The 57,671-nt window shown below is 39.2% G+C and carries 47 protein-coding genes and 3 pseudogenes (1 of these 50 cut by a window edge); 46 read left to right on the forward strand and 4 right to left on the reverse strand.

Annotation, left to right across the window (positions count from 1 at the left end; translation table 11 throughout):
• Positions 1-426: 426 nt before the first annotated feature.
• The 24 genes and pseudogenes from OTG27_RS06625 to OTG27_RS06735 all read left to right on the forward strand — a co-directional run bounded on the left by OTG27_RS06625 (position 427) and on the right by OTG27_RS06735 (position 30,962).
• Positions 427-1,248: an FAD synthetase family protein gene (locus OTG27_RS06625; protein ID WP_268936557.1), complete on the forward strand. Its 822-nt coding sequence runs from the start codon at positions 427-429 to the stop codon at positions 1,246-1,248.
• Complete coding sequence (locus OTG27_RS06630; RefSeq protein WP_268936670.1) at positions 1,248-1,709, forward strand: flavin reductase family protein; 462 nt, start codon at positions 1,248-1,250, stop codon at positions 1,707-1,709. The genes OTG27_RS06625 and OTG27_RS06630 overlap by 1 nt, the downstream gene beginning before the upstream one ends.
• A 91-nt stretch (positions 1,710-1,800) precedes the next feature.
• Entirely contained in the window at positions 1,801-2,574 is a 774-nt protein-coding gene (locus OTG27_RS06635; protein ID WP_268936559.1) for an IclR family transcriptional regulator, read from the forward strand.
• A gap of 358 nt (positions 2,575-2,932) precedes the next feature.
• Complete coding sequence (locus OTG27_RS06640) at positions 2,933-4,246, forward strand: MFS transporter (protein ID WP_268936560.1); 1,314 nt, start codon at positions 2,933-2,935, stop codon at positions 4,244-4,246.
• A 267-nt stretch (positions 4,247-4,513) separates the two neighbouring features.
• Entirely contained in the window at positions 4,514-5,797 is a 1,284-nt protein-coding gene (locus OTG27_RS06645) for an MFS transporter (protein WP_268936561.1), read from the forward strand.
• Positions 5,798-5,897: 100 nt separating this feature from the next.
• Positions 5,898-7,628, forward strand: a complete 1,731-nt coding sequence (locus OTG27_RS06650; protein WP_268936562.1) for an amidohydrolase — start codon at positions 5,898-5,900, stop codon at positions 7,626-7,628.
• Positions 7,629-7,703: 75 nt separating this feature from the next.
• Positions 7,704-7,850, forward strand: a pseudogene (locus OTG27_RS26650) (FIMAH domain-containing protein); the annotation flags it as partial.
• Between the two features lie 473 nt (positions 7,851-8,323).
• Positions 8,324-9,679: an APC family permease gene (locus tag OTG27_RS06655; RefSeq protein ID WP_268936563.1), complete on the forward strand. Its 1,356-nt coding sequence runs from the start codon at positions 8,324-8,326 to the stop codon at positions 9,677-9,679.
• A gap of 27 nt (positions 9,680-9,706) precedes the next feature.
• Positions 9,707-11,332, forward strand: a complete 1,626-nt coding sequence (locus OTG27_RS06660; RefSeq protein ID WP_268936564.1) for an amidohydrolase — start codon at positions 9,707-9,709, stop codon at positions 11,330-11,332.
• Between the two features lie 33 nt (positions 11,333-11,365).
• Positions 11,366-12,265, forward strand: coding sequence for a carbon-nitrogen hydrolase (locus OTG27_RS06665; RefSeq protein WP_268936565.1), 900 nt, complete (start codon positions 11,366-11,368; stop codon positions 12,263-12,265).
• 538 nt (positions 12,266-12,803) lie between these two features.
• On the forward strand, positions 12,804-12,944 hold the full coding sequence (locus OTG27_RS06670; RefSeq protein ID WP_153246179.1) for a hypothetical protein: 141 nt from the start codon (positions 12,804-12,806) through the stop codon (positions 12,942-12,944).
• Positions 12,945-13,985: 1,041 nt separating this feature from the next.
• Positions 13,986-15,290 carry an MFS transporter gene (locus OTG27_RS06675; protein ID WP_057275692.1) on the forward strand — a complete coding sequence of 435 codons (1,305 nt, stop codon included), beginning with the start codon at positions 13,986-13,988 and terminating at the stop codon, positions 15,288-15,290.
• A gap of 294 nt (positions 15,291-15,584) precedes the next feature.
• Entirely contained in the window at positions 15,585-16,502 is a 918-nt protein-coding gene (locus tag OTG27_RS06680; RefSeq protein ID WP_268936566.1) for a class II fructose-bisphosphate aldolase, read from the forward strand.
• A 149-nt stretch (positions 16,503-16,651) separates the two neighbouring features.
• On the forward strand, positions 16,652-17,182 hold the full coding sequence (tpx, locus tag OTG27_RS06685; RefSeq protein ID WP_268936568.1) for a thiol peroxidase: 531 nt from the start codon (positions 16,652-16,654) through the stop codon (positions 17,180-17,182).
• 559 nt (positions 17,183-17,741) lie between these two features.
• Positions 17,742-18,407: a GntR family transcriptional regulator gene (locus OTG27_RS06690; RefSeq protein WP_230134720.1), complete on the forward strand. Its 666-nt coding sequence runs from the start codon at positions 17,742-17,744 to the stop codon at positions 18,405-18,407.
• Positions 18,408-18,747: 340 nt separating this feature from the next.
• Positions 18,748-20,145: an NCS1 family transporter gene (locus OTG27_RS06695; RefSeq protein WP_057275695.1), complete on the forward strand. Its 1,398-nt coding sequence runs from the start codon at positions 18,748-18,750 to the stop codon at positions 20,143-20,145.
• 133 nt (positions 20,146-20,278) lie between these two features.
• Entirely contained in the window at positions 20,279-21,661 is a 1,383-nt protein-coding gene (gene allB / locus OTG27_RS06700) for an allantoinase AllB (RefSeq protein WP_268936569.1), read from the forward strand.
• A 165-nt stretch (positions 21,662-21,826) separates the two neighbouring features.
• On the forward strand, positions 21,827-22,582 hold the full coding sequence (locus OTG27_RS06705; RefSeq protein ID WP_268936570.1) for an IclR family transcriptional regulator: 756 nt from the start codon (positions 21,827-21,829) through the stop codon (positions 22,580-22,582).
• 826 nt (positions 22,583-23,408) lie between these two features.
• Complete coding sequence (locus OTG27_RS06710) at positions 23,409-24,233, forward strand: transketolase (protein ID WP_098866690.1); 825 nt, start codon at positions 23,409-23,411, stop codon at positions 24,231-24,233.
• A 1-nt stretch (position 24,234) separates the two neighbouring features.
• Complete coding sequence (locus OTG27_RS06715) at positions 24,235-25,182, forward strand: transketolase family protein (protein ID WP_034314953.1); 948 nt, start codon at positions 24,235-24,237, stop codon at positions 25,180-25,182.
• A 33-nt stretch (positions 25,183-25,215) separates the two neighbouring features.
• Complete coding sequence (locus OTG27_RS06720; protein ID WP_268936571.1) at positions 25,216-26,670, forward strand: four-carbon acid sugar kinase family protein; 1,455 nt, start codon at positions 25,216-25,218, stop codon at positions 26,668-26,670.
• Positions 26,671-28,428 (forward strand): thiamine pyrophosphate-binding protein, encoded by a 1,758-nt coding sequence (locus OTG27_RS06725; protein WP_098187516.1) that lies wholly within the window; start codon positions 26,671-26,673, stop codon positions 28,426-28,428.
• A gap of 101 nt (positions 28,429-28,529) precedes the next feature.
• A complete protein-coding gene (locus OTG27_RS06730; RefSeq protein ID WP_255294720.1) occupies positions 28,530-29,510 on the forward strand; it encodes a sugar phosphate isomerase/epimerase family protein in 981 nt (326 codons plus the stop codon).
• Positions 29,511-29,711: 201 nt separating this feature from the next.
• Positions 29,712-30,962, forward strand: a complete 1,251-nt coding sequence (locus OTG27_RS06735; protein ID WP_268936572.1) for an allantoate amidohydrolase — start codon at positions 29,712-29,714, stop codon at positions 30,960-30,962.
• Positions 30,963-31,251: 289 nt separating this feature from the next.
• On the opposite strand, the gene OTG27_RS06740 is transcribed toward OTG27_RS06735, so the two are convergent.
• Positions 31,252-32,904, reverse strand: coding sequence for a PucR family transcriptional regulator (locus OTG27_RS06740; protein WP_268936573.1), 1,653 nt, complete (start codon positions 32,902-32,904; stop codon positions 31,252-31,254).
• Between the two features lie 915 nt (positions 32,905-33,819).
• On the opposite strand from OTG27_RS06740, the gene OTG27_RS06745 reads away from it, so the two are divergent.
• From OTG27_RS06745 to OTG27_RS06775, 7 genes are all read left to right on the forward strand, one after another.
• A complete protein-coding gene (locus OTG27_RS06745; protein WP_034314938.1) occupies positions 33,820-35,172 on the forward strand; it encodes an allantoinase in 1,353 nt (450 codons plus the stop codon).
• 255 nt (positions 35,173-35,427) lie between these two features.
• Positions 35,428-36,192, forward strand: coding sequence for a (S)-ureidoglycine aminohydrolase (gene allE / locus OTG27_RS06750; protein WP_063577190.1), 765 nt, complete (start codon positions 35,428-35,430; stop codon positions 36,190-36,192).
• Positions 36,193-36,320: 128 nt separating this feature from the next.
• Positions 36,321-36,704: a cupin domain-containing protein gene (locus OTG27_RS06755; protein WP_239860448.1), complete on the forward strand. Its 384-nt coding sequence runs from the start codon at positions 36,321-36,323 to the stop codon at positions 36,702-36,704.
• A 218-nt stretch (positions 36,705-36,922) separates the two neighbouring features.
• Positions 36,923-38,227 carry a uracil/xanthine transporter gene (locus OTG27_RS06760; protein WP_268564644.1) on the forward strand — a complete coding sequence of 435 codons (1,305 nt, stop codon included), beginning with the start codon at positions 36,923-36,925 and terminating at the stop codon, positions 38,225-38,227.
• 289 nt (positions 38,228-38,516) lie between these two features.
• Positions 38,517-40,691, forward strand: a complete 2,175-nt coding sequence (locus tag OTG27_RS06765) for a malate synthase G (RefSeq protein ID WP_268936574.1) — start codon at positions 38,517-38,519, stop codon at positions 40,689-40,691.
• An 844-nt stretch (positions 40,692-41,535) separates the two neighbouring features.
• Positions 41,536-41,802: a hypothetical protein gene (locus OTG27_RS06770; RefSeq protein ID WP_268936575.1), complete on the forward strand. Its 267-nt coding sequence runs from the start codon at positions 41,536-41,538 to the stop codon at positions 41,800-41,802.
• Positions 41,803-41,816: 14 nt separating this feature from the next.
• Positions 41,817-43,079, forward strand: coding sequence for a pyridoxal-phosphate-dependent aminotransferase family protein (locus OTG27_RS06775; protein ID WP_268936576.1), 1,263 nt, complete (start codon positions 41,817-41,819; stop codon positions 43,077-43,079).
• 282 nt (positions 43,080-43,361) lie between these two features.
• Here OTG27_RS06775 and OTG27_RS06780 read toward each other — a convergent pair whose 3' ends face one another.
• The 3 genes and pseudogenes from OTG27_RS06780 to OTG27_RS06790 form a co-directional block, all read right to left on the reverse strand.
• Positions 43,362-43,808, reverse strand: a complete 447-nt coding sequence (locus OTG27_RS06780) for a PaaI family thioesterase (RefSeq protein ID WP_268936577.1) — start codon at positions 43,806-43,808, stop codon at positions 43,362-43,364.
• A gap of 14 nt (positions 43,809-43,822) precedes the next feature.
• Positions 43,823-45,322, reverse strand: a pseudogene (locus OTG27_RS06785) (solute symporter family protein).
• Positions 45,323-45,381: 59 nt separating this feature from the next.
• Positions 45,382-45,573: pseudogene (locus OTG27_RS06790) on the reverse strand (DUF485 domain-containing protein); the annotation flags it as partial.
• A gap of 375 nt (positions 45,574-45,948) precedes the next feature.
• Between OTG27_RS06790 and OTG27_RS06795 the strand changes: the two are divergent.
• The 15 genes from OTG27_RS06795 to paaX form a co-directional block, all read left to right on the forward strand.
• Complete coding sequence (locus tag OTG27_RS06795) at positions 45,949-47,277, forward strand: phenylacetate--CoA ligase family protein (RefSeq protein WP_106026698.1); 1,329 nt, start codon at positions 45,949-45,951, stop codon at positions 47,275-47,277.
• A gap of 21 nt (positions 47,278-47,298) precedes the next feature.
• A complete protein-coding gene (locus OTG27_RS06800) occupies positions 47,299-47,439 on the forward strand; it encodes a hypothetical protein (RefSeq protein WP_268936578.1) in 141 nt (46 codons plus the stop codon).
• A gap of 49 nt (positions 47,440-47,488) precedes the next feature.
• Positions 47,489-47,707, forward strand: a complete 219-nt coding sequence (locus tag OTG27_RS06805) for a ferredoxin (protein ID WP_268936579.1) — start codon at positions 47,489-47,491, stop codon at positions 47,705-47,707.
• Positions 47,708-47,842: 135 nt separating this feature from the next.
• On the forward strand, positions 47,843-48,799 hold the full coding sequence (gene paaA, locus OTG27_RS06810) for a 1,2-phenylacetyl-CoA epoxidase subunit PaaA (protein ID WP_063577181.1): 957 nt from the start codon (positions 47,843-47,845) through the stop codon (positions 48,797-48,799).
• An 18-nt stretch (positions 48,800-48,817) separates the two neighbouring features.
• Complete coding sequence (paaB, locus tag OTG27_RS06815) at positions 48,818-49,177, forward strand: 1,2-phenylacetyl-CoA epoxidase subunit PaaB (protein ID WP_034314912.1); 360 nt, start codon at positions 48,818-48,820, stop codon at positions 49,175-49,177.
• Complete coding sequence (gene paaC / locus OTG27_RS06820) at positions 49,167-49,967, forward strand: 1,2-phenylacetyl-CoA epoxidase subunit PaaC (RefSeq protein ID WP_057275713.1); 801 nt, start codon at positions 49,167-49,169, stop codon at positions 49,965-49,967. Before paaB ends, paaC begins: the two co-directional genes overlap by 11 nt.
• Positions 49,968-49,991: 24 nt before the next feature.
• Complete coding sequence (gene paaD, locus OTG27_RS06825; RefSeq protein ID WP_057275714.1) at positions 49,992-50,489, forward strand: 1,2-phenylacetyl-CoA epoxidase subunit PaaD; 498 nt, start codon at positions 49,992-49,994, stop codon at positions 50,487-50,489.
• Between the two features lie 20 nt (positions 50,490-50,509).
• Positions 50,510-50,815: an EthD family reductase gene (locus tag OTG27_RS06830; RefSeq protein ID WP_034314904.1), complete on the forward strand. Its 306-nt coding sequence runs from the start codon at positions 50,510-50,512 to the stop codon at positions 50,813-50,815.
• Positions 50,812-51,588: an enoyl-CoA hydratase/isomerase family protein gene (locus OTG27_RS06835; protein WP_034314902.1), complete on the forward strand. Its 777-nt coding sequence runs from the start codon at positions 50,812-50,814 to the stop codon at positions 51,586-51,588. Before OTG27_RS06830 ends, OTG27_RS06835 begins: the two co-directional genes overlap by 4 nt.
• A 10-nt stretch (positions 51,589-51,598) precedes the next feature.
• Complete coding sequence (locus OTG27_RS06840) at positions 51,599-52,372, forward strand: enoyl-CoA hydratase-related protein (RefSeq protein ID WP_268936580.1); 774 nt, start codon at positions 51,599-51,601, stop codon at positions 52,370-52,372.
• A gap of 23 nt (positions 52,373-52,395) precedes the next feature.
• On the forward strand, positions 52,396-53,916 hold the full coding sequence (locus OTG27_RS06845) for an aldehyde dehydrogenase family protein (protein ID WP_048678761.1): 1,521 nt from the start codon (positions 52,396-52,398) through the stop codon (positions 53,914-53,916).
• Positions 53,917-54,034: 118 nt separating this feature from the next.
• A complete protein-coding gene (locus OTG27_RS06850; protein WP_268936581.1) occupies positions 54,035-54,907 on the forward strand; it encodes a 3-hydroxyacyl-CoA dehydrogenase in 873 nt (290 codons plus the stop codon).
• Positions 54,904-56,112, forward strand: a complete 1,209-nt coding sequence (locus tag OTG27_RS06855; protein ID WP_034314894.1) for an acetyl-CoA C-acyltransferase — start codon at positions 54,904-54,906, stop codon at positions 56,110-56,112. The genes OTG27_RS06850 and OTG27_RS06855 overlap by 4 nt, the downstream gene beginning before the upstream one ends.
• A gap of 67 nt (positions 56,113-56,179) precedes the next feature.
• On the forward strand, positions 56,180-56,956 hold the full coding sequence (locus OTG27_RS06860; RefSeq protein WP_034314892.1) for an enoyl-CoA hydratase-related protein: 777 nt from the start codon (positions 56,180-56,182) through the stop codon (positions 56,954-56,956).
• An 85-nt stretch (positions 56,957-57,041) separates the two neighbouring features.
• Positions 57,042-57,671, forward strand: partial view of a phenylacetic acid degradation operon negative regulatory protein PaaX gene (paaX, locus tag OTG27_RS06865; protein WP_095391064.1) — the 5' portion only. Its footprint extends 252 nt past the window's final position; 630 of the gene's 882 nt are visible here — the first part of the coding sequence; the start codon lies at positions 57,042-57,044; its stop codon lies off the right edge, out of view.

Genomic DNA, 57,671 nt, shown 5'->3' on the forward strand with positions numbered 1-57,671 from the left:
ACGAGGAGCCTTTTATCTCTGATATATTCTTCCACAGGGATCAAGTGCTGAATGCTCAAATTGATAATTGGGTATCACAGGAAGCAGGTATGTGAATGTTCCGTGTGATGGGTTATGTATACACAATTCATTATACAGAAACCTTTAATCGTTAAAAAATGAGTGCACATTCAAGATTATTGGAAAGTTGTTGATTCAGCATGAATGGGTAGTACCCGTCCACCGGGCACGAAACTTGGTCCTTGGTTAGCAAACGGATACAAGGTTTTTGAAGTCCAGTATTCCATTAAATAAAATCGACAACACCATTTTTTCCCCTTTGACAAAATTTTATTAACTTAATGACGGAGAAGGTGAAGCAAGTTGGAAGTTTACCATTTAACACATCCACTAAAGGGATCCCTATATCCAAGGGAGCCTCATGTAATGGCATTAGGTTTTTTTGACGGTGTTCATTTAGGTCATCAATCTCTGTTAATGCAAACCAAGAAAATAGCTGAAAAGAACAATCTTAAATTCACGGCGATGACCTTCGATCCACATCCAAATGAAGTAATCAAATTGGAGAAAGATTGGAGATATATAACTCCCCTGGCTTTAAAGATTGAAAGAATGGCTGCCATTGGAGTGGATAAACTTTTTGTCATAAAGTTTAATTTATCATTTGCTTCCCTTTTGCCATCTGATTTTATTAAACAATATGTTTTAGGTCTTCAAGCTAAACACTTAGTTGTGGGCTTTGACTTTACCTTTGGTAAAAAAGCTCAGGGGACTGCTGATTATTTGCAAAAAATGAGCATAAATAATCCTTTTGATGTAACCGTGATTTCAAAACAGGTACATAATGGCGAAAAAATAAGTTCAACCATAATCAGGAAAATAGTAAGGGCCGGAGATGTCCACCTTGTTCCTTACTATATGGGACATCATTTTGAAGTTAAAGGGGTCGTTTATGGTTCAAATAGACAGAAACACGATAAAAAGAAAAATATGGAGTTCCATACCGAAAATAAGTATATCCTGCCAGCACCAGGTGTATATCATGTAGAAATCAAAACCTGGAACAAAACTTGTCAGGGGTTATTTATAAGATATGGGTCCAGCAGGAAAAATGATGAAATTAGCGGTCAAGTTATAGAAATGCTGAAGGGAGGTGTTGCGGAAGAAGTGACGGTTAAATTTTTAAAACAGATACCTTTTGAGTCAAAGTCTCAGTGCAGTACAAATTTTAAGGAGGTTATAAAATGATGGATGATAGAAATTTTAGAAATGCGATGGGGAAATTTGCTACAGGAGTAACAGTGATCACGACACTTTTAGAAAATGAAGCACACGGTATGACGGCGAATGCATTTATGTCAGTTTCCCTTAACCCAAGGTTGGTTATCATATCCATAGGCGAAAATGCTAAAATGCTAGATAAAATTAATGAATCTGGAAAATTTGCTGTAAATATATTGTCAGATGCCCAAAAAGAGTTATCCATGCATTTTGCAGGGCAGATTAAAGATAATCGCCAGATTGAATTTGGCTGGATAAATGAACTTCCAGTAATAAAAAATGCTTTAGCAAACATCGTCTGTAAGGTCCATAGTAAACAAATAGCTGGGGACCATACACTCTTTATTGGGGAAGTAACTGATCTCGACATTAGCGAAGGGGCACCACTAACCTTCTATGAAGGGAAATACGGCAAAATACTCAGCTAAACTTATGGCAGGATTATTGTTTAAGTTTAATAGTTAAAGTTGTGTGAGCTTTCTAAAAAGGGCTTTTGTTGTGGTTAAGGAGGGGAAACTCATGCAAAGCAAAAATAAGACAGTCGTCAAATCAATGGATATCCTTACTCTTTTCTTAACGCATTCAAAGCTAAGTCTTAATGAAATCGTACAGTTTTCAGGGATACCGAAAACATCTGTTTTTCGAATGGTGATGTCACTTGAAGAGATGGGTCTTCTCGATAAAGATGGAGGTGGAAAATACTCACTTGGGCTGTTATTTCTTCAGTTTGGCCATTTAGTAGCTGAACGGTCCGATATTCGAGAAGTAGCACTCCCGTTTATGCAAAAACTTCATGATAAGGTAGGGGAAGCCGTTAATCTCATCGTACTTGATGGCAATGAGGCAATCTGCATCGAAAAACTGGATACAAAACAGCGGGTAAGGCTTAATACGGCAATTGGCCGGAGAATGCCGCTATATGCCGGAGCGTGTTCACGTGTTATTCTCGCTTTTCAGCCGAAGTATGAACAGGAACAATATTTAGAGCAAACCGAACTGAAGTCGATCGCATCTGGAACGATTACAGGTAAAGAGAGACTTCGTATTCTTCTAGAAGAGACTCGAAAAACGGGATTTACGGTCAGTCACTCGGAACTTGAAAATTATATATCTGCGGTAGCCGCTCCTATTTTTGATCATGAAGGTTATATCATAGCGGGCATTAGTGTTGCAGGTCTTGAGGTGAACTACGAAAAGGAGTTGTTGCCTCCATTGGTTAATAAGGTTAAGTGTGCAGCACTCGAGATTTCACGGAAATTTGGATATACCGATAAACATCTTTGCTTAGGTTGATATATCAATATGTCCACGGTTGAGAACAAATGGCGATTGTCTTTAAACTTTTTCACCAGAACGACTTTTATCTTTATTGACTGTATTTCTATAATATACTGTGTATACACAATACATTATACATAATACATATTGAATTAAAAGCTCATTAACTCATGTTCAAGATGATTACGGGTGGGTAAGCAATACGAGAGGTAAGGACTCTCTTAATCGGGGGAGTGGTTCGTTATAACTGATGTTGCACCTTTTACCTTCTATTAAAGAAAATGTGGAAGAATTATCGAAAGGCCATCTTGATAATTCTTCAACACCTAAGAAACCACATCCAGAAATATAACTAATTCGGAGGTGTGTTAAATTGAGTGGGAAAAAGAAACTGGACAAGAAATCAAAAAAGATATTATTTGCGAGTTTACTTGGCAGTACCATTGAATTTTATGATTTCTTTCTTTATGGAACCGTTGCTGCACTTGTGTTTAATAAACTGTATTTTCCTAATGATGATCCATTTGTAAGTTTATTGCTTGCTTATGCATCATTTGGCATTACTTTTTTTATACGACCTCTTGGAGGGCTTATATTTAGTCATTTGGGAGACAAGTTTGGCAGGAAAAATACTCTCGTGCTTTCACTTTTATTAATGGGAGTTTCTACCGTCTGTATTGGACTCCTTCCAACATATAGCATGATAGGGCTTTGGGCACCTATCCTCCTTGTTTTCTTTCGTCTCGTTCAAGGTATCGGGCTTGGCGGAGAATGGGGAGGAGCAATACTCCTAGCGGTTGAATCTGCGCCTAAAGAAAGACGTGGCTTTTTTGGAAGCTTTCCTGCAATGGGTATCCCTCTTGGGATGTTACTTGGGACATTTTCCATTTCATTAATGAGTTTACTTCCAGAATCACAATTTCTATCATGGGGATGGAGAGTGCCATTTGTCTTAAGTGCGATTTTGGTTGTTATTGGTATTTGGATACGAAAAGGGATTGAGGAAACCTCGGCATTCAAAGAAGAGAAAGAAAAAGGAAACGTCGTAAAAATTCCACTCTTTGAGACACTCCGATATCATTGGAGAGCGGTATTGATTTCTTTAGGTGCAAAATGTGTTGAAGTGGGCCCATTCTATTTATTTTCCACATTTTTCATCTCCTATGCTACGGAAACACAGGGTTTTTCAAGGACTACAGCTTTAAATGTAGTTACGGTGGCAACAATCGTTACCGCAATTTGCATGCCATTTATGGGAATGTTGTCTGATAAAATTGGCCGTAAACGTGTCTTTCTTATTGGGACAATCGGGATAACTCTTTTTGCCTTTCCATACTTTTATTTGTTTTCCTTACAATCTACTCCTTGGTTATATGTTATTTCAATAGTAGGATTAGGAATTCTATGGCCTCCAATTGCGGCGACTATTGGTACAATGTTTACTGAAATGTTTAATACGAATGTTGGCTATACAGGAATAACACTTGGTTATCAAACAGGCTCTGCATTATTTGGTGGAACTGCTCCAATGATTGCGACTATATTAGTCGGCGCTTACAATAATTCTTGGATTCCTCTGGCATTATTTTTAGTATTTCTTTGTATCGCCTCTCTTATTTCAGTATTATTTGTCCGAAATAGTCAAAGTAACAGTATTCCTCTCTCTGAAAGTAGAACAATCGACTAAAAGGATTCAGAAAATCCAATAGGTGGGTAATGGTTTGTTTTCTACTGGGAGATCGTTGGTGAAGAAAAATCGAATCAAATGTTTGATTTAATCTTTAATAATAGTAACGTTTTCACAGTTGATGAAGATTAAAGTTGGGCGGTTGCGGTTGCTGTTAGGGATGAAGAGATGCTTTACGTGGGTGAAAACTTTGAGTGATTGAAATCTGAAGTTAAGCAGAAAAAATTAAATATCATGATTCCATTATCCATTAAGGGGAGGGATATTTTGAAAAAGAAACCAACAAAGGTTAGATGGGGACTTGCACTGTTTTTCTTTATCATCGGTGTAATCGCTTACATGGATAGGTCAAATATTTCTATAATAGCAAAGCCTATGATGGATGATTTAGGATTGGATAAAGTTCAGTTTGGTATGCTTGCATCATTATTCTCATTAGGTTACGCGTTAGTTCAAATTCCAGCTGGACTTTTGGCGGAAAAATTTGGGCCAAGGAAAATGATTGCATTTTCTCTTATTTGGTGGTCAGTATTTACAGGTCTTACAGGTTTAGTGAAATCTCACAGTCTTTTGTATGTAGTGAGATTCTTATTTGGAATAGGTGAAGGACCAATGTTTCCATCTAACGCCGTATTTAATACGAACTGGTTTAGAAAAGATGAAAAAGCTAGAGCTTCTAGTGCCCTATTGGCAGGTTCATATTTTGGACCAGTTATAGCCCCTATCGTTACGGTTTATATCTATCAATACTTTGGCTGGCAAGCTGTATTTTACATTTTTGGTATTTTTGGAATAATGATTGCAGCTGTATGGTACGTTATTGCCAGGGACTATCCTGAAATTCACAAATTAGTTAATGAACAAGAAAAGGAATATATACTTGAAAACAGAGAAATTGTTGAAACTGCTAAAGTAAGGGCACCTTGGAGTAATTTTCTGAAAAACTCTCAATTTTGGGCGTTAGGAGTGCAGTATTTTGTTGTTTTATATATTATTACTTTCTTTTTAGTTTGGTTACCTACTTATCTATTGGAAGATAGGGGATTCTCCTTAAGTAAAATGGGATTTGCTGCAAGCCTACCATGGTTGGCAATTCTGATAACTGTAATGTCTGGTGGAATTCTTTCCGACTTCTTAGTGCATAAAGGATTTTCAAAACAAATATCTAGATCCTCTTTAGCAATAACAGGCTTATTAGTATTTATTATTTCAATGTACCTGGCTGTTATGACAGTATCACCATATATGAATGTTTTGTGGTTATCATTATGCTTGGGCTCACTCGGATTCACAGTAGTGTGTTCTTGGGCCGCAGCTACAGACTTAGGGAGAAACTTTTCTGGATCAGTTTCAGGTTGGATGAACTTATGGGGGAATTTAGGAGCATTTGTATCACCGTTATTATGTGGATGGTCAGCAGAAAACTTTGGTTGGAATATCACTTTAGGAGTAACGGTAATCCCTGTGTTTATTGCAGCTATATTGTGGGTGTTTGTGAAGCCAGATACCTCTTTACTAAATACAACTGAGCAATTACCAATGAATTTTTAGTATTTCAACTGGATTAAATAGTTCAATGTCAAATTTTTTTAGTTCCTATAGAAATTTGATTACTAGGGTGAAAAAATCAATCGATAGGGGTTTGATTACGATGAAGAAAAAATACTTCTTACTTTTTTTTATAGCTTTGCTTTTTAGTTCGGTATTTACCGGGTGTTCGTTGGAAAAGAAAAGTTCGAATAAGGTGACTGGGAAGGTAACTTCGAATCAAACGGCTGATTTGATTTTTAAAAACGGTGAAGTCTACACAGTTGATAAAGATCGGAGTTGGGAGAAAGCAGTTGCGGTTAAGAATGGCAAGATTCTCTACGTTGGTGATAACAAGGGAGCTGCAGCCTTCAAAGGGAACGATACCAGAGTGATTGATCTAAAGGGGAAAATGGTCATGCCTGGGTTTACCGACAGTCATAACCATGCGTACCTAATGGCAGAAAGCCTTTTTTGGCTAAGTCTCAATCCTTATTCAACAGTGGAAAAACGCCAACAGGCTATCAAGGATTACATAAAAGAGTATCCGAATATAAAGCAATTACGTGGAGTAGGCTGGGATGACATCAAACGAGATAGTAAATCCAGAGGGCTGGCTCCTAAAGAATTGCTTGACCAAGTTGTCCCTGATATACCTGCTGTCTTTATCTCAAACGGCCATCACAGTATATTAGTCAACTCAAAGGCTCTTGAGATTGCAGGGATAGACAAAAACACCCCTGATCCGCAAGGTGGGACTATTGAACGTGATCCTAAGACAGGAGAGCCGACAGGAGTTTTAAACGAATTTTCCGCCGAAAACCTTGTAATTAACGTTCTTCCTCAACCGGACTTTACGGTAAAGCAGTATAAAAAGACGCTTTTAACTTGGCAGAAAACAGCTGCAGAGGATGGAGTTACCTCAGTATTCGTGCCTGTTCACTACCCAACGGAAAGTTTGCTTAAAGCATTTGAAGAGCTTGATAATGCGGGTAAATTGACCGTGAGATACGATTTAGGGTTATGGGCTGATGAAAACAAAGGGACAAAGCAAATCGGGAGATTAAAAGAACTCCGTGACAAATATCAAGGAAAGTCGTACAAGATAGATACAATTAAAATATTTGCTGATGGTGTCGGAGAAAATAAACTAGTTTGGGATCAAAATATATTAGAGAAGACCGTGGCAGCTTTGGATAAAGAAGGTTTTCGCGTCTATATCCATGCGATAGGCAATCAGGGGTTTTACCCATCTCATAATGCTTTAGACGCTTTTGAATATGCGGCTAAGTTAAATGGAAAAAGGGATTCGCGTCATGTAATCACCCATTTAGACTGGGTAAAGGAAGATGATGTTGCCCGGTTTAAGGACTTAGGAGTAATTCCTACTCCTCAACCTTCCTGGTTTGGTAAGGACTGGTATACCAATGTAAGAGGTGAGGGGTTGAAGGAACTTAATCATATGGGTAGCTATTTTGAAGCCGGAATACCGGTTGCTTCATCGAGTGATTTTCCTTCAACAGATACTTTTAAAAGAGATATGTATCCCCTTACAGGATTAGAAGTAGGGATAACGAGATTGGATCCAGACAAAACCACAGAAGACGATCTAAATAAAGTAGTGTGGCCTAAGGAAAAAGCTTCTCTCGAAGATATGATTACTAGCTATACAATCAACGGAGCTCATTTGATTTTCCAAGAGGATGAAAGAGGTTCTATAGAGGCGGGCAAGAAAGCGGACTTGATCGTTTTAGACAAAAATCTCTTCCAGATCCCAGTAACGTCAATTGGTGAAGCGAAGGTCTTGATGACTTTTTTCGAGGGGAAGGAAGTATTCCGTCATCCTAATTATTAATGCATCCTATATATAGACACTTGTTGAGCAATTCGAAGAAGATAGGGAAATTGTCAACCATGTGTTGCCCGTTCACTACAGACACATTTGGATACCGTGGTCCGCTTTGAAAAACTGGAAGCAGACAAAAGGATTGTCAAGCACATTAAAAGGTTTAACAAGTTACTTGGTAAGCATAAAAAAGATGGGTTGATATCCAAGGATGCGTATACCTTTAATTAAGAAGTGGCAAAAAGATTGCAAGAAAGACCTGGGTTACCAAGTTGATGTCGAATAATGTAGTTTCAAGGGGAGGGATGTTCGTGGTCCCTTTTCTTATACTCATAAATAAATAAGTTTTGAGGGCTTTTTCTATATGACACAGTAGTAATAAGCATTAATCGCATCTTAAACAATCGCGGGATTTACGTGTCATACCAGATACAATTTAACGATGACGCCATTACGGCACGTAGCTTATTTCGAACCTTATTCGTATGAACCAGAATACACGGTGAGACATCTTCGTAGCTAATGACTATTATGCAATCATAATTAATTGATGCAATATTGCATAAAACTAGTGATCCATTAAATAGTCCGTATATTTTAATTATTGGTAATATACGGATAATTCAACCGTTAAATAATCAATCTCCGCTTGGTATGGTATTTGCATATAAATTAATTAATCACGAATAAGGGTGGAGTGATACATGGAGAATGCAAAATTAAGACGTTCGTTAACAGTATTTCCCTTAGTGCTATTTGGATTGGCTTATATGGCACCTACAACAGTTTTTTCAACTTATGGAGTTGTTGCGGAAATAACGAAAGGGATGGTGCCGGCTGCTTATATCCTAGCTTTGGTAGGTATGTTGTTTACAGCCTATAGTTATGGTCAAATGGTCAAGGCCTACCCTGTTGCCGGTTCTGCTTATACATTTACTCAAAAGGCCCTTAATCCTCACCTTGGATTCTTAGTGGGATGGGTCATCCTATTGGACTATTTATTTTTGCCAATGATCAATGGATTATTGATCGCCATTTACTTAAACGCGTATTTTCCATCCGTTCCCTTTTCCGTCTGGTTAATTGCCTTTGTCATTTTAATCACCGCTGTAAATATAATTGGAGTGAAAATAGCAACAAAAATAAATCTATTATTAGTTGCCTTTCAATTCTTAATAATCGTTATATTTACATTCCTCTCGATTAAAGGGGTACTGAACGGAATGGGTTCAGGAACATTATTCATGAGTTCTCCATTCGTGAATGGCGATATACCGCTATCTTTAGTATTGGCAGGATCCTCCATTTTATGTTTATCTTTTTTAGGATTTGACGCTGTTACCACATTTTCGGAGGAGACCATTAATCCGAAAAAAATGATACCAAAGGCCATTTTCCTCGTCGCATTAATAGGAGGAGGTCTGTTTGTCGCCATCTCATACATCAGTCACCTTGTTTACCCGAATTTCCAAGCCTTTAAAGATCCAGATTCCGCTTCCTTGGAAATTGCCATGTACATCGGGGGTCATTTATTTCAATCTATTTTTCTAGCAGGATACATTACCGGGGGGCTGGCTTCCGGTTTATCAGCTCATGCAAGTGTTTCGCGGCTTTTGTATGCGATGGGGAGAGATGGAGTTCTTCCAAAGAAAATATTTGGTCATATTCATCCGAAATTTCAAACTCCAACATACAACATCATCTTAGTGGGTATTTTTGCTTTATCTGCTTTATTTGTTGATTTAGTGACAGCCTCATCCTTTATTAACTTTGGGGCGCTTGTTGCATTTACTTTTGTAAATCTTTCGGTTATCTCCCATTATTTTATTAGAGAAAAACAGCGAAAAGGAATTAATGCACTTAAATATCTAATACTTCCAATTATTGGTACGAGTTTCACAATTTGGTTATGGACCAGTCTTGATTCAAAGGCACTTTTACTCGGACTAGGATGGTTCGGAATTGGTGTCATCATGCTGCTTTCAAATACGAAAATGTTTAGTAAGCGGCCGCCAGAGCTTTCTATTGATAGTGCGATTGAAAAAGAAATTCAAGCATAAAAGCTTTATACATCAAGGAGGATAATAATGGTAAATGCAGATATCATTCTTTCTGGTCAACATGTTTTTACTGGATTACAAGATGAGCCTATACAGGCAGCTATCGCTATTAAAGATAATAAAATGATTAAAATCGGTTCTAAAGAAGATATAATGTCATTCCTTGGAGATCAAACAAAGGTATATGACTTCGAAGAAGGGCTGATCATTCCGGGATTTCATGATTTTCATATGCACATTATGATGGGAAGCATTTTACAGAAGGATAGTGCCAAATTATTTGATGCAGCTTCAGAAGAAGATGCTGCCCAAATAGTAGCCGAATTTGCAGAAACGAGACCAAATGATGAGTGGATATTCGGTGTTGGCTGGGATCATACCAATTGGAAGAATAAAGTGCTGCCGCATAGAACGACACTGGATAAATATATTTGTGATCGTCCCGTTTTATTATTCAATGCGGAAGTGCATTACGCATGGATCAATAGTAAAGCGATGGAAATGATCCAATTAACGAAGGATACCCCAAATCCGGAATATGGGGAAATTGGTAAAGATGAAAATGGGGAACTGACAGGCCTTCTATTTGAACAGGCAATAGGGTATGCATCAGAACATGCATACAAATTACCGAAAGGAAAACGTGTAAGCCTATTCCAAGATTTTCTTAATGAAACAAAAAGGTTGGGAATCACATCCGTAAATGATTTATACGGAGCTAAAATTGCTCCGAATCCATTAGACGACCTTGAAATTTTTAAGGAATTTGAGAGAGAAGGGTTACTAACAACCAGAATTCACTTTTCGCCGGAGTTAAAAATGGATGTAGCTGCCGCCAAGGAATTACAAAAAAATTATCAGTCAGACAAGCTTACCTTTTCTGGATTAAAACAATTTATAGATGGTGTCGTGACTAGTCATACTGCTTTTTTATTGGATCATTACAAAGACCGTCCTGAAACAAAAGGCGGGACCACCTATCCAGCTGAAACAATTAAACAATTAGTAAAAAAGGCAGATAAGGAAAAATTTCAAATTCGTTTCCATGCTATTGGTAACGGTGCTGTCCGCTTAGCATTGGATGCATTTGAAGAAGCGAGAAACGTAAATGGGGAAAGGGACGCCAGACATGTCATTGAACATGTGGAGGTATTGCATCCAGACGATGTTCATCGCTTTAAGGAATTAAATGTAATCGCCTCATTTCAACCTAAACATATTGAATTAATGGAAAGTGAGGCATATACGGCCAGAATCAGTGAAAAACAACAACCACTCTATTATCCTATCAAAACACTCATGGATACTGGTGCAAAAATTGCCTTTGGTACAGATTTTCCTGTAGTGCCCTTAAATCCCATGATGGGCATTTATCAGGCAATCACGAGAAAAGATTTAACAGGGAAGGCGTGGCAAGAGTCGGAAGGAGTAACGTTAGCAGAAGCGTTAAAGTATTACACGGCTACACCGGCATTCGGGTCTTTCAGAGAAAAGGAATTAGGCACATTGGAAGCAGGGAAGATAGCGGATATCGCAGTATTAAATAAAAATTTATTTAGCATATCAACAGAGGAGATTCTTGAAACAGAAGTGAAGATGACGATCATGGATGGAAAGATCATATATGAAAACCAGGTCGTCACAACCGTATAAGATAAAAAATGATAAAAGGTAGGTAGTGAGAAAATGTCAAAAGTGAAAGTTGGGCTTATTCAAATTCATTGCGGGGAATTCATTGCGGAAAATATTCAAAAAACGATAGGGAAAATAAAAGAAACAGTAAATAAAGGCGCACAAATCGTTTGCTTGCAGGAATTATTTTCTTCGCAATATTTTCCGCAAACGGTTAGTGTGAAAAATTATGATTTAGCAGAAGATGTAGATAGCGGTACATTGGCCGCAATGGGTGAATTGGCTAAGGAATTGGCCATTGTCTTGATTGTCCCTTTTTACGAAAGAGCAGGTGCTGGTATTTATTTTAATAGTGCAGCTGTATTTGATGCTGATGGGGAATGTTTAGGGATTACAAGAAAAAATCATATTCCGGATGGTCCCCAGTATCATGAAAAATATTATTTCGTTCCAGGCAACACTGGATATCCTGTCTATGAAACGGCTTATGGAAAAATAGGAGTCGGGATTTGCTGGGATGAGTGGTATCCAGAAGTTGCCCGAATTTTGAGCTTACAAGGTGCAGAAATATTATTCTATCCTTCTGCGATTGGTTCGGAGCCAGATCATCCCGAGATATCAACAAGATCATCCTGGGAAAAGGCAATTTCCGCTCATGGCATTTCTAATGGTGTATTCGTTGCTGCGACAAATCGAGTGGGCCAGGAAAAGGAGATGAATTTTTACGGCGGTTCATTCATTAGCGATACATTCGGGAATATTTTAGCTTCACTTGATGAGGAAGAAGGAATTATTGTCCAAGAAATTGATTTAAAAGAAATAGAAGAGACCAGAAAAATACTGCAATTCTTTAGAGACCGTCGTGTCGATACATACGGTCCTATATTACAAAAAGAAATACTCCCGACCCCATCCCCTTCAAAAAAGGGAACAAACAAAGCGCTGTTTAGTTGATATGTAAGAAATAGCAGGCCGGAGTACCTGCTCAGACTGTAGGCAAACCTGATAATGATCGAGTTTGCCGAAATCAATTCATTTTCCACTCTAGACACTCGTTTTCCGCGGGCGGTCCGGGAGCCTTCTAGGCACGGCGCCTGTGGAGTCTCCCTTGGAGAGGCTAAATTTTAGGCGAAGCTATTAGTGGCAGAACTAAATACACTGTGCTTGTAGCAGTTACAAATAATGACTGACTGCATTGCTTGGATAATCTATCGTTGAAATGATAAAAACCAATTTTCCTATATGGAGAGTTGGTTTTTTACGTTATTCATTGGCCGTTTTATGACAGGCATTCTATTTCTTGCTTTATGATCGGAGCTGTCGCTAAGGCGGCTTTTTCTTTATAAGACGGTTAGCTAAGAACAATATGGGAAATACTAAGAGAATGAAATTCTTACCGAATTTTCAGAAAAATACATTGACGGGAAATCAAGGTTGTTATATATTATTAATAAGTTAAATTTATTGTTATATAACAGAAGGAGGAATCTAGATGATGAACATTTATGACAAAGCTTATGAAAGTTATTTAAAGATTTGTGAAAGGTATGAAATCGAGTCGATAAACATTGACCATTTCATCAAAAATTTAACTAAAGATCAGTTGGATGAATACAGTAAATTAGCCGTTTAAACGAAAGGACGTGACTGCAAAGATGGACCTCCCGGTTGATGTAGATGTAGAAGCCAGTTAGAAACCCCACCAGTTGCTATGGGAACAGGTGGGGTTTTGTCATATGTTTTAAGATCTTATTTTTAATAGGATAACTCGGCATGTTGCACAGATATTCTTGGCAATTTATACCAGAGATGACCCTCTTTATTTGTTGTTGAGCACTTTAATAGCTCGCCCGATGACAAAGGTAACTATCAATATGTTCATCGTATTCATGGTCATGTTTGCGAAAGAACCTTCTATTGTTCGAGGACGTGTATAGGGTAAAGCCAGTATGATTGTAATTGCTGGTGTTTTATTAGTTCATCTGATCTTATAAAATCAAAGCAATAAAATATCATTTACTATTACATTACTAGTAAAAGAGAAAGGCTGTGTCATAAACTTTAAGGGGGAGGATGTAAAATTCAGAATTTTCTTGAAAGCAGCTCATGCGCATGTTAAAATTCATTTCAGGTAAGAATATTATAAATAAGATGCTTTTGATTTTTTGTTGGAACTATGTTTCCTAATAAGCAACGAAAACCGATAATGTGGGACTAAAGAATCTATCTAGGAAATAAAGTCTATGGCGACGCCTTCTTGCTTAGTACCTTAAAACAAAAAATCAGTACAATGATTGTTATACAGTTTGACATAACTAATCATTCTTTTTTTGGTTAAATAAAGGAACGGTGTTGCTTATTAGGAAACTGGGAGTGTTGATTACACATCTTCAGTTTTAATATTCTTCAAATCTATTTATAAGGGGGGAGAAAGATGATTTGAAGTGCTTCATTGGACGGGAAATAATAGGTAATAAAATTAGTTTACAGCACCGGTAAAAGTTATGGCGATGTATGTTAATGATTTATTTTGTGGAATGGAAGAAATGTAAGCGCTTGTATAAAGGTTATCAGTTGGTAATGTACCGTGTTTTTACTGTAACACCGTAACTAGTTTAGAAAAGGCACAACTTTAACATTATGGAAATGAAATCATTCAGGAGGTTTTTGTTTAATGAACAAACAACTGCAGCTGAAAAAGAAATCTAAATGGAAAGTTCGTTATACTGTCTTATTCGTATTATGGTTATGTTGGCTGTTTTCTTTCCTAGACCGAATGGTAATCACTATTGCATTGCCATATATTGGTGAAGATCTTAATCTTACGGCAACAGCTCAAGGGTTACTGTTAAGTATTTTCTTTGCGGGGTATGCACTGTTCCAAATTCCGGGCGGGATGTTATCAGATAAATTTGGCTTTCGTCGTGTGATGAGCATTGCGATTGTTTGGTGGTCAATTTTCACATCATTGACTGGTTTTATTTTTTCTTATCCACTTATGTTACTTATTCGATTCGTTTTCGGTTTAGGTGAGGCATGTTTACCAGGTGCTGCTTATAAAGGAATAGCTAATTACTTTCCCAGTAAACAACGAGGAACAGCTACTGGAATTCAGTCAACAGTTAATACTTTAGGACCGGCTATTGCTGCTATTGCTGCTGCAGCAATTATTGGGGCATTTGGATGGCGTACCGTTTTTATCGTAATGGGTATTCCGGGCATTATACTCGGTCTGTATATCTGGTTTAAATTCAAAGATAATCCGAAAGATCATCCTAAAATGACGAAAGAAGAGCTTGCAGAATTAGAGGAAGACATTGAGAATGAAAAATCGAATGAAGAAAAAAACTCAGGAGTTTCCTTTAAGGAACTATTTAAAAAACCGATTTTATGGCAAATGGCGTTCATTTGGTTCTTCTTTGATATTACTTTCTGGGGCTTCACTTCTTGGCTTCCATCTTATCTGATAAATGTTAGAGGGCTTTCTTTAATGGATACTGGCATTTTCAGTGCCTTACCGTATTTAGTAGGTACAGTCTCCATTATTCTTGGTGGGTACTTGTCAGATAAAGTAAAAGGAAAGAGGAAATGGGTGTTTATCCCTAATGCTGTAATTAGTGGGCTGGCATTATTATTAATGCTTCAATCTACTTCCACTGCAGTGGTCATTACGTATCAATGTGTTGCTGCATTCTTCATGTTCTTAGCTCAAGGAGCATTCTGGGGACTGGTTGTTGACACGCTTCCTGCGAAAATAATGGCTGCAGGTTCATCTACTGTTAACTGTTTCGGATCGATTGCAGGATTTATATCCCCGTTATTAATGGGTTATATGATTGAAAGCAGCGGTGGTTCTTACAATTCAACTTTCATATTAATGATTGCAGCCATCATTGTAGCAGCAATTATTGCCCTTACGATTGGCAATAATACCGAAAAAGAAAATTCATTAAAGTCAGGAACAATAGTGGAAGCCTAATTTGCATTGCTAATTTAGTAAGTAAATGGATTCATTTATCTTTGTTGAGAATGTTTTTTTACATGGTAATAGTATTATATTTAGAAAACCCTTGTTGAAAAGAGGCTGTCAGATGCCGAATCCTGTACATTGAATACAGACGCTTTTTTTCAGATAGTGGGTAAGAAAGAGGGGGGAATGTTGGATTTTCAGAAAAGTATTTAAAATTAAAAGGGAACACTGTTGCTTATTAGGTAACTTAAAGGGCGTGAATGAACGAAATAAGTTAAATCATCTTTAAGGGAGTTTGAATGAATGAAAGTAAATATAAAACCAAACAATGTTAGTTCATTAACAAAGGTACTTGCAGTAGCTACGCAAAATCAATTTGCTGTCGGTTCGTTTACCCCTAGAGCTACAAAGATGGTAGCTCCTATACTTAGAGCGGCCCAAGAAAAGAAATCTGCGGTTATTGTTCAAACTTCTGAGAGGGAGCAGGAACGATATGGAATTAATTTAGCGGAATTTAGCCGAGAGTTTTATCGTGTGATCCAAGAGGAGAATATTACGATCCCTGCTGTGTTACATTTAGACCATACAAAGGATTTCAATGTAATTGCAGAAGCCATCGAAGTTGGTTTTACATCCGTTATGATTGATGCATCAGAGCAACCATTCAATAAAAATATCGAGATAACAAAAAAGGTTGTTGAGTATGCACATTCAAAAGGCGTAACTGTAGAAGCTGAATTAGGCAAGATAGGGACAACCGACTTTATTGAAACCGACGTTGATGAAGAGCTATTTACAGAGCCTGAAGAAGCAAAACAGTTTGTTGAAGAGACCTGTATTGATGCATTAGCGATTTCTATCGGAACTTCACATGGGGTTTATCTCGTTAAAGATCCAAAAATTGATATTGATCGTTTAATTGAAATTCGTGCATTAACATCTGTACCTTTAGTGTTGCATGGCGGTTCAGGCACCCCTTCAGAGATGATAAAGAATGCAATTCAAATTCCTAATGGTGGAATCAGTAAAGTGAATATTGCAACAGATTTAGAACATATGATGATAAAAACTCTTAATCGAGAAATTCACGTTACAGAAAAAGAGTGGTCGGAACTACCGACTGAAACATTGACTTTAGTCCAAAACGCAGTCCAGAACGTAGTAAAAGAAAAAATTGAAAACTTTTTACTAAGTAGTGGTAGTGCTTCTTACTATGTTTAAGGAGTAATATGATACGAACCTTTGAACAGTACCCCATATATTAGACACATGGATAAACCCTTTAACCACATAATTTATGGCTATACTACTTATCGTTGAAGATAACTTTTTTTAGAAGAATTGCTAAGGGAATAGGAGGAAAAAATAATATGTCTATAGAAAGATCAAATATAGTAACATTTGCTGGAAATCCAGTTACGTTGATTGGGAGTGAAATTCGTGTTGGGGATAAAGCGCCAAATTTTGAAGTGTTAGCAAACGATCTCTCAAAAGTTACACTTGAAGATTCAAAAGGGAAAGTCCGCCTTATCTCATGTGTTCCCTCTCTTGATACAGGAGTATGTGACGCACAAACACGGCAATTTAACCAATCAGCTAGAAATCTAGGAAATGATGTAGAAGTGTTAACAATTAGTGTAGATCTTCCATTTGCACAAAAAAGATGGTGTGGAGCAGCAGGAATAGAAGAAGCCCAAACCCTTTCAGATCATTTTAAGATGTCATTTGGAACAGCTTATGGCACATATATAAAGGAACATCGTTTAGAATGCCGTGCAGTATTCGTTGTAGATGAAAATGATATCGTACAGTATGTTGAATACGTTCCGGAAATTACGGAACATCCGAACTATGAAGCAGCTATAAAAGCAATTAAATCATTTATAAAAGTTAAAAAGTGATATAAGTAAGCAATATACCATGTTTAAAGATCCTATGAAGTAAAATGTTACTGCATTAAAATCTTTTTTTCTCAGCAGATAGGCTGCCTTTCAAAAGGTCAGCCTCTTCTCCTATATGGTTATTAATAATGGGGTGGTTAGGTGCAAAAGTTGTTATTACCTTAAAGGAATAGTCTTAAGTAAAAAAATTGCATCCTGCTATAATAGTATTTATTTTATGTAAATAAGGAGATAAAAATATTCTGAATTTTGAAATTCTTTGTTGAAAAACTAAATTAGTGGTGATAGTATAAAAAATGTGAAATGTAGAATAAAATGTTATATTTTACTCACTTAATGAAACGATGTTGCTTATTGAGGGACAGGAAGGGCGGCTAGATCTTTTGAGATTTGGCAATGTTCTTTGAAAACAGACAGATTGAAGCAACTTAAACAACTTAATTTAAATGATCAATCATATGAAATTTAGTACAATAATCCAGTTCAAATTTTTTTACCCAGTATTGTATACAATACTGCATTCAATTTTGAATTCTTCATTGAGGGGAGGTATAAAGTGTTGAATAGTTTAGAAATGGATATCTATAAAAAAATCAAGCAAGCTATTATCCAGCAAAAGCTTCGGCCAAATATGCAACTCATAGAAAAGGATCTTGCTGAATCGTTTGGCGTAAGCCGTACCCCTGTTCGAAATGTTCTGCGCAGATTGGAATATGAAAAATTAGTGAAAATTAAAGAGCATAAAGGTACCTTTGTCTCCTGTTCAACAATTGAAGAAGCAAAAGAAGTATTTGAAATGAGGAGAATCTTAGAAGGGGAAGCAGTGCGAAGAGCATGCAGACTCTATAATGAGGAACAATTAAAAGAACTAGAGACTCTGGTAGAAGAAGAACGACATATTTATGGTAGTCTGGATTTTTATGAATCTTTAAAAGTCTCTGGGGATTTTCATTTGAAAATAGCTGAAATCGCAGGGAATTCGTATTTTTATCAATATCTGGAAGACTTGATATCCCTAACTTATGTGATTATAGCAATCTATGGAAGAGGTAAAATGGAAACATGTGGTTCTCACGATCATTTGCAAATTTTTAATGCCATTAAGCAAAGGGACGGTGATCTTGCAGAACGCTTATCTCTCATTCATCTTAGTGAAATTGAGTCGAATCTTCATTTTAATGAGGAATTACAGATTTCTTCTTCCTTGTCAGATATATTTCTTTAATTGTAATTTGATATACAGTTAATGAAAGCGCTTACTATTAGGGTTTTTAAGGAGGTGATACAGCCCTTCGAAAGCATTTTCAGATTTAAAGTGTTGTCATGTGGTTTTTTTTGCAAATTCAAAGAAACGTCGTTGTTTAATACGCGACAATACATCGGGTGATGGAAAATAGTACTTTTAACAAAACAAATTCGCATTTTAATTCCTGTGAATGATGAACGGAAAAGACCACTTAGAAGGAAGTTTGTAACATATCATAGCCTTGGCAAACATCTAAGACCTAACTTGTTAACCAATGCATTAAAATGCGGCAAACAATAAAAAAGGGGTTGGATGTATCATGTCTACAAATTTAGAAAGTTACGTTCCACAAGAAACGCAGATCCAACATGATACGGGTGTGGATGAATCACTTAATCCGAAAACCGAGGAAGGTAGGACGGTAAGTCCGGTAGACTATATTTTCATGTGGGTTGGTGACGGTGTTAATCTAGGTAATATGACGCTTGGAGCCAGTATGATTGTAGCGGGAATCGCTACGTTAAACATCTTTCAGACATTTGCCGCAGCTATCATGGCAATTGGTATCATTTCAACTGTTTTTGCTTTAAATGATAGGCTCGGATACAGAACGGGTATCCCATATGTTGTACAGCTTAGAATGTCCTTTGGCCTGAAAGGTTCCGTAATATCATCACTGATGCGCGGTATTCCCGCCATCGTTTGGTACGGTTTTCAAAGTTGGATTGGCGGTACTGCCTTAAATGAAATTGCGAAGATTATGACGGGTGGAGCCTTTGATAATGTTGCCATTTGCTTTGTCGTGCTGCAGTTAGTGCAAATTGGACTTTCGCTGTATGGATTCCATGCCATTAAATGGGTGGAAACGCTTGCGTCTATTGTTATTGTACTTGCGCTTCTCTATGTATTTGGCGTTCTACTAACCTCCTATAGCGATGTTATTGCAGAAAAATGGGTTCATGCAGAAGGATCATGGGGCTTACCTTTCTTTGCATTGATCATGATGTTTATGGGGAATTATGCGGCTATCTTTTTAAGTGCAGCGGACTATTCAAGAGAGCTAAAAACCGGTATTAGCGACAAAAAGCGCGGGTTTTTGTACTTTCTTCCTATTTTAACAGCGTACGGCTTGACACTTACAATCGGTGGAATGCTTGCTTCCGCAACCGGCATCAACAATCCTGTAAAAGCATTTGCGGTCGTAGTGGATAACTCGTATATTACCCTCTTTGTATCCGCATTTATTGTTTTGGGTGCGGTGGCAGTAAACATGGTTGCCAATATCATTCCGCCAACCTATGTTATTACATTGCTTACAAAAATGAAATATAAACCTGCAGTTACCATAACCGGACTGCTTGCATTTTGTTCATTCCCTTGGGTTCTTGTGCAGGATTCTTCGGCAAAGGGTCTTGGAATCTTCATTCTTATATATTCGGCATTTTTAGGACCGATTGTTTCTATATTATTAGTCGAATATTATATATTAAGAAAGCAGAAGGTGAATGTTGCAGATTTGTATAAGGAAGACGGTCCATTTGCAGGGTATAATCCAGCAGCGGTGCTTGCATTGCTAATCGGCGCCGGTGCAGCCTGTTTGAAAGTGGAGCTGGCATGGATTATCGGCGTTGTTGTGGGAGGCAGTGCATATTTGCTTTTGATGAAATTTGCATTTAAAGATTCTAAATTCAAAAAGGGTACAATTTTTGAAAAGTAGACTTGTATTTCTATGTTTCCGGGGGCTATTCTCTCTGTCTATTTATAATGGATTGATGCAAACTGAGGAGGAAATGAACAAGGCAATTGTATAATGTCAATATACTGAAAATTGCAAAAAAGGAGTTGGGAGAATGAAGTTTGATTTAGTTATAAAGAACGGAAATGTAGTAATTGAAAATACAGTGGAACAACTAGATATCGGTATACTTCACGGTAAGATTACAGAAATTTCAAAAGAAATAACCGGAGAATCTGCTGAAATCATAGATGCTGCTCATCAATATGTCATGCCTGGGATGATAGATGCCCATGTCCATATTTGCGAGCCAGGCAGAACGGAGTGGGAAGGGTTTGTAACAGGAACTCAAGCACTGGCTGCAGGAGGGACAACATCATTTGTAGATATGCCATTAAACGCTTTGCCGGCAACGACTACAAAGAGTTCACTGCATTTAAAATTAAAATCTGCTGAAAATAAGGCGTATGTTGATTATGCTTTGTATGGTGGATTAGTTCCTGATAATCTCCAAGATTTAGAAGACCTTTCTAACGAAGGCGTTGTGGCTTTCAAATGTTTTATGGCAACATGTGGCAGTGAGGAAATTGGGGATTTTAAAAATGTTGATGATTTTACTTTATATCAAGGTATGAAAAAACTATCGGAATTGGGGCATATTTTATCTATACATGCTGAGAATGCAGAGCTTACCGATAAACTGGCAATTGAAAAGAAAAAACAAGGGAAGACAACAGCAAGGGATTATGTAGAGTCCCGCCCCATTTTTACTGAGGTTGATGCTGTAAAACGTGCTTTGTTATTGGGGAAAGAGACTGGATGCAAATTGCATTTTGTTCATATTAGCAGTGAAGAGGCTGTTGAAGAAATTCTTAAAGCACGAAAACTAGGCCAAGAGGTTACGATAGAATCGTGTCCTCACTATTTCACGTTGGATATGGAAACCTTTGAAAGGATAGGACCTGTTGCGAAATGCGCCCCGCCGCTTCGTACTAAAGCAGAACAAGATAAATTATGGGAAGCTCTTAAGGAAGGGAAAATTGATATCCTGGCCTCAGACCATTCCCCATGTCCTCCAGAAATGAAGCAGAGCAACACCAATAATATGTTTGAAGTGTGGGGAGGGATTAGTGGCTGCCAAAATAATGTTGATTTAATGTTTGACGAGGCTGTTAAGAAACGTGGGGTTTCTGTAAGTGATTTTTCAAAGATGATTGCGACTAAACCTGCAGAAATATTTAACTTAAGAAATAAAGGAAGCATTAAAGTTTCCTATGACGCTGATATCATTCTTCTTGATCCAAATAAATCATACACCATTCAGCCAGAAGATTTGTATTACCGTCATCAACAAAGCCCTTATGTTGGAAGAAAGATTAACTGTCGAGTGACGAAAACGTTTGTAAGAGGACAACTAGTATTTGATGTTGAGAAAGGGATTGTAAGTCATCCAATTGGGAAGTTCATTTCGGCAAAAAATAGTTTCGTACAAGCATAAAGTTATGTAAAGAAGGTTGACCCAAAAGGGCACTTTAGTTGCCCTTAATGGCGTCATACCTTCTTTTTTGGTTTATTTTTTGACTGGTATTATGTCTGGGTATTGCTCTTGTGGTAAGATAAAGACAGGATCAGTAATATAGGATTTAATCGGAGGTTAATATAAATGGTTAAGTCAGTAGATAGGGCATTAACAATTATTTCATTAGTGAGCAAGCGTAAAGAAGGGATTGGGGTTACTGAGCTGGCCTCCAACCTAGATTTAAATAAAAGCTCTATATTCAGACTATTAAGTACTCTTGTAGATCATGGATTCATCGAACAAAATCCTGAAACTAAAAAATATAGATTAGGCTATAAATATTTAGAATTAAGTTCGATGCTGCTTGAATCTATTGACTTGAGAACTCAAGCTAAACCATTTCTGGAAGAGTTAGAATCACATATTAATGAAGTGATCCACTTGACCGTATATGATCAAGGAGAGGTAGTCTATATTGAAAAACTTGAGGGAAGTGAAACCCTTAGAACACATTCACAAGTAGGGAGACGTGCCCCAATGCATTGTACGGCAGTTGGGAAGGTAATCTTGGCCCATCTGCCATTAAATGAGATCGTAGATATAGTTGACAAGCATGGTTTACCAAAACATACTGAACAAACGATTACCGATAAAGAGTCCTTTTTTAAAGAATTGGGAAAAATAAGGAACGAAGGTATCGGTAGGGAAATTGAAGAAAATGAACAAGGAATCACCTGTATTGCAGCGCCAATTTTTGATAATCGTAAGAAAATTACAGCTGCTGTTAGTATATCAGGACCAAGCATCCGAATGACTGAAGAAAGATTAACTGAAATTAAACCAATTATAATGGATATTGGTAAAAAGATTTCCAAGAGGCTTGGTTACACAGATAATTAAATAATGTGAAAAAGAATTGGTATAATGCCAATTCTTTCGGAATGTAGACAAACTCGATGAAAATCGAGTTTGTCTATATTTTTTTGCTTGTACAAATTTGGACGTTGATTTCCACTTCAGTCACTCGCTTTCCGCGGGCGGTCCGGGAGCCTCCTCGGCGCACTTGCGCCTGTGGGGTCTCCCTTGGACTCGCTATTCCCGCAGGAGTCTCGCGCCTTCCGTTCCAATCAACTATGTATAAAAATTTGGATAGAACTCCTTTTGCCTACAGTCTCTTTTGTTTTAGAATAGATCTATTAAAACTTGAGGTGATGAGGATGCTTTAGAAACATCCTTCTATTCAACGTGATCAACTTGAAATGATTACTTTAGATCAACTGGTGCCGGCGAACCATTTGTTTCGTAAAATTGAGGTTCCATTGACTTCACTTTCATTTAGACTTGGTGAAAGATATGTATTCAGGTAGGACGCCCAAGTATTTCTCTTAACCTTTGGTCAAAATTTCAAAGGGAAGTTTAAAAGGGGTTAGAAATTTTTAAATTCCGAACCCCTGTTGTCTACAAACTAAAAGAATTGGTATAATGCCAATTCTTTTTTTGTGGAAATTTATTGAATCAAGTTTATCTTTGAATAGGAACTTGTTTTGCCCTGCGAAAATTTTTATAAAAAATTTAATGGTAAAATACTTGAAATATTCAAAAAACGGTGATAATATCAAAATAAGAAACAAGGTTAGTTAATAAGCAACAAATTACTTATTTTTATTTTTTTAATCATTTAATGAAACGACGTTGCTTATTGTGCGACTAAAAGGAGGAGTAAATTGTGGATTTTTCTAAAGAGAAAGGCGAATTTTATAATAATCTAACGAAAACGATTCGCCGGCACATAGTCAAAATGACGAACCATGCTGGAAGTGGTCATCCTGGAGGTTCTTTATCGGCAACTGAATTAATGTCCGTCCTATTTTTTGAACACATGAATGTTGATCCTGACAACCCAGATTGGCAAGACCGAGATTGTTTCTTCTTATCTAAGGGGCATTGTACACCTGTATTTTATTCAGTATTAGCTGAAAAAGGTTTCTTCCCGGTTGAAGAATTAATGACATTCAGGGATGTTGACGGTAGGTTACATGGACATCCATGTGGAGAGCATATTCCAGGTGTAGACATATCTTCAGGATCACTTGGTCAAGGATTATCGGTAGCTAATGGTGTTGGATTAATTGCAAAACTGGATGGCAGCAATAGAAGATCCTATTGCATGATAGGTGATGGAGAATTACAAGAAGGTCAAGTTTGGGAAGCGGCAATGACAACTGCACATTACAATCTTGATAACGTTTGTGCGATTATCGACTGGAACAAAATTCAACTTGATGATTTTGTTGAAAATGTAAAAGGTGTAAAAAATCTTGGTGATAAATTTAGAGCTTTCGGTTGGCACGTTGTTGAAATTGATGGTCATGATATTCATGCAGTTAATGAAGCGTATAAAGAAGCTAAACGCACTAAAGGCAGACCTACTGCAATTCTAGCTCATACGGTTAAAGGCAAGGGAGTTTCATTTATGGAAGATACCCATGAATGGCATGGAATGGCTCCGAATGATGAGCAATTAGAAATCGCTTTAAAGGAGTTGGCTTAAGATGGCAAATCAAGAAGCGCCACGTAAAGGTTTTGCTGATGCACTAATTAGACTTGGAGAAAAACATGACAATTTAGTGGTACTTGACGCGGACTGCGCAAAATCGAATATGACAAATCTATATAAAAATAGATTTCCAGAACGCTTTTTTAACATCGGTATTTCTGAATGTGATTTAGTAGGTACCGCAGCCGGTATGGCAGTGGCGGGTAAAGTACCATTTGCCAATGCTTATGCAAACTTCCTTACTGGGCGCGCATTTGATCAAATGAGAATTTCAGTATGTTATTCAAATAACAATGTGAAAATTGTCGGTCATAACGCTGGTACATCAGCTGCACAAGAAGGTGCAACACATTTACCGCTTGAAGATATTTCTTTAATGCGCTCACTTCCACGTATGACGGTAATTGTTCCAGCTGATGCGGTTGAAATGGAAAAAGCAGTAGAAGCTGCTTATTACCATGAAGGACCAATTTACCTCCGTGTTGGCAAATTACCAGTACCGATCGTTACCAAAAAAGAAGAACCATTCAAAATAGGTAAAGCAATTAAATATCGTGAAGGATCAGATATAACAATCATCAGTACTGGGATAATGCTTGATGAATCACTAAAAGCAGCAGGTGAATTGGAAAAGCAAGGTGTAAGCGCCGAACTTTTACACATCCATACAATTAAACCTATTGATAAAGAAGCCATTATTGCATCTGCTGCGAAAACAAAACATGTCATCACAGTTGAAGAGCATTCAATTATAGGTGGATTAGGTAGTGCTGTTGCTGAAGTATTATCGGAAAACCAACCAGCTAAATTAAGAAGAATCGGTACAAATGACCGTTTTGGGGTTTCTGGAAAAATGGATGAATTACTTGATTTATTTGAATTAAGAGCACACCGAATTATTTCTACTGCAAATGAATTATTAGGGCATAGAGTAACTAGCTAATCACATTTTTAGATAATGAAAGGGGGAGGGTTTTTGTCAAACGCAACCCAATATCTAAGTTTAAAGGATACTTTAGACCTCTTCTCTAAATCGGATGACAGCCTTCGTGCTGAAATCAAAGCTCATTTAAATCAAACAAAACATAAGTTTATCGTTTTAGATGATGATCCAACCGGTGTCCAAACGGTACATGATATTTTTGTCATCACGGACTGGGGAAAAGACTGGATTAAAAAAGGATTATCTGATGAGAGAAGTGTACTTTATATTTTAACAAACACAAGAAGTTATAATGCAGAAAAGACGGAAAACATCAATAGGGAGATTGTCCAAAACATTGTTGACGTTACTAAGGAAATGGGAATCAATTATTCAATTATCAGTAGAAGTGACTCAACATTAAGAGGGCATTATCCACTTGAAATTAATGTGCTCCAAGATGAATTATTAAAAACTGCTGATGTACAAATTTCAGGTCATTTAATCATTCCGGCTTTTTTTGAAGCACATCGTTACACCATAGATAATATTCATTATTTAGGTGTGGACGGCCAGCTTGTCCCAGTAAATGAAACAGAATTTGCGAATGATTCCGTATTCGGTTTCAAAACCGCTAATTTACCAAAATGGATTGAAGAAAAGACAAATGGAAGCGTAGCTTCAGAGTCAGCATTGATCATTTCACTGGAAGATATTCATAATGGCGGCATTGATAGAGTTTATGAGATTTTACTATCTGCTAACAATAATGCTCCTATTATAGTAAATGCTAAATCTTATTATGATTTGGACATCGTATCATTAGCTGTCCTTAAAGCAATTGATTCTGGCAAGCAATTCTTGTTTAGAACTGCAGCATCTATTGTAAAATCGATTGCGGGAATTCAGGATCGTCCATATTTATCAGCTAATGAGATTGTTTCAAGTGATGAAAGCCAAAACAATGGTGGCTTTATTATAGTAGGTTCCCACACGAATAAGACTACGGAACAAATTAAGGAACTAATGAGTAAATACCCGATTGAACAAATCGAAATGAGTGTTGTGAAAGTTCTAAATAAAGAAACAAGAATTGAAGAGCTAACACGAGTATGTCAATTAGTAGATCAAAATATTTCTTCTAATCGCGATACGCTTGTATATACGAGTAGAGATTTAATTAGTGCGGAAGATAAGGAAGAAAACTTAAAGATTAGTCAAACTGTTTCAAGTTCTTTAGTTAAAGTTATTCGCTCACTAAAAGTAAAGCCGAAATTCATCATTGCAAAAGGTGGTATAACTTCGAGTGATGTGGCAACTGACGGCTTAGATATTAAATATGCAAAAATTTTAGGGCAAGCGATCGCCGGTGTTCCAGTATGGTTAACCGGAAGTGAAGCTAAGTTCAAAGATACACCTTATATCGTATTTCCGGGCAACGTTGGGGATAAAGATTCAATTGCTCAAATCTTTGAAAATATAAAAAAGGATCAAAAGGGAGAGATATAAATGGCTAAACAAAAAATGACAGCTGCTGAGTTAATTGCCTTGTATTTAGAAAAAAGAGGAGTGAAACATGTTTATGGTGTACCGGGAGCTGCGATTTTACCATTCTATGATGCAGTAAAAGAATTAACTAAAATTGAATCATATATTGTTCGTCACGAACAAACGGGTGCTTTCATGGCTGATGGTTATTCAAGAGCAACTGGTGAAGTAGGCGTATGTGCTGCCACATCAGGTCCTGGCGGAACTAACTTCTTAACTGGCCTTTACGGTGCATGGATGGATTCGATTCCAATGATAGCCATTACCGGACAACAAAAAAATAGTTTAATTGGAACCATGCAATTCCAAGAAGCGCCTATCGTTGAAATGGCAAAGCCTGTAACGAAAGCTGCATACCGTTTAACTGACGGTTCGAAAGCTGCTGAATTTATCCATGAAGCATGGGTAACAGCTACTACTGGCAGAAAGGGTCCAGTTCTTCTTGATTTACCAGTTGATCAACAAAAAGTTGAAATAGAAGTCGACTTAGATGTGCTTATCGGTTCTACTCCAGTCGATAACTTACCACAAGCTTCTGACGCTGATATAGAGAAAACATTGGAATTATTAAAAGATGCTAAAAGACCGGTCTTACTATCTGGTGGAGGGGTCAACATTGCAAACGCTACCATTGAATTGAAAGCGTTAGCTGAAGAACTGCAAATCCCTGTAGTAACTTCTGGCATGGGGATGGATACCTTCCCTAACGATCACCCTTTATTCGCTGGACGTATGGGAACGATGCTTGATACTCCATTCGGTAACAAAACAATTGTTGAAGCTGACTTAGTAATCAACCTTGCCGGACGTTTCGCTGATCGTTCAACTGGTAATGTTTCTGTATTCACACAAAACGGTAAGAAAATTATCCACGTAAATCTTGATAATAAGGAAATTGGTAAAGTTGTACCAACGATTTTAGGTATCGTTTCTGATGTTAAAACATTTATGGTTAAACTTGCAGAAGCCCATAAAGCACTTGGTGCTCATGTAGCTGCAACTGCCGAAGTAGGTACTAGAGTCAACTTAACTGAAGAGCGTAAGAAATGGGCACGAAAAACGGATTACACAACACTTCCAATCAGACAAGAACGTGCATTGCGAGAACTTCGTGAATTCTTAGATCGAGATGCCTTCGTATCTCATGACTGCGGTATCAGCCAAATCTGGTCTTCTCAATTATTTGAAACGTATGTACCAAGAACTTACTTATTAACTGGCGGTGCGGGGACAATGGGTTGGGGCCTTGGTGCAGCAATGGCAGCGAAACTTGCATTTCCTGAAAGACAAAGTGTAAACATCCTTGGTGATGGAAGCTTGGGGATGTCATTACAAGATATTGCTACAGCTGCAAAGCATGATATTCCGGTCATTATTTTCTGTATGAATAACTCATTAATGGGTTTAATTCGTCAACAACAAAACTGGTTCTATAATGGACGTCAAATTTCTACGGACTTAATTTACAAAAATGAATTATGTGATAATGAAGAGCGCGGAATCGACTTTGTTAAAACGGCTGAAGGTATGGGTGTTCGTGGTGAGCTTGTTACACATTATGATGATATCAAACCAGCTCTGCAACGTGCAGTTGACTCAGGTAAACCATATTTAATCGAAGTTATAGTTGATCCAGATCCTAAGAACGCATGCGAATTCTCTAATAACGGTGCACTTAACGGCTTCAAATACTCCGAAAAGATTGATTATTCTAAATAATCATCACTCTTGATTGAAGTGTTTTTTGAAGCAATGGGATATAACCTATTGCTTCAAAAAATATATTAGTAATGAAAAGCAGTCTTGACTGTACTTAAATAATGGGTTCATTAAAGGAGGGAAGCCGAAAAATCGGCGAAACAATGTCAGCAAATCTTCATAATTCTATGAAAGTCGGAATTGTTCACTTCATGGCTTATCCGGAAACAATGGGTGGAGATGGCCCAGCTGTTGAAACAATTAAGAAAATTGTACAAGATGATTTTTTCTCTGGAATTGAAATTACATCTATTAACAATCCTGAAGAACGTAAAGAGGCTGCTCAAATTTTACAATCCGGTGGAATGAATGTAGGATTTGGTGCACAACCGATTCTATTAAGAAACAAAGGAAACCTTAATTCTTTTGATGAAGCTGAGCGTAGAAGGGCTATCGATTTAGTAAAAGGCGGAATTGACCAGGCTTACGAAGTAAATGCTGCTAAACTTGGTTTCTTAAGTGGGGCTAAACCAGATACTCAACAAGATGTTGCCTTACAATTACTAACGAATTCTATCAAAGAATTATGCGATTATGCAAAATCTAAAGGTGATTTAGTACTCTCACTTGAAACATTTGATGATGAGACTGATAAGAAATGTTTAATCGGTTCGAATAAACTTGCTGTTGAAGTTGCAAAAGAAGTTCGTAAAGTAGATCCCACTTTCGGTTTAATGCTTGATTTAAGTCATTTACCAATGCAGCGTGAAACGTCTCATGATGCATTAACGTTAGCTCGTGATTATATTAACCATGCCCATATCGGAAATTGCTATATTAAAGATACTTCTGATCCTGCTTACGGCGATCAGCATCCGCGTTTCGGATATCCAGGAAGTGAAGTTGATGTTCCTGAATTAGCGGAGTATTTACGATCTCTATTAGAAATTGGTTACATCGGTGAAGGTATAAAGAATATAGTCGCTTTTGAAGTAAAACCTGTCGGTACAGAATCATCTGATATTGTAATTGCACAGTCAAAACGTACTCTCGTTGATGCATGGTCATTATTACATTCAAAAAAAGGGCGTTTAGTTAGTTAGCCTATATATGTACGATATGTATTAAACGGTGACAAGTGCTTTTGCTTGTCACCGTTTAATCTAACTTTTAATTAGCTTATCATGCAGAATTCCTATTGAGCAAAGACTAAATAAAGTGTTAATATGACTTTGCATATTAAGTAACTGGATTTAAATAACAAAAATTTCACTTAGAGATTAAATTGGCAGGGAAGTGATCGATTGGTTAAACTTCAGAAGGATGTTGATGCTATAAGAATCAACACTAGAACCCAAGAACTTGCTGCTTGTTCATCCACAACTGTTGGTGTCACTAGACTACCTTTCACAGTGGAAAGTTTAAAAGCAGAAAGTCTAGTTGAAGAGTGGATGAAAGCAGCTGGGATGACGGTAAGAAAAGATGCTCTTAATAATATAATCGGACGTTATGAAGGGAAAGATCCAACAGCTCCAGTCTTAATGATTGGTTCACATTTAGATAGCGTGATTGAAGCAGGTAAATATGATGGGATTCTAGGAGTTATAACTGGAATAGAAGTTGTTCAAACTCTTAAGGATAATGGCATTATATTATACAATCCAATCGAAGTGGTAGGTTTTTGTGATGAGGAAGGAGTAAGGTTTCACTCAACTTTCCTTGGTAGTAAAGCGATTGCAGGAACTTTTACTGCTGAAGATTTAGAAAGAGCAGATGAACAAGGAATAACAATTGCTGAAGCGTTAAAAGGAATTGGTATTGCTGACCCATATGCTTATAAAGACGCTAGTCGTACTCCAGAAGAACTTCTCGCTTATTTGGAACTTCATATCGAACAGGGGCCTGTGCTTGAGAAGGAGAATGAACCTGTCGGTATAGTTCGTGGGATTGCTGGTGCTACAAGATTTTATTTTGAAATTATCGGGAAACCTGGACATGCAGGGACAGTTCCTGTTGCCCTTAGACAAGATGCGCTTTTAGGAGCTAGTGATCTCATTTCCTACATTGAGAACATCGCTATCCAAAATGAACCATTAGTGGCGACCATCGGAAAACTTACTGTAAGTCCGGGTGCTAGTAATGTAATACCTGGCCTTGTAACAGGAACGCTGGATATCCGTGATTTAAATGTGGATCGTAAGAAAAAAGCCATTGATGCCATATTAACTGAAGGTGAAAGAGTAGCAAAAGCTAGAGGACTCCAAATTCATTTTGAACAGGTCATGGAAGCTGATCCTGTATACTGTGATGAACAATTGATTAAAGTAATCGAGGAGTCCATTAGCGAATTGGATGGCAGTCCTATCAGTCTTGTAAGCGGTGCTGGTCACGATGCAATGGCTATGGCGGAGGTAACGAATGTTGCAATGATTTTCGTTCGATGTAAGGATGGTCTCAGTCATCACCCAGATGAATTCGTGACTGTAGAAGATATGGGTGCAGGAGCTAGAGTCCTTTACTCTACAGTGATTAAGATAGCCACAAAACAATATTGAGGAACTTATAAGTTTTAGCTATCAACTAAAAGAGAACTTTCAAAAAACTCGTGATCCGACTATATCGGAACACGAGTTTTTTTGAAATGAATACATTTCAATTATAGGACAAAGATCCTTCATTTGATGAAACAGTCATGTGTATCGACAATGATCCAATGTAATAAAAGGAGTTCTGTATGTTCATAAAAAAGCCACTGAAATTCCTGGATTCCTCCATAATCCAAGACACTTCCAGAGCAGTTTACCTTCAGTCAATATCTGCTTTAGTAGTGATTACAATAACTTATTAATCACTATTACCCCTGAAAATTGAACTCATGAGTAAAGCTATACGTAAATGAAGTGAGTTTTTTGCATCATGAACGGAATAATTCAACATGTCCTCACATTTGGCAATTCGGTATTTAACGGTATTACGGTGAACAAACAGTTTCCTGGATGTAATTGCAAGTTCACAATTATTATCCAAATATACCAATAAGGTATTAACTAAGTCTTTTTCATCTTTATTTTTCGGGTAGGATAAAGAACGTAAAGTATTTTCATAAAATTTTTTTAAATCTTTTTCGGGAATTAACCGAATCAGTTCGATTAATTGCTTGGTCTCGTAAAAGTTGATAAATTTATTTTGAAACAGTTCAGCCCCATTTGTCCATGCTTCCACTGCCTCTTCGTATGTAAGGTGGATATAGGTAAGGTCATTAGAAAAGTTACCAACTCCAAACGACAACGAAATTTTTAGATTTGAATAAGCCTCATTCTGGAACTCCTTCAGCCTTTCTTCTATTACACTTTTAATCGAATCATTAATATTCAGAGGAGCTTGCATCAAAATAACAAAATATCCATCTTTCATAAAAACGATGTTGTTAGTATCTATTTTTAAAAATGATTTATGTAAAAATTTATATAAATAGTCGTATAATCTATTCATTATGTCTGCACTTTTTTGTAAAGCGTTTTGTTTATCATCATCAATCTTACATACAATGCATACGTATTTCATATTGTCGATTAAGCCATGCTGTTTTCCCCTATGAATAATTTCTTGTTTGTTAGAAATCTTTCCATCAACAAGGGAAGCAAAAAAGTTATTTTCTAACAAACGACTGTTTTCTCTAATAGCCTCGTTTTTAAGCAGCGTGAATGAAATGACTGTTGATGCTTGTTCTATAGCTAATTGTGAAGATGGGTATGAAAGCTTCTCAGGGTGAAGAATTAATAGAAAATAGGGATAGGGACGCATTGTTTTCACCCGAAACATTTTTATGGAAATGTCCGTATTTTGGATGTCGATAGTAAGCTGGTTTTTCTCTAGGTATGTTTCTATATCACGTTTAATTTGTTCTTGAACATTTTTCATAACGATTTTCATATTTCCTGTACGAAAATGATGAGAAAAGGATGTCACATCACCAATAGGATCAAGTAGGAGAACAGGACATTTTAATAGGGAGCCAAGATTTTCAATTAAAGAATTCAGACTGTACCCTTTTATCATCATATTGGTAAATTCCTTGTGAATATGCATCGCATAGAATAACTCTTCAATTTGGTTATCCCATATAAAGCTTAATAATTGATGAGCAACCGCACCTAATGTTAATGTCTCCGGAATTTGAATAATTGGAAATTCTAATGAATCGGCCAATTCGATTACATCCTGCGGGATCTCATCAATGAATCTTTTAAGTTTAATGGCAATCCCTGCACATGGAAGTTTATTAATTTGGGAAATGAGATTGCATAATGCATGGGGGTCGTTTTTAAAAGCGTATCCTGTTGTCAATAATAGGGAGTTCTTAGCTAAAAAATTGATGGCATCTGGTGTTTCTGAAATCTCAATTGATTCTACTTTCCTTTTAAGTCCGGCATGTCCAGCAATAATTTTGGCTTCTTGAAACACATCAACGATAAATAAATCTTCTACCTTTTTCATCATACACCTTCTAATTCTACATTTTGTCAGTTTTTATTACTAGAAAGGGAAGCAAACGAATCTTGTTAAATTTGGACAAAAATTTAAATGGAAATTGTTTACATCGCATAATGATTTTGTGAATGAATCCGCTTATAATCAATTGTATAGAGGATTGAAGGTTAATGAAACTGTTTTTTTTACATTCCATAAATCCCAAGTTTTTATTATATGTAGAAACTATATTTATATTTTGAAGCGTATAAAATCCGCCAGTTCTCTATCATTTTTCTCAGGTACGATGCTCGCATTCGTTCATCTATATTGTTTTTGTTTAAGGCTGTTCGCCGCATACTTTGTTGCTATTTACGAAGTAGTGCAGTGTGGTTGATTTCCCCTCAAGGGTCTCACCTGTCCCGCTGTTCCCGCAGGAGTCTCGCACTTCCGCTCCAATCAACCTTAAATAGTTTCGTTTTAAAAACAACAATCTTTACGAAAGAACCTTGTTTAAAAAGCGCAACAGAAACGAGAGGATGTGGTTAAAGGGGCTTAATTGATGGAAACGTGAAATAGTCAGGAAAAGAGTCCGAATATTAAAAAAATGGATCGGTGTTGACTGCCTTGGTGAGGGTGCCGTACAAAACCAGATAACAGCCAAGGCTGCGCATCTCGCTTCCTGTCTTCATAAAGGTGGATGCGATTAAGTTGGGAAAATGGATTGTAAGTTTCATTCCAAAATGCTTGATAGAAGTTTTAGCGGAATCTACTAAATCTCAAAACGATGTTCAGAATGTAATAGCTGTATTTAATTCCGGAATATATACGATTTCAGCTGCCAAAAGCAAGATGTTCGTTTCTTCATTATGCAACTTGTAAAAGAGGATTCTCCTTAAAAGTTTTTATAAAATTTGATTTCCCACAGAAAGGAATGAACCTATGGCTACATATGATTTACTCATTAGAAATGGAAATCTTGTAATGTTTGATTCGATTGTTCAAGGAGATATTGCAATTAAGGAAGGGAAAATTAAAGAAGTGACTATCGGAAAAAATATTGATGCTTTAGCAACAAGAGAAATTAATGCTGAGGGGCAGCACATCCTCCCAGGATTAATTGATACTCATGTTCATTTCAACGAGCCAGGCAGAACTGAGTGGGAAGGTGTTCAAACTGGTAGCAGAAGTTTAGCGGCAGGTGGGGTGACAACCTATTTTGATATGCCATTGAACAGTACACCACCAACAATCAATAAAGAATATTTGGCATTAAAGAGAGCTTGCTCCGAAGAAAAGTCGGTAGTCAATTGCCGCTTTTGGGGTGGACTTATACCGGAAAATATTGAGAATATTAAGGAACTTGATGAAAATGGAGTAATTGGATTTAAAGCTTTTATGTCACCGAGCGGAATTGTCGATTTCAATCATGTCGATGATAGTACGATTTTTAAAGGGATGAGAGAAATTGCCTCTGTTGGTTCACTTTTAGCCGTTCATGCTGAAAGTACAGTGATTTGTGATCAGCTTGCACAAGAAAAACAAAGACAAAAAAAGACGACTGCAAAGGACTTCGTCGAATCAAGACCGATAATTTCCGAAATTGAAGCGGTAAGAAGAATAATTTCATATGCAGAAGCTACAGGGTGTAAACTGCATATTGTTCATGCGAGCAGCCGCAAAGTAGTGGAAGTCATCAATCAGGCAAAACAAAGAGGCCTGGATATTACGGTAGAAACATGCCCTCATTATTTATCTTTGACATTAAAAGATTTAGAGGAAAAAGGCGGTTTGGCAAAATGCTGCCCTCCACTGCGTGATGATGAAGAAGTGGAACAATTATGGGAAGCTGTAGCAAACGGTGAAATTGACGTAATAGCATCCGACCATTCACCAGCACCTGCCTCTATGAAAGAAGTAATAAATGATGACTTTTTCAGTGCCTGGGGCGGGATTTCCGGTGCCCAATCTACGCTCAATATTATGTTGACAGAGGGGCATTTCAACCGTAATCTTCCTCTGGGGAAAATTGTTGAATTAACATCAACGAATCCAGCTAAGCTATTTGGCCTTTATCCCCATAAAGGGATAATAGCCGTTGATAGCGATGCTGATCTGGCGATAGTTAATCTGAACAAAAGCTTCGAGCTGAAAAAGGAAGATTTGTTCTACCGCCATCAGCAGTCGCCTTATGTTGGCAGGACATTCAAAGGGCAAGTAACAACAACGATCGTCAATGGGGATATTGTTTTTGAAAATGGAAGCATTACCACTGTGGAAAAAATTAAAATCTAGGATTGTTAAGCATAAAGGACTGGAGAAAATCTTTTTATCTATAATGAACAAAAATATAAAACGTTTTTATCAATTAGGCATAAAGACTAATTAAATGAAAGCGGTTAATATTTATATAAGGGACTTAATTGTTTCTAACACAAGCTAATAATATAGGAAAAGAAGCTACAATTATAAGTTGATTTATAGCGGGAAATGGGCACACCATGAGTCACATATTTCAAATAAAATACGATTAAAAGGAGAGTTTAAAAGATGGGTTATCCTAAAGATTTATTAGCAAGCAGATCAATAATTGAGCACGGTAAATATGCGTTAATTGCACCTGAAGGATTGGTTAATAATGTTATTCCGGGATTTGAGAATTGTATCATTTCCATTTTGGGTTCTCCAAAGCTTGGAGCAAGTTTTGTCGATTACATTGTGACAATGCAAAAGGATGGAAAGAACAGCGAGGGGTTTGGTGGACAAGAAGATGTTGAGACATTTGTCTATGTTATTGAAGGGAAAATAAAAGCTGCTGCAGGTGAACAGGAGTTTGTCCTCGATGAAAGCGGTTATTTATATTGTCCGCCCGGAACAAAGATGTATTTAGAAAACCAATCGGATGGAGATTCTAAACTATTCCTATATAAGCAAAAGTATCGTCCGCTTGAAGGACGGAGGCCATGGGTTCATTCAAACCATGCGAACAACATCGAATTCAGGATTTATGATGATATGCATAATGTCCATCTTAAGGATCTTTTGCCTGCTGATATAGATTTTGATATGAATTTTCATATTCTTTCCTTTGATCCCGCTGCATCTCATCCATTCATCGAAACACATGTGCAAGAACATGGAGCCTACTTACTCTCGGGAGAAGGGATGTATAATCTGGATAATCAGTGGGTTCCTGTAAAGAAAGGAGATTACATTTTTATGGGTCCATATGTACATCAAGCAGCCTATGCGGTAGGCAGAGAAAGTTTAACATATGTTTACTCTAAAGATTGTAATCGTGATGCATCCTTGTAAAAGGTCACATCATATAGAAGAAATGAGTAGATGACAACTTCAAGAGATTTAATGCGGGCGGAATTGTATTTTAGGGAGATCCAGTAAGTGTAATTCAAAACCATTAAATATAAAAGAGGTGCTGAGGTATGGACCAGAATGTAATTTTGAACAAAAAGTCGATAATAGAGGAAAGAGTTTTTGAAATCGATAAAATAGCAAAATTCGATTCTAATGCACCACAAAAAAATTATTTCTATGAAACGGATAAAACTGTTGGGGCAGTTTGGTGTCTTGAACCTGAGCAGGAAGTATATTTACATTCCCATTCGAATGTTGATGATATTTGGGTCTGCATTGAGGGGGAAGGAACATATTTCCCTGACCTAGAGAATGAGATCACGATCAGGAAAGGAATGGTAGTATTGGCCAAGCCTAATCAAATTCATGGAATGCGTAATACAGGAAACGGCCGATTCATGTTTGTAGGCTTTGCTGCAGGGGCATTGCCTATGGATATAACAAGATATTAAAAAAATGCTAAGTTTATTAAACATTACAAAATAATTTAAGTTACTTCTTTTAAAAAACAAAAAAGTGATTAAGGCGAAGCGATTGTAGTGAAGACAGCGCTTCGCTTATATTTTTATTTATAAAAAGTGATGATTTTGTAATTTCTACGATTGGCTTCCTTAAAAACTAGCAAACAGATTTTATAAAAATCCAGAAATCGGAAATGGTGATGATTAAGATGAAACAGCAAGGAGTTACTGTAACATTATTCTCCTCTTTACAGTGGCTTTTTTTTATTTTTGCCAATACGGTTGTCGTACCAATTTCTGTAGGAGCAGCATTCCAGCTTCCTACAGAAACGATTGAAATGACGATAAGGTGCTCCTTTATCTTTACCGGAATATCCTGTATTCTGCAGGCATGGGTTGGGCATCGTTATCCATTATTGGACAGCCATTCAGGGCTAATGTGGGGTCTGATGATAAATATGGGCATCTCTGCATCTGCACTCGGATTGGATTTTGAAACCGTAGGGGGAGGTATTGCAACAGGTATTTTGCTGGCTGGAGCTGTAACCGTACTGCTTGCGGCATTTAACCTGATTTATATCATACAAAAAGTAATTAAGCCGATGGTGATAAGTGTTTATATATTTTTACTGACCTTTCAGCTCATCTTTATTTTCTTCAAAGGTATGTTTAAAATAACCGAAAGTGGAACAATTGATCTTCCTGTCAGTTTGTTTTCAATCTTGATTGTCATCTTCGTCGGCTTTTTAAGGATTAAAGGAGGGAAAATACTAGGCAATTTCTCAATCCTGATCGGAATTATCGTAGGGTGGTCATTATATCGAATTATTTTCCCTTCAGATCTTCCGACGGCTAGCTCTTCAGGTATGGCATTCACTTTCTTTCCCCTTGGAACTCCAAACTTGAATATTGGTATTATTTTTGTTTCCTTTTTTGCTGTCCTTCTGAATTTAACGAATTCTTTCGCTTCTATTCAAGCTGTTGCAGATGTTTACAAGGAAAAGGTGGAACATAGTCAATATAGGAGATCTATTTTTGTAACAGGTATTTTTGCGTTTATCACTTCGATTTTTGGCTTGGTCCCTTTTACACCATTTACATCTACGATAGGTTTTTTACAAAGTACCAAGTTATTCAAACGAAAGCCATTCATTATAAGCGGATTTTTGTTTACTCTCCTTGGAGTTATTCCTCCATTAGGGAGATTCTTAGGAACAATACCATTAACAATAGGTAACGCTGTTTTATTTGTCGCATACCTTCAATTGTTCGGGACCGCATTAAACAGTCTGAAAGGAACGTTATTCAACTCTGAAACGATACTCCGTTTAGCAGGGCCGGTCCTAGTTGGAGTTAGCATTATGAACATCCCGCCAGCATTATTCGGCAGTATACCTGTCCTCTTGCAGCCTTTCATTACAAATGGTCTCATCATGGGTGTCATTATATCGATCTTTTTGGAGAAATTCATTAATTGGAATAAATTAATGAATAAGTTGGAGGTCGGGCAGTAACCGATCTATCTACCTGGAAATGGAAACACAAAGTGATTATTTTTTAAAAGATGGGCTTTCATTTTGCGAGTGAAGAAAAAAGGTGTTCATACCATACTGACTATATTTGACATCTCTAACGATAAACTTGAAATTGATTATAAGATAACAAAACAATAAATTTGAGAAATGGAAATCGAAAACAAACTAAGTATTGAACCCGTTCAAAGGGAGGAGAGATCACCTGGTTTAAGAAAATTATCTCGGCGTATGCCGGGAGTCAAACTAATTTTTAGAGGAGGAATACATCATGGGAGAATATGTGAAAGTAGGTAATCTTCAAGTGGCTTCGGTACTTTTTGAATTTATCAATAAAGATGGGCTGCCTGGAAGCGGACTGAATCAGGAACAATTTTGGGTTGATTTTGAAAAATTGGTACATGACATGTCTCCAAAAAACAAAAAATTATTAGCTCGTCGTGATGAAATTCAAACCAATATCAATACATGGCACAGAGAAAATAAAGAGATGGACTTTGGTGAATATAAAACATTTTTACAAGAAATTGGCTATCTCGAACCTGAAGGAGAAGACTTTCATATTACCACAGAAGGGGTAGATGATGAAATTGCCTTCCAAGCCGGTCCGCAGCTAGTTGTCCCGGTTGATAATGCTCGTTATGCTATTAACGCTTCAAATGCAAGGTGGGGAAGCCTTTATAATGCCCTATATGGTACAGATGTTATTAGCGAAAAAGAAGGAGCCTACCGAGAAGGGAGCTACAATGAAGTACGCGGTGGAGAAGTCATTTCATTTGCAAAGGATTTTCTTGATCAAGTAACTCCTTTAAAGGCTCATTCACATAAAGACGCCGTGAAATATACAGTAGTAGATGGGAAATTAGCTGTTACACTCAAAAATGGAGAAATTACAAGTTTAATAGAGGAATCTAAGCTAGTTGGCAATCAAGGTGAATACGGAAATCCATCGGCGATATTATTAAAAAATAATGGGTTGCATTTTGAAATTCAGATTGATAGAAGTCACCCGATCGGTAAAAAAGATAAAGCAGGCGTTAAGGACATTCTAATGGAATCTACTCTTACGACCATTATGGATTGTGAGGATTCTGTTGCGGCAGTGGATGCTGATGATAAAGTCCTGGTCTATCGAAATTGGTTAGGTCTTATGAGGGGGGATCTGGCTGTAACCTTCAAAAAGGATAATAAAATGATGACACGTACAATGAACCCGGATCGTTTATACAGGGCACCAAATGGAGAAGAATTCTCTTTACCTGGCCGTTCACTTATGTTTGTCCGTAACGTGGGACATTTAATGACGACAAACGCAGTCCTGGATGCAAATGGTGAGGAGATTCCTGAAGGGATTATGGATACAGTCATGACTAGTTTACTTGCCAAACATTCCTTGTTGGGGAATGGTAAATATCAAAATTCATCTAAAGGATCAGTTTATATCGTTAAGCCAAAAATGCATGGATCCGAAGAGGTGGCTTTTGCCAATGAGCTCTTTGATCGTGTGGAAGACATGCTTGGTCTACAGCGAAATACACTGAAAATTGGCGTTATGGACGAAGAACGTCGAACTTCATTGAACTTGAAAGCTTGTATCCGCCAAGTTAAAGAAAGGGTGGCATTCATTAATACAGGGTTCTTAGATCGAACGGGAGACGAAATTCATACTTCTATGGAAGCCGGACCTATGATCCTCAAAAATAACATGAAAGGATCAAAATGGCTACAAGGTTATGAAAAATCGAATGTCAATGTAGGTCTAGCAACCGGTTTTCAAGGTCGAGCTCAAATTGGTAAGGGAATGTGGGCAATCCCTGATATGATGGCGGAAATGCTAACGCAAAAGATTGGCCATCTGAAAGCGGGGGCGAATACAGCATGGGTGCCTTCACCGACTGCAGCGACATTGCATGCTCTTCATTATCATCAAGTGGATGTAAAAAAGGTGCAAGATGAGTTGAAAAAGAATCCAGTAAATTTACGTGATGATATTTTGGAAATCCCGGTGGCTCAAAACCCCGAATGGAGTCCGGAAGAAATTCAGCAAGAGCTGGATAACAATGCCCAAGGTATCCTCGGTTATGTTGTACGTTGGGTAGAACAAGGAATTGGTTGTTCCAAAGTACCAGATATCAACAATGTTGGGTTGATGGAAGACCGTGCCACACTAAGAATTTCGAGTCAGCATATCGCTAACTGGCTTCACCACGGAATTTGTACAAAAGGACAGGTTTTGGAGACTTTACAACGAATGGCTAAAGTAGTGGATGAACAAAACCGTGGAGATTCAGCCTATCAATGTATCGCGGATAATTACGACAGCTCAGTGGCGTTTCAAGCGGCATGCGACCTAGTGTTTCAAGGCTATAACCAACCAAGTGGGTATACTGAGCCTATCCTGCATCGACGACGCATTGAAGCGAAGAAAAATAAGTGTAAACATTAAGTGATTTCTGGGGCATCAGACCAACCAGGATGCAATGTTATTAAATTCATGAGGCTTAGCATAGTGCCATATCTTAACTTCTACCAGTGATTCATACGGGGCTTCGGATTAAAATAAGTGATTAATCGATAAAATGGGGGAACAAGTGATTACGATTACTTGTTCCCCATTTTGGTCTAATTCTTTATAAAAAGAAAAAGCAAATAAAACATATGTGAATTAGATGTAACAAGATTAGACATCATCTTTTTAGGTTCGCAGTCCATCAAATGTTAATTTGGCCGGCATATGTAGAACTAGTATCTTAATTTATCAAAAAATACCAGTGAAATATGATAAGGCGCTGACTATAACAAAAGTTCTTTTGATCATGGAAATCTGTATATATATAAACATTATTGGTTGTCTTTCAGTTGGTTATTTTGCACAAAAAAGCATCGAAATACTAACAGAATTGTCAATGAAGTTAAATGCGAAAGCAAGTAAAATAATAGATGACATAAATTTTGTGAATGTTCATGACATCAAAGGCTAATGCGAAGGGAAGCGATATGATGGGCAATCATAACGAAAAATTAATAGATGAAAAGGATGATGTTACGGTTCGCTGATAGAAGGGTTAGCATTTTTCGGGGCAACAGAGAGTAATGGAGTGACCCGGATATTATATTCCAAGGAAAGGATGAGCACTCAGCAGGCAATGAAAGCTGAGGATGGGAAAAAACTTACTACATATTTTGATATTGTATGCTTTAGGGCGTCCCTCCGGTGGAATCAATCTGACGAGTTCCCATATGGAAACGGACAAGGATGGGGCGTCACCGCCTTTATACGGTGACAATCATTGGTAAGAGTGATCATGCGGGCACCACTCCCATTCATAATGGAAGGATGCTGTCGTCTGGCTTCCGAATTCAATGTTCCGAATGGCATCGGAGAGGAAGAGGTTTTTGAAAGGTTTTGTAAGGACATTTTCGACTCTCGATTCCCTGGCAAAGAAAGCGGAAATGAAATTGGGGTTTCACAATCGATGGATGTCAAACCTGTTGCGATGGATATGGATCAGGGAATCGGATTTTTGAATGAAATACTTTATAAAATAGCCTATTGAAGGAGTTGGTAAAAATGGCATATACAGAATTGAATGCACCGATGAGAACGATCATGACACCAGGACCGGTCGAAGTTGACCCGCGTGTTTTAAGGGCGATGAGCACACCGATATTAGGGCAATTCGATCCTGCATTCACCACTATCATGAATGAAGTGATGGAAATGCTGCGTTCGGTTTTTCAAACGAAAAATAAATGGGCGTTCCCGATAGATGGCACCTCAAGATCCGGTAATGAAGCGATTCTATGCAGCATCATTGAGCCGGGGGATAAGGTCCTGGTTCCTATATTCGGAAGGTTCGGTCATTTATTGGTGGAAATCTGTGAGCGATACGGAGCTGAAGTCCATACGATGGAATGTCCTTGGGGAGAAGTGTTCGAACCGCAAGCAGTCATTGCGGAAATCAAGAAAGTCTCCCCAAAAATAACAGCAATCGTGCATGGGGAAACCTCCACTGGTTGTATGCAGCCTTTGAAGGAAATCGGGCGGGCCTGCCGTGAATTGGGTGTCCTGCTTGTTGTGGATGCGGTTGCCTCCATCGGGGGCACCGATGTTAAGGTGGATGAATGGTGTATTGATGGATTGATAGGAGGGACACAAAAATGCTTGTCCGTTCCTTCCGGTATGGCACCGATTACGTATAATGAGCGAATAGAAGAAATCATCCAGTCCCGCAAAAAGGTGGAACGTGGTATTGCCACGGATGAAGACAATCAACAGGTTTCGCTCAGCCGTCCGATCGCCAGTAACTATTTCGATTTAAGCATGCTGCAGGATTATTGGGGACCGCGTCGTTTGAATCATCATACAGAAGCAACTTCCATGATTTATGCGTTACGTGAAGGATTGCGCCTTGTGCTCGAAGAAGGTCTGGAAACGCGCTTTGCCCGTCATGAACTCCACGAAGCTGCTCTCGTTGAAGGGATCAAGGCAATGGGACTAATGTTATTCGGGGATGGGAAAAACAAACTTCCGTGTGTAACTTGCATTGAAATTCCAAAAGGAATCGATGGTGAAGCTGTAAGAGACATGCTGTTGAATGAATTTGGCATCGAAATCGCTTCCTCATTTGGTCCGCTTCACGGGAAAATCTGGAGAATCGGGACCATGGGATTCAGTTGCAGGAAAGAAAACATCCTGTTTGTATTGGCTTCCTTGGAAGCTGTCCTATTGCGCCAGGGGTTTCAAGTTAATCGGGGAGAGGCTTTGCAGGCTGCGCTGGATGTATATGTAGGAAAGAAGGAGAAAATGGTAGCATCACAACGGTCTCTTTGAATAATGGATGTCCATGTGAATTTCAGCAAATCTGGCCATGATCATCGGGAAGGCAAAGAGGGAAAATCGCTTATCAGACGGATGGGATAATTGAACGGGAGTGCGGCGAGTCGTTAATCGTGATAGGTAACAGTATTACGGTCAATAACTAAAAGAAGGGTTATAAAATAGGGGAGGGGGGATTCCAATCGGGAATCCCCTTTTTTTTTTTCTACGTATCCTTGGAAAATCAAGGGAAACGAAACCGGACAAATGGATTGCATGTCCGCTTTCAAACGTTACTTATTCAGCCTGGTCGACGAAATATTGATTTTTCCTGTATACCATCGCTTCCATGGTTGCAATCAATTCCCTTTCATTTAACACGTCTATTTTATACCAGGCCAGTTTATGGTTTTTCTTGATCTCTTCCGCTCTGGCAGTTAAAGTTTCACCCCGTTTGCCAGCTGATAAGAAATTGATGTTGTTTGAAACGCCAACCGCTATTTTGCCATATGAATTGCTGGCTGCTGCGAACACGTAATCAGCAAGTGAAAAGATAATGGCACCATGAACCGTTCCGTGGCTATTTAGCATGTGGTCACTCGGAATCAATTCTGCTTCCGCTGTGCCGGGACCGAGTTTCGTCAATCTCATTCCTAGAAAAGAAGCATATGGTTCGTCGACCAGTACTTGTTTGATTTGATCGTAATGCAATTCGTGAATATCCTTATCTAAATGTGCGGTCATGGAAATCCCCCTTTTTAATGGTCTTTTGCTGAACTTATCCCATATCCGGTGTTTGATTTGAACAGTACTTCAGCAAAACTGTTTTCCTCATCTTTTGCCTTTGACAAGATTGTGCCTAAATAAGCTCCAATAAAGCCGAGCGGCACGGTGAAAATGGTCGGGTTGCTCATCGTGAAGAGGGGATCGCCCGTGAAAATCCCCATTCCAGGTTCCAAATTTCATACATTGGGGCTAAGCATGACTTGTATGATGGAGCTGAGTAAACCGAATGACATTCCTGTGATCGCTCCGGTAGAGTTGAAGCGTTTCCGATATATTGTGCAAAGGATGATCGGTAAATTGGCACTGGCAGCAATCCCAAGTGCGAGGACTGAAAGAAAAGCGACATTCATTGATTGTGCGAATAAAGCAAGTAGAATCGAAATGACCGCTACGCCGACAGAAGCCAATCGGGCGACGAGTACTTGCTGTACTCCCGTAATATTTCCATCCTTGATGATTTCACCTTATATATCATGTGCAAAAGCGGATGCCGATGTTAAAACAAGGCCTGATACAACCAGTAAAATCGTGGCAAATGCTACAGCAGAAACGAATGCGAATAAAAATTCACCGCCTATGGTTAATGCAAGTAGTGGAGCGGCCATGTTTCCAGCTGGGTTTGCATCGACGATCCGCTCAAACCCGACGAAAGATGCAGCCCCGAAACCAAGGAAAATCGTCATGATGAAAAATACCCCTATAAACCATGTGGAATGGAATCTACGACGGATTTCCTTGCAGCAGCTGCGTCCTTTACTGTAAAGAAGCGGACGAGTAAATGCGGAAGGCCGGCTGCTCCAAGGACAAGCGACATATTGAATGAAATCATGTCGAGTCCATCGGTGTATTTATTTCCTGGATCCAAAAAATCCTTTCCGATCGGTGTTGCAGTTTGGGCTTGATGAAACATCTCTGAAATGTTGAAATTAAAACGCGAAAATACGATGAACGTCAACACGCACCTAGCAAGAGCACTGCTTTGGTGATCTGCACCCAGCTTGTCGCTGTCATCCCTCCGAAAATCACATAAATCGCCATCAGTACACCGACAAGCAGAACGGATAGCCAATAATCGATGCCGAGCAAGAGTTTAATTAATCCTCCTGCACCGACAAGTTGGGCAATCATGTAAAAGATTGAAATGACAAGTGTGTTAGCCGCAGCTATCCCTCGCACTTTTTTTGATTTGAAGCGTGCTGAAATCATATCTGCCAGCGTAAACTTACCTAGATTGCGTAATGGTTCAGACACTAGATACAATAGACAAGAAAGGCAACAAGGTTCCCGATGCTCATGTAAAAGCCATCAAAACCAATCAGTGCGATTGCCCCCGTAATTCCGAGGAAAGATGCGGCTGACATAAAGTCACCTGCCACGGCCAATCCATTCTGTCATGCTGTCAATCCGCCGCCGGCCGTATAAAAATCACTGGCATTTTTCGTCTTCTTAGAAGAGTAATAGGTTATAGTAATCGTTTAAAAAAAGCATGAGGGATAAAAGGCTCATTCGCCAAGCTCCTTCTCATATTTATTCAAGACTTTTTTGCCATCTTGTCGTACTTCGCTGCTTTTTTTATCCATACGACGGCAAATTGGAGGAGTGCGTATACCCAAGCCCAAGTAATATGGAAGAAGGCTTCGCCTTTCAGCACTTCGCTATAAGCAGCTAAAATTGGCAGAACAAAATAAAAAGCAAGAAAGAGGAGAGTGACAGGTACATGAAAGCTTTTTCCTTTGGATTAGTTCCTTGAATTCTTACTTTTCAATTAATTTACGATACTTATTTCCTCTGTCATGTCCTGATGGTGAATGCCCAGTTTTAGCCTGTGATTCCATAGTAAGCCCCCTTTTAATGTAGTACGTTTTTAAAACGAGTGTTTGATAAAATGATATATCATTGTTAAAATTAACATAGTCTGAAAATTTAGTAAATTGGTATTTTGTCTATTCAGTCATTTTATCTGAATTATAAAAACATGATTGACAACGTTGAAATGACGTATTAATCTTGAACTAAATCATAACAATAATTTATTCTCCGTTTTATTACTGTTATGAATGTCGGTGGGACAATAGTAAAATTGAGGGGGACTGAAAAAATGTACAATCCGGAAGTTGAAACGGCTTCGCGTGCTGAAATGGAAAGTTTACAAATGGCACGCCTTAAAAAAACGATTAGCCATGTTTATGAAAATGTACCTTATTACAGAGAAAAGTTTAGGGAGATGGGCCTGGAACCAGAAGATATTCAAACTCTAAACGATGTGATAAAGCTTCCCTTTACAAAAAAACAGACGCTTCGTGATCAGTATCCCTTCGGATTATTTGCCGTTCCGATGGAGGATGTAACACGCATTCATGGTTCATCCGGAACGAGCGGAAAGCCTACAATTGTCGGGTATACGAAAAATGATTTGGAAATCTGGGCAACAATCGTCGCACGTGGAATTGTAGCTGCAGGAGGCCGCAAGTCAGATATTTTCCATAACGCATATGGATATGGTCTGTTTACAGGGGGCCTGGGCTTGCATTGTGGGGCAGAAAAGCTAGGGGTTGCGACAGTACCCATTTCAGGGGGGAATACCGATAGGCAGATTACGATCATCAATGACTTTAAACCGCGAGGCATTTGCGGAACCCCTACCTATATTTTGAATATCGCTGAAAAGATGGAAGAGATGGGAATTGATCCTGCTGATAATGGGCTTGAGTACGGAATTTTCGGAGCTGAGCCATGGTCGGAGGCAATGAGGGCAACACTTGAGAGGAAACTGAAATTGAAAGCCATCGATATTTACGGATTGAGTGAAATCATGGGGCCGGGAGTTGCGATTGAATGTCATGAAGCACAGGATGGACTGCATATCGCAGAAGACCATTTTCTTGTCGAGGTCATTAACCCGGACACGCTTGAACCGGTTGAGGACGGCGAAGATGGGGAACTTGTATTCACCAGCCTTACAAAGGAAGCGCTTCCAATCATTCGTTACCGTACAGGGGACATCGCCTCAATCACACATGAACCGTGTAAATGCGGGCGTACGACAACTAGAATGTCCCGTGTTAAGGGCAGAACGGATGATATGATCATAGTCAGGGGAGTGAATGTATTTCCATCTGAAATAGAGCGTGTGTTATTCCAAATGGAGGGAATTGTGCCGCACTATCAGATTCATCTCGTTAAGAAGGGAAATATGGATGGTGTTGAACTGCACATTGAAATTGAAAGCGGTTTCTACAAAGAGATTGAAGAAGACTTAACGCATGGGAATGTAGAGATATTAAGGAAAACGATTCAGCATCATTTGAAATCCGCATGTCTTGTCACGATGGATATTGTTGTCAACATCCCAAAAAGCATTCCCCGTTCAGAAGGAAAAGCGATTCGTGTCGTTGATAAGCGGAAGGATGAAGTCATTCGTCTGTAAATTCCATGCTCATGAATATGGATGTGGAAACCGGACGATTCTGTCGTTCAGTTCTTTCCAGCTGAAGTATCGATTGGAATAAGTGGAGCTGAAGAAATCGAACAAGCAAACGCCATACATAAAGCGGATGCAATCGTGTTTAAATATGGGTTTATCTCTTAATGGAAGAGAAGATGGAGCCAATCATGAAATGGAGAAGGAGGAGGGCCTCTTGTCAAAATATACAGTTGTGGATCAAGAAACTTGCATTGCATGCGGTGCCGCTGCACCAGAAATCTTTGATTACAATGATGAGGGAGTGGCATTTGTCATCCTGGATGAAAATGAAGGAACTGCAGAGGTCCCGGAAGGTTTCTTTGATGATCTGGATGATGCGGTGGAGGGGTGTCCGACAGAGTCTAAGTGGAAACTTCGCCTTTTAAAGTTTTAGTGGATTAAAAGATTCAAAGAAACCCAGAAAATTTCCTTTTATTTTAAAAAAAGACAGAATAGTCTTGCATAAAGTATAACGGTAAAATATAATAACGTTATATAAACGTTATATTTGAAAAAAGAGGTGATTTGGATGAACGTTCTTTTAAATGATATGGCAGGGGAAGAAAAGCTAAATCAATTCATTGCCAGAATCGAAGCGGGAGAAAAGATAGAGGCGGATGATTGGATGCCGGAAGAATACCGGGGCACTTTAATCAAATTAATATCGATGCATGGAATCAGTGAAATCATGGGGGCGCTTCCAGAAAAGGAATGGGTACCTAAAGCCCCGACCTTAAATAGGAAACTTGGAATCATGGCAAAGGTGCAGGATGAAATGGGGCATGGGCAATTATTGCTTCGCGTCGCCGAGGATTTGCTAAAGCCTTACAGCAAAAAACGGGATGACCTCATGCAAGATTTGTTTAAAGGAGATTTAAAGTTTCATAATGTTTTCCATATGGAAGCCAAATCATGGGGCGATGCTGGATTGATTGGCTGGCTGGTTGATGGTGCAGCCATCATTTCCCAGACGAACATGCTTGGTGCCTCATACGGGCCTTATGCCCGGGCATTACAGAGGATTTGCGCGGAAGAAGTTTTTCACGCGCAGCATGGTGAAGCGATTATCATGGCTTTGGCTGAAGGGACGGAAGAACAAAGGAAATTGGTTCAAGACTCCATCAATTATTGGTGGGAATCTTTATTACTTTTCTTTGGACCTCCCAGTAAGAATGAAGTGGGCACATCCAAACAGGATATTACGATTAAGTACAAAATCAGAACCAGTACGAATGAAGAACTTCGACAAGCTTTTTTTTCCAAATATGTGAAGCGGATCCTTTCGCTTGGCTTCAGCATTCCAGATGAATCGCTTAGGTTTGACAAAGAGTCTGAAACCTGGATTTACCAACAACCCGATTGGGGGAAATTGAAGGTGTTCGCAAGGAATGAAGGTCCCCGTTCGCAGGATCGCTTAAGTCTTCGAAGAAATTCTTATGAAAAAAATAAATGGGTACGCGAGGCATTGGCGCCAAAGGTCATTTAAGGGAGGGGGAAGGAAGATATGGAAACTAGACAAGGAAATTACTTTGAAGAATTTGAAGTATTCAGCCGTAAAACGCAATCATCACCCGTTCAATACCACTTCAGCCTGCTCGCCCCGAATGAGGATATCGCCATCATGATGGCACAAGAAAACTTCATGAGACGTGAAGCGGTTGATGATATCTGGGTCGTGAAAAGACGGAATATACGGAAAATGACGGCTGAGGAAAAGAAAACGCTTCAACGTATCGATAATAAAGACTACAGGACCACAAAAGGGTACGGGTATTTAAAGAAAAAATGGCGGAAGTATGAGCAGGGAATGCTCGATGAAAAAGAGATAATGTCTTGGGCTGGAGGTGTGAAAAATGAGGAATGAATCATTGAAGGACATCGCAATCAAGGAATTGCTGCTTCAACTGGCAGACGATGACTTCATCCATTCATACCGTGGTGCAGAATGGTTGGGACTCGCACCGCATATCGAAGAAGATGTTGCATCCGCCTCGATATCCCAAGACACGATGGGGCATGCAGCCATTTATTATAAGTTACTTGATGAACTCGGTGAAGGGGATGCGGATAAGCTGGCTCATGACCGTCCCGCCAAGGAACGGCGCAATGCGATCATTCTCGAATTGGTCAATGGTCCTGGTCACTATATGAAAGACCCGGATTATGATTGGGCGTTTGCGGTAGTGCGGAATTATTTTTATACCCAAGCCAAGGCAATTAAGGTTCAATCCCTTCATTCATGTTCATATGAACCGCTTGCTGAAGTGGCACAAAAGGTACAGATGGAACTTTACTATCATTTGATGCACTGGAAAACCTGGTTCGTCCAATTGCTGGGATCTGGTCACTTGGAAGCGGTTTCGAGAATGAAAGCGGCGATCGGTAAAACAATGCCCGATTTTGCTGGCGTATTTTCACTTGGACAATATGGGGAGGAAATGGTGGAGCTCGGCTTGATAGAGGGCGAAGCTGTTTTACAGAAAAAATGGATCGAGGCCATCACACCAATTTTTGAAAGTGTCGGCTTGGCAGCAACGATTCAAATAGGGATGGCAAGAGGTGATGGCCGCAATGGCCAGCATACGGAAGATTTGGAAAAGGCGCTAGAAACGTTAAGCGAAGTATACGCAAGCGATAAAGCAGCTTCATGGTGAATCAATAGAAAGGGGAGGGGTACCATGGCGACCGTACAGTTAAACACAGAAGAAATATATAGGCTCCTGGAAGACGTTAAAGATCCCGAAATCGATACAGTAAGTATTCTGGATTTAGGGATGGTCCAAGACGTGACGGTTTCGGGCCAGGACGTTTCGGTAAAAATGCTGCCAACTTTTCTTGGATGCCCGGCATTGTCGATCATTCAAAAAAATGTGGAAACAGCCCTTAAACAGCTGCCTGCCGTAAAAAATGTAAGTGTGGAATTTTTACGTTCTCCTTCCTGGACATCCGATCGAATTACGGAAAAGGGGAAAGCTGGATTGAAGGTTTTCGGAATCTCCCCTCCTCCTCGACAAATGAAAAGTGATGGATCATGGCATGTGGATTGCCCATATTGTGAATCGACATATGTCACGATGGAAAATATCTTCGGTCCAACGGCCTGCCGCAGCATTTTATATTGTAAGGCATGCAAAAATCCGTTCGAAGCGATGAAACCGATGATAAAAATAATCTAATAAAATGGAGGTTTTCTAAAATGGTAAAACTAATCGCCCTTTATAAACAACCTGAAAACAAGGAAGAATTCGATGAGCACTACTTCAATGTACATGGTCCGATAACGGAAAAAATTCCTGGTCTTCAAAAAATGGAGGTCACTAAAATTGTAGGGACCCCAATGGGCAAAGACTCTGAGTACTACATTCTTTGTGAAATGTATTATGAAGACCATGATGCATTGCAACAAGGAATGCGTTCCCCGGAAGGAAAAGCATCAGGGAAAGACCTAATGGGCTTTGCCGGGAAACTTGTAACGATGATGATCGGTGAAGAAATAAAATGAATGCGCTTCAATTCATCGAAACGTCAATCTCGGATGGAATTGGTTATATCTCTTTAAATCGGCCTAAGCAACTTAATGCCCTTAACAGGATAATGGTTAGGGAAATAGTTTCAACCATGGAAGAATTCGACCGGGACCCGCAAGTGAAGGTGATTTTGCTATCGGGCAATGGAAAAGCATTTTCCGCTGGAGCTGATATTGACGAGATGGTGAACGATGATCCAATCAGTATGGAGTTAACGAACCAATTTGCCGATTGGGACCGAATAAGCCTAGTCAAGAAGCCTGTGATTGGTGCGGTGAAAAGTTTTGTATTCGGCGGCGGTTTTGAACTTGCTTTATCCTGTGATTTCCTGATTGCCGCCAGCGATACCCAGTTTTCCTTTCCTGAAGTGACACTAGGGGTCATGCCTGGTGCAGGAGGAACCCAAAGGTTGACGAAATTGGTAGGCAAGACGAAGGCACTTGAATGGATATTGACGGCTGAAAGGATAAAGGCAAAGACAGCCCTGCAATATGGTTTCATTAATAAGATCGTTGCACCTGAATTGTTAATGGAAGAATCGGTTGACTTTGCTAGAAAGATAGCAAAGCAACCCCCGTTAGCTGTAAGGCTGATCAAAGAATCCATCAATAAGGCCGTTGATTATCCCTTAAATGAGGGCATGCAATTTGAACGGAAGAATTTCTATATCCTTTTCGCATCAGAGGACCAAAAAGAAGGAATGAAAGCATTTGTTGAAAAAAGGGAGCCAAAATTCACAGGCGGATAAGGGGTGCTCTATGTACGAAACGATCAAATATAGGGTTGAAAATGGAGTTGCTTGGCTTACTTTGAACCGTCCTGATAAACTAAATGCCTTTACGTCCCAAATGAATAAGGAAATACAGAAAGCGATCAAAATATCCGCGGGGGCAGATGAAGTCCGGGCCATTATCATTACTGGGGAAGGCAGGGCATTTTGTTCGGGGCAGGATTTATCGGATGTTGATGAGGGCATGAATTTAGGCCAGAAGCTGCGTGAGGATTACGGTCCGATGATGGAGCAAATAGCAAACTGTGAAAAACCGATCATTGCAGGAGTCAATGGGGTGGCTGCAGGTGCTGGCTTCAGCCTGGCGCTGGCATGCGATTTTCGGCTTGTTTCTGAAAAAGCCAGTTTTTTAAATGCCTTTGTCAATATTGGATTGATTCCTGATTCGGGGAATCTGTATTACCTTTCGCGAATCGTTGGTCATGCGAAGGCCTTGGAATTATCTTTATTGGGCGAAAAGGTTACGGCTGGCGAGGGGAAAAATATCGGGCTCGCTACAAAAGTGATCGGTGTGGATGAGTGGAACGAGCAATTGAAAGCCTTTGCAGAGAATATCGCAAACAAACCAACGAAGGCAATCGGATTAATCAAAAGATACTTAGAGGCGTCCTATCATCTTTCATTGGAAGAATACTTAAAAGAAGAAGCGGAGGGTCAGCGCATTGCTGGCTTAACGAAGGATTATGCAGAAGGTGTGGCAGCATTCACTGAAAAAAGGAAAGCTCAATTCATAGGCAAGTAATATAGAAAAGGGAGTGGGATTACATGGTTAGAGTACAAGAGGCGGCATTTGAAAAAGCGGAAATGAAGCGTGATTATTATCATCTGATCATTAATGGAGAAAGAGTGGAAAGCTCGGATGGTTCCACGATTGATGCGTACAATCCTGCGACTGGTGAAATCATTGCCAAGGTTGCAAAGGCGACCAAGGAAGATGCAGAAAAGGCTGTTCAAGCTGCACGTGAAGCATTTGATAACGGGAAATGGAAGAGGACTCCGATTAACAAACGGTCTCGTGTTTTGAACAAAATTGCAGCGATCATGCGTTCACGCTTTAATGAATTGGTTGAATTGGAAGTCCTGAACAGCGGCAAATCCATTTCTGCAGCGCAAGGCCAAGTCATGCAGGCAATTGAAGATTTCGAGTTTTATGCAGGAGCGTTAGTTGCACACCGCGGATCTGTGAATAATGTGCCTGGTCAATTCCATAACTATACGGAAAAAGAGCCAGTAGGCGTTTGTGCCCAAATCATCCCATGGAATTACCCTATGATGATGGCTGCGTGGAAAATTGCACCTGCAATCGCGGTTGGCTGTTCAGTGATCGTTAAGCCAGCCTCGTTAACGCCGCTGACGGCCATTGTTTTAGGGGAAATCTGTTTAGAAGCAGGTGTTCCTTCAGGCGTGGTCAATATCATTCCAGGTCCTGGATCGGACGTAGGGAATTATCTTGTTCAGCATCCGAAAGTGAATAAGGTGGCCTTCACGGGTTCTACGCCAATCGGCAGAGATCTTATGGGCAAGGCTTCACAGACATTAAAAAGGGTCACATTGGAGCTTGGCGGCAAGTCCCCTAATATTGTTTTTGAAGATGCAGACCTTGAAGCAGCCATCGATGGATCATTATATGGAATTTTCTATAATACTGGGCAGTCTTGCGAAGCTAGATCCCGTTTATACGTTCACGAAGACATATACGATGAGTTCGTTGCCAGATTCGTAGAAAAGACGAAAAAATTGAAATTGGGCAATCCGCTCGACAAAGAAACACACATCGGTGCAGTCATAGATCAAGGGCAATTGGATGTCATCGACAATTATGTCCAATCTGCCATTACTGATGGAGCGAAAATCCTGACGGGAGGAAAGCCAGCGGTCATTGAAGGTTTCGAAAACGGTTATTGGTATGAGCCGACGGTCATAGCGAATGTCAATCATGAAATGGATGTAGTGAAAGAGGAAATATTTGGGCCGGTCGTTGTCATAATGAAATTCAAAGATGAAAAAGAAGCTGTGAGGCTCGCGAATGATACGGAATTCGGTTTGGGTTCAGCCCTTTGGACAAAAGATGGCGGGCGTGCGACTAGAGTGGCCAATCAAATAGAAGCGGGAATCGTCATGGTGAATTGCCCATTCTCCGCATTTCCTGGAACACCTTTCGGAGGGTATAAACAGTCAGGATTCGGCCGGGAACTTTGCATTGAGACACTTGATCTTTATACAGAAACGAAAAGCATCATTTCCTATCATGGAAGCCGTCCGTTAAATCCATTTGGAATTCAATAAAACAATAAAATAGACGGCTGGCTGAACGGTATGTCGGAAAAGTAATTCAGGTATGGTTGAATGCTTATCTGATTCACCCACAGCCAGCCCTATTTATTTTTGAAGGAGGAATGAACGAATGATTAGTAATCTAGTGGTCGTCGGATCTGGTGTCATGGGCAGGGGAATAGCATATGTAGGAGCAATAGGGGGCTTTAATGTAATATTGGTGGATGTGAATCAGGATGCTTTGGAAAGTGCTAGAAACGAAATCGATTCCATTTTTGAAAAGGGTTTGCGCTACCAAAAGCTTACCGAGGAAGAAGCGGCAGCTGCAAAAAGCAGATTTACCTATTCTGCCAATCTGAAAGAATCAGCAGCATATGCCGACTTGATCATAGAGGCAGTTCCGGAAAAGGCGGAAATCAAGAGGGCAGTCTTCGAAACGATTGAAATCCATGCAAAAGTAGATTGTTACTTTGCAACCAATACTTCCACGATGAGTCCGACGGAAATTGGTTCTTATGGAAAGCGTCCCGAAAAAACGATTGCCATGCATTTTTTCAATCCTGTACAAAAAATGCCGCTCGTTGAAATTGTACGTGGTCTTGAAACAAGCGATGAAACGACAGCCATAATAAAAGAGGTAGCCGAAAAAATGGGGAAAGAGACCGTGGTCATAAATGAATTCCCTGGGTTTGTTACAAGCAGGATCAGCTGTTTGGTAGGTAATGAAGCGTTCTTTATGCTTCAAGAAGGCTTAGGAACACCAGAAGAAATCGATAAGGCAATAAAGTTAGGGCTGAATTACCCAATGGGACCATTTGAGCTAGGTGATTTGGTGGGATTGGATGCCCGCTTGAATAATTTAAAATATTTACATAGTAAACTGGGTGAGAAATACCGCCCGGCTCCCCTCCTTGAACAGTATGTTAAAGCTGGCAGGCTCGGCCGTAAGTCTGGTAAAGGTGTGTACGATTATACAAAAGACGGCGAGCTGGTGAGGAAATGAAGGATGTTGTGATCATTGATGCTGTGAGAACACCTATCGGAAGATATAAAGGCGCATTGAAAAGCGTTCGCCCGGATGACCTCGGCGCAATTGTAATCAAGGCGCTGATAGATCGCAATCCAGAGCTGCCGCCTGATCAAATTGAGGATGTCATCTTCGGGAATGCAAATCAAGCGGGAGAGGATAATCGCGACGTGGCCCGGATGTCCGCCCTCTTAGCTGGTCTTCCGGTAAATGTAGCTGGAACGACAATAAATCGTTTATGTGGATCCGGATTGGATGCCGTCATGTATGCTGCACGCTCCATTGCAGTCGGTGAAGGCGATATATATATCGCAGGGGGTACTGAAAGCATGACAAGGGCGCCGTACGTCATGGCCAAACCTGAAAGTGAATTTCCGCGGGGGTCAATGGAGCTTCAGGATACAACGATCGGATGGCGTTTCACGAATGAGAAACTTAAAGAAATGTATGGTGCGGATTCCATGCCTCAAACGGCTGAAAACGTCGCCCTGCGTTTTTCTGTTTCAAGGGAGGACCAAGATCAATTCGCTTATCAAAGCCAGCAAAGGGCGAAAAACGCAGTGGAAAATGAGCGTTTCATTAATGAAATCGTACCTGTTCGATATACGGATCGAAAAGGGAATGAGGTCATTATCGAGAAGGATGAACACCCTCGTCCTGACACGACCATCGAAAAGCTGGAAAAACTCAAACCGATCTTTAAAGGCGGCACTGTAACCGCCGGTAATGCTTCAGGTGTAAATGATGGAGCCTCGGCACTGCTTTTGATGAGTGCAGAAAAAGCACGGGAGCTTGGGTTGAAGCCTCTGGCCAAATATGTTGTAGGGGCGGTAGCGGGCTTGGAACCGTCCATTATGGGCCTTGGCCCGATTCATGCCACTAAAAAAGCATTGGAGAGGGCAAGTTTGACGATTGAAGACATCGGGCTGGTGGAATTGAATGAAGCATTCGCTTCCCAATCCTTGGAGTGCATCCGCCAATTGAAATTGGATCAGGAGAAAGTGAATGTCAACGGCGGGGCAATAGCTTTTGGCCATCCGCTCGGTGCAAGCGGGGCGCGTATTTTAACAACACTCGTCCACGAAATGAAAAAGCGGAAAGTACGCTATGGCCTTGCGACGATGTGTGTAGGCGTCGGCCAAGGCATATCCGCCATTATAGAAAATATCGATAAAGAATGATTAAGCGTATGGCCCTTATTAATTTTATCTGCATAAGGGTCATTTTTTCAAAAAGGGGAGGAGACTCATGTCCAAGGTTATTTATAAAGTGATAAATCAAATCGGCTATATAACAGTGAATCGGCCCGACGTATTGAACTGCTTCGACTATGAGACACTTTGTGAACTGCAGCAAGTCATCGATGCCGTTTATTATGACGGCGATATCCGTGTCGTCATTTTCACCGGTGCAGGGGAAAAAGCATTCAGCGCGGGAGCGGATTTGAAAGAAAGGAAGTCTTTGAATGATGCCGAAGTAAGAAGGAACGTTAAAGCGATTCGCGATGTTTTTAATAGTATCGCAGGGCTTCCGCAGCCGACAATGGCTGCCGTCAATGGATATGCATTGGGGGGAGGATTTGAATGGCTGCTTTCATGTGACTTTGCAATTGCTGCGGAAGGTGTTTCTTTGGGGCTCACTGAAACTAGCTGGGCCATTATTCCGGGAGCAGGCGGTACACAGCGGCTGCCGAGGTTGATTGGGGAAATGAAGGCGAAGGAATTGATCTTCACCGCTAAAAAATTGACTGCGGAAGAAGCATGTCAATTAGGGATCCTTTTGAAGGTCGTACCAAGGGATCGTCTAATGTCAGCCTGTGAGGAATTGGCAGCCAATATCATGAAGAATGGGCCGATTGCAGTCAAACAAGCCAAATATGCGATTGACCAAGGAATGAATACGGACTTGCAAACGGGAATGGCCATAGAAGGAAAAGCCTATGAATTGACCATTCCGACTCAAGATAGATCGGAAGCGCTCCTGGCATTTAGTGAACGGAGAAAAGCGCGATTTACTGGTGAATAATATTGCGCTTTCATTTTAAAAAGATATAATAATTATTATGTCTTCCGTGTGAAAATAGTAACAATGTTAGGACGAGGTGAGAAAGATAGGTACTAATACACAATCCATGATTTTTACGATATACGGCGATTATATCCGTAACTATGGAAGTAAAATCTGGATAGGCAGTTTAATTCGTTTGTTAAAGGAATTCGGCCATAATGAGCAGGGCGTTCGTGTAGCCGTTTCACGAATGGTCAAGCAAGGGTGGATTCAGTCAGAGAAGCAGGGAAATAAAAGCTATTATTTTTTGACTGATCGCGGTGTGCAGAGAATGGATGAAGCGGCCAATCGCATATATAAGATGAAACCGAATGAATGGGATGGTAAATGGCGCATCTTAATGTACACGATCCCTGAAGATAAGCGGCAATTACGGGATGATCTCCGCAAAGAATTATTATGGAGCGGGTTTGGCAGTTTTTCAAGTGGTTGCTGGATTTCCCCCAATGATTTGGAAAAGCAAATCAATCGCTTGATCGAGAAATATGACATAGATGAATATGTTGATTTTTTCATCTCGGAGTACAAAGGTCCAAAAGAAAACCAATCGCTTGTAGAGAAGAGCTGGCAATTAGAAGAGATTGAAAATAAATATGAAGAATTCATCGAGAAATACAGTAAACAATTCATCGTTCATCAAAGCATCATTAGCAGGGGCGAAATGTCCGATGCA

Source organism: Peribacillus sp. AS_2 (genome assembly GCF_026891895.1).
In the GTDB taxonomy this organism is placed as follows: Bacteria; Bacillota; Bacilli; order Bacillales; family DSM-1321; genus Peribacillus; species Peribacillus frigoritolerans.

What these genes read in the sequence shown, in the direction of transcription:
- OTG27_RS06625 (WP_268936557.1), top strand. Translation starts at nt 427, where the DNA reads ATGGCATTAGGTTTTTTTGACGGTGTTCATTTAGGTCATCAATCTCTG.
- OTG27_RS06630 (WP_268936670.1), top strand. Translation starts at nt 1,248, where the DNA reads ATGGATGATAGAAATTTTAGAAATGCGATGGGGAAATTTGCTACAGGA.
- OTG27_RS06635 (WP_268936559.1), top strand. Translation starts at nt 1,801, where the DNA reads ATGCAAAGCAAAAATAAGACAGTCGTCAAATCAATGGATATCCTTACT.
- OTG27_RS06650 (WP_268936562.1), top strand. Translation starts at nt 5,898, where the DNA reads ATGAAGAAAAAATACTTCTTACTTTTTTTTATAGCTTTGCTTTTTAGT.
- OTG27_RS06655 (WP_268936563.1), top strand. Translation starts at nt 8,324, where the DNA reads ATGGAGAATGCAAAATTAAGACGTTCGTTAACAGTATTTCCCTTAGTG.
- OTG27_RS06660 (WP_268936564.1), top strand. Translation starts at nt 9,707, where the DNA reads ATGGTAAATGCAGATATCATTCTTTCTGGTCAACATGTTTTTACTGGA.
- OTG27_RS06665 (WP_268936565.1), top strand. Translation starts at nt 11,366, where the DNA reads ATGTCAAAAGTGAAAGTTGGGCTTATTCAAATTCATTGCGGGGAATTC.
- OTG27_RS06670 (WP_153246179.1), top strand. Translation starts at nt 12,804, where the DNA reads ATGATGAACATTTATGACAAAGCTTATGAAAGTTATTTAAAGATTTGT.
- OTG27_RS06675 (WP_057275692.1), top strand. Translation starts at nt 13,986, where the DNA reads ATGAACAAACAACTGCAGCTGAAAAAGAAATCTAAATGGAAAGTTCGT.
- OTG27_RS06680 (WP_268936566.1), top strand. Translation starts at nt 15,585, where the DNA reads ATGAAAGTAAATATAAAACCAAACAATGTTAGTTCATTAACAAAGGTA.
- tpx (WP_268936568.1), top strand. Translation starts at nt 16,652, where the DNA reads ATGTCTATAGAAAGATCAAATATAGTAACATTTGCTGGAAATCCAGTT.
- OTG27_RS06695 (WP_057275695.1), top strand. Translation starts at nt 18,748, where the DNA reads ATGTCTACAAATTTAGAAAGTTACGTTCCACAAGAAACGCAGATCCAA.
- allB (WP_268936569.1), top strand. Translation starts at nt 20,279, where the DNA reads ATGAAGTTTGATTTAGTTATAAAGAACGGAAATGTAGTAATTGAAAAT.
- OTG27_RS06705 (WP_268936570.1), top strand. Translation starts at nt 21,827, where the DNA reads ATGGTTAAGTCAGTAGATAGGGCATTAACAATTATTTCATTAGTGAGC.
- OTG27_RS06715 (WP_034314953.1), top strand. Translation starts at nt 24,235, where the DNA reads ATGGCAAATCAAGAAGCGCCACGTAAAGGTTTTGCTGATGCACTAATT.
- OTG27_RS06725 (WP_098187516.1), top strand. Translation starts at nt 26,671, where the DNA reads ATGGCTAAACAAAAAATGACAGCTGCTGAGTTAATTGCCTTGTATTTA.
- OTG27_RS06730 (WP_255294720.1), top strand. Translation starts at nt 28,530, where the DNA reads ATGGGTTCATTAAAGGAGGGAAGCCGAAAAATCGGCGAAACAATGTCA.
- OTG27_RS06740 (WP_268936573.1), bottom strand. Translation starts at nt 32,904, where the DNA reads ATGAAAAAGGTAGAAGATTTATTTATCGTTGATGTGTTTCAAGAAGCC.
- OTG27_RS06745 (WP_034314938.1), top strand. Translation starts at nt 33,820, where the DNA reads ATGGCTACATATGATTTACTCATTAGAAATGGAAATCTTGTAATGTTT.
- allE (WP_063577190.1), top strand. Translation starts at nt 35,428, where the DNA reads ATGGGTTATCCTAAAGATTTATTAGCAAGCAGATCAATAATTGAGCAC.
- OTG27_RS06755 (WP_239860448.1), top strand. Translation starts at nt 36,321, where the DNA reads ATGGACCAGAATGTAATTTTGAACAAAAAGTCGATAATAGAGGAAAGA.
- OTG27_RS06760 (WP_268564644.1), top strand. Translation starts at nt 36,923, where the DNA reads ATGAAACAGCAAGGAGTTACTGTAACATTATTCTCCTCTTTACAGTGG.
- OTG27_RS06765 (WP_268936574.1), top strand. Translation starts at nt 38,517, where the DNA reads ATGGGAGAATATGTGAAAGTAGGTAATCTTCAAGTGGCTTCGGTACTT.
- OTG27_RS06775 (WP_268936576.1), top strand. Translation starts at nt 41,817, where the DNA reads ATGGCATATACAGAATTGAATGCACCGATGAGAACGATCATGACACCA.
- OTG27_RS06780 (WP_268936577.1), bottom strand. Translation starts at nt 43,808, where the DNA reads ATGACCGCACATTTAGATAAGGATATTCACGAATTGCATTACGATCAA.
- OTG27_RS06795 (WP_106026698.1), top strand. Translation starts at nt 45,949, where the DNA reads ATGTACAATCCGGAAGTTGAAACGGCTTCGCGTGCTGAAATGGAAAGT.
- OTG27_RS06800 (WP_268936578.1), top strand. Translation starts at nt 47,299, where the DNA reads ATGTGGAAACCGGACGATTCTGTCGTTCAGTTCTTTCCAGCTGAAGTA.
- paaA (WP_063577181.1), top strand. Translation starts at nt 47,843, where the DNA reads ATGAACGTTCTTTTAAATGATATGGCAGGGGAAGAAAAGCTAAATCAA.
- paaB (WP_034314912.1), top strand. Translation starts at nt 48,818, where the DNA reads ATGGAAACTAGACAAGGAAATTACTTTGAAGAATTTGAAGTATTCAGC.
- paaC (WP_057275713.1), top strand. Translation starts at nt 49,167, where the DNA reads ATGAGGAATGAATCATTGAAGGACATCGCAATCAAGGAATTGCTGCTT.
- paaD (WP_057275714.1), top strand. Translation starts at nt 49,992, where the DNA reads ATGGCGACCGTACAGTTAAACACAGAAGAAATATATAGGCTCCTGGAA.
- OTG27_RS06830 (WP_034314904.1), top strand. Translation starts at nt 50,510, where the DNA reads ATGGTAAAACTAATCGCCCTTTATAAACAACCTGAAAACAAGGAAGAA.
- OTG27_RS06835 (WP_034314902.1), top strand. Translation starts at nt 50,812, where the DNA reads ATGAATGCGCTTCAATTCATCGAAACGTCAATCTCGGATGGAATTGGT.
- OTG27_RS06840 (WP_268936580.1), top strand. Translation starts at nt 51,599, where the DNA reads ATGTACGAAACGATCAAATATAGGGTTGAAAATGGAGTTGCTTGGCTT.
- OTG27_RS06845 (WP_048678761.1), top strand. Translation starts at nt 52,396, where the DNA reads ATGGTTAGAGTACAAGAGGCGGCATTTGAAAAAGCGGAAATGAAGCGT.
- OTG27_RS06850 (WP_268936581.1), top strand. Translation starts at nt 54,035, where the DNA reads ATGATTAGTAATCTAGTGGTCGTCGGATCTGGTGTCATGGGCAGGGGA.
- OTG27_RS06855 (WP_034314894.1), top strand. Translation starts at nt 54,904, where the DNA reads ATGAAGGATGTTGTGATCATTGATGCTGTGAGAACACCTATCGGAAGA.
- OTG27_RS06860 (WP_034314892.1), top strand. Translation starts at nt 56,180, where the DNA reads ATGTCCAAGGTTATTTATAAAGTGATAAATCAAATCGGCTATATAACA.